Raw genomic sequence first — 57,671 nt, 5'->3', positions numbered from 1 at the left:
AATGGGATGCTAAATCTACATATATTCAAAAACCACCATACTGGGAAGATGCTTTTATGAGTATGCCAGCTCTTAAAAATTTAAGACCACTTGGAGTATTCCCAAATGATATTACAACAGACCACTTATCGCCTTCAAATGCTATTCAAGCAAAAAGTGCATCAGGAGAGTATTGTTTAAAAATGGGATTACCACTTGAAGATTTAAACTCTTATGCAACACATAGAGGTGATCATAATACTGCACTTAGAGCAACTTTAGCAAATCCAAAACTATTTAATGAGATGGTTAAAGATGAAAATGGTAAAGTTAAACAAGGTAGCTTAACAAAAATTATGCCAGAAGGTACTGAGTCAAGAATGTGGGAAGCAATAGAGACTTATATGGATAGAAAACAACCATTAATTATCGTTGCTGGGACAAACTATGGACAAGGAAGTTCAAGAGACTGGGCAGCTAAAGGTGTAAGACTTGCTGGTGTTGAAGTTGTTATTGCTGAAAGTATTGAAAGAATTCATAGAACAAACCTTGTTGGAATGGGTGTTTTACCTTTACAATTTAAAAAAGGTGATACAAGACACACTTATAAAATTGAAGGAACTGAAACATTTGATATTTTAGGAAATATTGAACCAAGAGGTGATTTAACAGTTTGCATGACTAGAGCAAATGGTGAAAAAGTAGAGTTCAAAGTAACTTGTAGATTAGATACAAGTGCAGAAGTTGAAGTTTATAAAGCAGGTGGAATTTTACAAAAATTCGCAAAAGATGTTATTGCTTCAAATAAATAGTTAGGTTTAGGGTTTTCCCCTATTCCTACAACTTTAAAATATAATAAAATTTTCTAAAGTGATTAAAAATTATTTTAAAAAGTTTTAAAAGCTTAAATATTTAGGAGAACAAATGAGTTATAAACCACAAATAAGAGTAAAAGCAACATATATGAGAGGTGGTACTTCAAAAGGAACATTTTTTAATATAGCAGATCTTCCAAAAGAGGCACAAGAAGACAAAGTAAAAAGAGATAAACTTCTTCAAAGAATAGTAGGAAGTCCTGATATTTATAAGCAACAAATGGATGGAATGGGAGGAGCAACTTCAAGTACATCTAAAGCTATATTAGTTGGAAAAAGTACAGTTCCAAATCACGATGTTGACTACTACTTTGGACAAGTTGCAATTGACAAAGATTTTATGGATTGGAGTGGAAATTGTGGAAATTTAAGTTCAGCAGTTGGACCTTTTGCAATTCATGAAGGATTAGTTGATAATGTTCCACAAAATGGTGTTTGTTGTGTAAGAATTTGGCAAGCAAATATTAAAAAAACAATTCTTTGTTATGTAACTATGGTTGATGGACAAGTAAAAGAGATGGGAGATTATTATATAGATGGTGTTGCGTTTCCTGCCCAAGAGATTTTACTAGAGTTCGCTGAACCTGTTGATCCTAGCGAAGAGTTATTCCCAACTGGGAATTTAGTAGATGATTTAGAAGTTCCAGGAATTGGAACATTTAAGGCAACAATGATTACTGCAGGAATTCCTACAATATTTCTAAATGCTTCTGATATTGGATATAAAGGAACTGAACTTCAAGCTGATATCAATAGTGATGCAGAGGCACTTGCTAGATTTGAAAAAATTAGAAGTTATGGGGCTTTAAAAATGGGTTTAATCTCTGATTTAAGTGAAGCGGAAACTAGACAACACACTCCAAAAATTGCTTTTGTAGCTCCAAAATCTGATTTTATAACTTCTAGTGGAAAAGAGGTAAAAGCAGACGAAATTGACCTTCATGTAAGAGCTCTTTCTATGCAAAAACTACACCATGCAATGATGGGAACAGCTTCAGTTGCTATTGGAGTAGCTGCTTGTATAGAAGGTACTTTAGTAAATCAAGCTGCTGGTGGAGGTGAAAAATCTGCTGTTGAGTTTGGACACCCATCTGGAACACTAAAAGTTGGAGCAGTAATCACTCAAGAGAATGGAAAATATATTGTAGATAAAGCTACAATGAGTAGAAGTGCAAGAATTATAATGAAAGGTGAAGTTTACGCACCTGCAGAAATTATGAAATAGTTTAAATTGATGGGTTAAAACCCATTAATTTAAATTAACAATTAAATCTACACAGATTAACTTCTATCAATTTTCAACTTCACATCTTCTTATAATCACCAAATTAAACTTAAATGAGCTAAATTAGTAAATTAAAAGGCACATCACTAATAAATTTTGACTATTTTTGAACTATTTAGCTATATTAAGATTTTATTTAGGAGTTAAAATGCAAAAATTAGAGTTATGGCACAATATCTATTGCTCAAAATCAAATTGTGCAAAAGATTTTTTAGATCAAAATAGTTTCAAAATATCTATAAGAGATTATCTTTCAAATCCACCATCTATAGCTGAACTTGAAGAGTTATTAAAAAAGCTAAACATCTCCATATTTGAACTAGTACGAACAGGTGAAGAGATTTATAAAGAGTTAAATCTAGAAAATATAAAAGATGAAACTTCACTAATAAAAGCTGTTTTAGGAAATCCTATTCTAATACAAAGACCCATTTTAGTTGGAGAAAATAGAGCCTTTATAGTACGACCACCTGTTAAGATAGAAGATATTTTAAATAATTTTGTATAGATAACTAAAAACAATATCTTAAAAAAGTTTTAGCTATAATCTAAACTAAATTTTTAAAAATATGAATAACTAGGATAAAAAATGGGTCAAACAATTACAGAAAAGATATTTAGTGAGCATGTAGGAAAAAAAGTTTATGCTGGTGAGATTGTAAGAAGCAAAATTGATATGGTTATTGGAAATGATATTACGACTCCAATTTCTATAAGAGCATTTGAAGAGGGTGGCTTTGAAAAACTTGCAAATCCAGATGGTTTTGCTATTGTTTTAGATCACTTTATCCCTGCAAAAGATATTGCAAGTGCAAATCAAGCAAAAATAAGTAGAGATTTTGCTGCAAAACACAATCTTAAAAACTTTTTTGATGAAAAAGATATGGGAATTGAGCATGCACTTTTACCTGAGAAAGGATTAGTAATACCAGGTGATGTAATTATAGGTGCAGATTCACATACTTGTACACATGGTGCTTTAGGAGCATTTAGTACAGGAATGGGAAGTACAGATATATCTTTTGGAATGATTACTGGTGGAAACTGGTTTAAAGTTCCTGAATCAATAAAAGTTGTATTTAAAGGAAAGCCATCTAAATATGTAACTGGAAAAGATTTAATCTTAGAAATTATTAGAATTCTTGGAGTTGATGGAGCTTTATACAAAGCTTTAGAATTTACAGGAGATACAATTAAATATCTATCTATGGATGATAGATTCTCTTTATGTAATATGGCTATTGAAGCTGGTGCTAAAAACGGAATTGTAGCTTATGATGAAATTACAAAAGAGTTCTTAGATAAAGTTGCTAAAGATAATAATGGGTTAAGAGCTGAGCCAAAAATTCACTATAGTGATGAAGATGCAAAATATTGTCAAGTTATTGAAATTGATGTTGAAAAACTTGAACCTGTAATTGCATATCCATTTTTACCATCAAATGGACACAGTGTTTCAAAAGCAGTTGAAGATAATATAAGAGTTGATCAAGTATTTATTGGTTCTTGTACAAATGGAAGATTGAGTGACTTTAAAGTTGCAGCTGAAATCTTAAAAGATAAAAAAGTTGCAAGACATGTAAGAGTTATTTTAACTCCAGGAACACAAAAAATCCTAAGAGAAGCTACAAAATTAGGATATATAGATACTTTAGTTGATGCAGGTGCAGTTGTATCAAATCCAACATGTGGAGCCTGTTTAGGTGGATATATGGGAATTTTAGGAGATGGAGAGGTTTGTATCTCTACAACAAATAGAAACTTTGTTGGAAGAATGGGAAGTAGAAGTTCAAAAATATATTTAGCAAATAGTGCAGTTGCAGCAGCTAGTGCTATTTCTGGATATATTACAGATCCAAGAAGTTTATAAAATGAGTCAAATTCCATTTAAAATACCTTGTGTTATTTTAAGTGGTGGGAAAAGTCAAAGAATGGGAGAAGATAAGTCTCTTCTTCCTTTTTCATCTTCAAACTCCTTAATAGAGTATCAATATAATAGATTAAAACCTTATTTTTCTGATACTTTTATCTCTTCAAAAACTAATAAGTTTTTATTTCTAAATGATACTTCAAAAATTATTTTAGATGAAAATAAAGAGATTTATTCACCAATATTAGCCTTAGAAACAGTATTAAAAAGGTTTAATAAAGTTTTTATAATAACTGTTGATACACCTTTTGTAAAAATTGAAACTATAAATGAGTTAATAAAAAATAGTACAAACTATGATGTAGTTGTAGCAAGAGATAGAGATAAAATACATAATCTTTGTGGAGTTTTTTCTAAAGAATGCCTAGCTATTATAAATAATATGATTAAAAATGATATTCATAAGATAAATTATCTAATAAAAAACTCAAAATATAAAATTATAGATTTTGAAAAAGAGGATGAATTCCTAAATATAAATGAAAAAAAAGAGTATGAAAAAGCTCTTAATATTATAAAATAAACTAATAATTTTTATAAAACAATAACTTATCTCTGATAAGTATCCTTTTATTATCTTTTTGATATTATCATTCATATTTTTTTAAGGGATTAGAAATGAAACAAGATGAATTAAAAAAGGCATTTGAAGTTATTGAGAGTGAATTAAAGAATTCAGGAATTTCAAGAAGAGATGCCTTTAAAATAGCAGGTCTTGGTGGAGCTGCATTTTTAACAGGAGGGACACAAGCTAATGCAGCAACAATTGCGAAAGCTAGTGAAGCAAAAGGAAAAATATTAATAATTGGTGGAGGGTTAGCAGGTATCTCAACTGCAGCAAGATTAGCAAATACTCTTAGTGAACCAAATATCACGATAGTTGAACCAAATCCAAAATCTGTATCATATCAAGCAGGAACAACTTTAGTAGCAAGTGGAGTTTATTCTTCAAAAGATGAGTTAATATATGAAACAAAAGATTTCTTACCAAAGGGTGTAACATTAATCAAAGACAAAGCAGTAGATTTCAATCCTGAAGCAAATAAAGTTACTTTAGCTTCAGGCGAAGTTCTTGACTACGATTTTATGGTAGTTGCTGCTGGTATTACTCTTGATTTTGGAGCTATTAAAGGCTTTGAAGAGATAGGAGATGCTTATACAAATGGTGATGCTTCAAAAATCTTAAAAGTTTTTGGAAATAGCGGGATAACTTCTGTATATAACATTGATTCAGCAGAAGATATGTGGAAACAGACTCAAGCCTTTATACAAAGAGCAAAATCTGGTGAAAAGCTAAAAGCTGTTTTTACAGCACCAAGTACAGCAGTAAAATGTGGTGGAGCTCCAAAAAAAGTTATGTATTTAGTTAATTCAAGATTAAACGAAGCAAATGCTAGAGGAAATGTTGATTTAACATATTATGATAATAGCGATAAGCTTTTTAGTGTAAAAGAGTATGCAGATGCTATTGAAAAACAGTTTATTGCAAGAGATATGAAGTGGAATTTTAACCACAATTTAGTAGAAGTTGATATTACAAAAAAGATTGCTATTTTCAATAAATTTTGGGAAGAAAAAGGTGCCTATGACAAAGATTTAGAAGAGTACGAAACTGTTAAAAAGAGCCAAAAAGTTGAAGTTCCTTTTGATTTTCTTCATGTTACACCACCGCAAAAAGCTCCAGAAGAGATTGGAAAATCTGAAATTGGTTCAGACAAGGGTTGGATTCCTGTAAATAAAGAGACTATGCAACATGTAAAATATAGTAATATATTTGCATTAGGTGATATTGCAGCTATTCCAATGGGAAAAACTGGTGGAACAATAAGAAAACAGTATAAAATTTTGGTAGATAACTTAATTTCAGTTATGGAAGGGAAAGAACCTAAAGAGAAATTTGGTGGTTATACAGTTTGTCCTCTAATAACAGATATTGGAAAAGTAATGTTAGCAGAGTTTGATTGGACATCGAAACCAACACCATCATTTCCACTTGATCCAGTACAAGAAAGATGGATCTGGTGGTTAATGAAAGTTTATTTATTGAAGCCAATGACAATGCACGGAATGTTAAGCGGTAAAGCTTAAGGAAATAAGTTTAAAATTAAAAAAAGAGGTTATTAAAATGAAAAAAATATTCGCAGTTTTATCTATTTGTTTTCTGTTTCTATCTGTAAATGCACAAGAGACAGATGTTCTAAAAGAACCTACATCAGAAGTAAAAGAGCTTATAAAAAAGTATAAGTTACAAGAAGTTGACTTTGATTATGTTAAAAAAGTTATTGGAGTTGGGAATAGAGGTTCTGTTGAATCTATCTTAATAGATGCAAGACCTCAAGCAAAATATCAAAGAGGTACTATTCCATCAAGTTTAAACATAAATGATACAAATTTTGACGAGGATTATAAACAATTAAAGGGTATTGATAAAAATAAAGAGTTAATTGTTTTTTGTGGGGGATTTGCTTGTGCGAAAAGCCCTATAGTTGCTGATTTATTAATGAAAAAGGGACATAAGAATGTAAAAGTTTATAGTGCAGGTGAACCACAATGGTCAAAAAAATCTTATCTTGAAATAGATACTATTGTTGCAAAAGTATATTTTGAAAATAATAGTGCTTTATTTGTAGATGCGAGACCTTATGCAAAATTTTTACAAGAGACTATAGTAGGAAGTATATCTGTTCCTGATACAAATTTTGAAAAATTAGTAGGAAGATTCCCTATTGATAAAAATGAAAAAATAGTAACTTTTTGTGCTGGATATGAGTGTGAAAAATCTCATATTATTGCATCAAAACTTTATGCTCTAGGTTATAAAAATGTAGTTGTTTATGCAGGCGGTGTTCCTGAGTGGAAAAAAGCAGGACTATCTACTACTTTTGCTAGTAAAAAAGTAGAAGATAAAGAAAAAGAGAAGAAAGCAGAATTTAGTAAAAATGGACTAAAATTAGGAAGTGATGAAGGAACTATTGATGGAGAATGGCTAAAAGAATTAGTGCTTAAAGATAAAGTTCCATCAAATATTCAAATAGTAAATGTATTACCATCAAAAGATTTTGCAAAAGGGCATATTAAAGGTGCTATCAATATTGAAGCTGAGAAGCTAAATTCAAAAGAGTTATTTGATAAATTACCGAAAAACAAAAGTATAGTTTTTTATTGTAGTGCAGGTTCAAGATCTCTTGAAGCTTGGATGAAACTCAAAAAAGATGGTATTGATGTAAGTGAGATTTTTTACTTTGATGCAGTTATAGTATGTAAAAATCAAGAGTGTAAAATTGATGTAAATGAGCCTTTGGAATAAAAGGGCTTATTTATTATTGATATAAAAAAAGGGAAGGTTTAAAACCCTTCCCTTTTTTATTTGTATGCAAATTTATTATTTAAGTGCTGCTTTAGCAGAAACTACTAAAGATGCAAATGCAGCAGAATCATTCATAGCTAAATCAGCAAGTATTTTTCTATCTAGTTCAATACCTGTTAATCTAAGACCATTTATAAATCTTGAGTAGTTAATATCATTTAATCTACAAGCTGCATTGATTCTGATAATCCATAGCTTTCTAATATCTCTTTTTTTCTGTCTTCTATCTCTATATGAGTAAACAAGACTTCTTTCTAACTGTTCTTTAGCTTTTCTAAAGTGTTTTCTTCTTCCACCAAAGAATCCTCTAGCTAATTTTAATACTTTCTTGTGTCTTCTTCTTCTTACAACACCAGTTTTTACTCTTGGCATATTTTTCCTTTCTTTACCGTTATTTTTAATAAGGTGTCGGATTTATCCGAACTTATCCATATATAATTATGGAGGGACAAAAATTACTATCTTTTAGTAATTACGCTAAACATAAAGTTGAAAGAATTCCAGAAACATTTGTACTATGTACAGTTTGTGGTCCTCTCAAATTTCTTTTTCTTTTTTGAGTTTTTTTAGTTAAAATGTGGCTTCTAAAAGCAGAACCTCTTTTGATAGTTCCATTTTTCTTTACTTTAAATCTTTTAACAGCACCTTTAACGCTTTTCATCTTTGGCATAAAGAAATCCTTTCATAAAAATTTGCATTTTTCATAGTGAAAAAGTTTTGGATTATACTTAAAAAAACATTAATTTATGTTTAAAATTTTGAAAGGATATAAAAGAGGAATACTCTCTTTTATATATTTATTGTAGAATTAATCTTTTTTAGGAGTTACAAGAAGATTTACATATCTTCCTTCAAGTTTTGGTTCTTTATCCATAACTGCAAGATTTTCAATCATAGCCCAAACTCTTCTTAGAACCTCAACACCAGCTTCAGGATTAGCCATCTCTCTACCTTTTAGAAAAACTCTAAATTTAACATGGTTACCTTCTTCTAAAAACTCTATCGCATGTTTTACTTTATAGTTAATATCATTTTCAGCAATTTTTACAGATAATTTAATCTCTTTAACAACTACTATTTTTTGATTTTTCTTTGCTTCTTTTTTCTTTTTTTCTTGTTGATATTTAAATTTACTATAATCCATAATCTTCGCAACAGGAGGATTCGCATCTGCAGCTATCAAAACTAAATCTAATCCAGCTTCATCAGCAAGAGCCAAAGCTTGTGCTAGTGGAATAATCCCATAATTTTCTCCACTATCACTAGTACACCTAACCTCTTTTGCTCTGATATCTTCATTCATTATAACATCATCTTTTCTTCTATCTTTACTCAAATTTTACTTCCTTTTAGTATATTTTTTAAACTCTCTATAAACTCATCTTTGCTTAAATTTGATTGCTCTCTTTTTCTTCTATCTCTTAAAGCTACCATTTTATTTGCTACCTCTTCATCTCCAAGAACCACAATCATAGGTACTCTTTGTTTTTCAGCCATTCTTATTCTTTTATTTAAGCTCTCATTCATATCATAAATTTTTGAATCTATATCATTTTCAAGCAACTCTTTTGCTAACTCTTTTGCATAAGCAACATGAGGTTCTGCAATTGGTACAAAAATAACTTGTGTTGGAGCAATTGCAAATGGAAACTCTCCAGCACAGTGTTCTGTTAGAATACCTATAAATCTTTCAAATGAACCTAAAATTGCTCTATGAATCATTACTGGTTGCTCTTTTTCACCTTTATCATTTATAAACTCTGCTTTAAATCGTGAAGGTAAATTCATATCAATCTGTACAGTTCCACACTGCCATTTTCTTCCAATAGCATCAAGTATTTTTATATCAATCTTTGGACCATAAAATGCTCCACCACCCTCATCTATTCCATAAGAGATACTTTTTTCATCTAAAGCATCCATAATAGCTTTTGTAGTTTTTTCCCAGAATATATCATCTCCAATGGCTTTTTCTGGTTTTGTAGATACTTCAATTTCATATTTAAAGTCAAATAGTTTAAGAAGACTATCAACAAATTCTAAAACTTCAAAGATTACCTCTTTTACTTGATTTTGTGTACAAAAAATATGTGCATCATCTTGAGTAAACTCCCTTACTCTAAAAAGACCATGCATAGCACCACTCATTTCGTGTCTATGTACAACTCCATATTCAAAAAATTTAAGAGGTAAATCCTTATACGAAACTAAATCATTTTTATAAATTGAAATATGTCCAACACAGTTCATAGGTTTAATACCATACTCTTGCTCATCTATAGTTGTAAAATACATATTCTCTTTATAGTTCGCATAATGACCTGATATTTTCCACATCTCTGATTTTAATATTTCAGGACCACGTACTGGTTCATAACCTCTAATTCTATGTGCTTTATATAAAAGGTGTTCTAACTTACTTCTAAGTCTTGCTCCATTTGGAAGCCATAAAGGAAGCCCCGCTCCTACTTCATCACTAAAAGTAAATAGTTCAAGTTCAGTTCCTAGTTTTCTATGGTCTCTTTTTTTTGCTTCTTCAAGCATTGTTATATAATCATTTAAAGCTTTTTTATCAAAAAATGAAATACCATAAATTCTTGTAATCATCTCATTTTTTTCATCACCACCTAAATATGCTCCAGCAACACGAGTTAGTTTAAAACTTCTAATCATTCTCGTATTTGGTAAGTGTGGACCTCTACATAAATCTTCAAAATCACCCTGCTTGTATATCGTTAAAGTATCATCCTTGATATTTTTTAGAACAGCCTGCTTAAGCTCATCATTCTTGAATTTTTCAAAAAATTCCTCTTTTGTAGTTTCATGTCTAGTAATAGATAGTTTTCTATCAGCCAACTCTTTCATCTTTTTTTCAATTTTTGGTAAATCTTCATCACTTATTTTACTATCTACCTTAAAATCATAATAAAATCCCTCTTTTACAACAGGTCCTACAAAAAATTTTGCTTCAGGATAGAGTTCTTTAATAGCTTGAGCCATAAGATGAGCAGTTGAGTGTCTTAAAATCTCTAAAGCCTCGCTAGAGTCATCAGCTTTTATAATATCACCTTGGATATTTAAAGCTTCAGCAGTTTGAAGGTCATATATTTGACCATCTCTTAATAAACCAATTTGTTCCAATATTTTCCTTTTTCTAAAAGTTTTATAAAATACAATTATTTTAGCTTAAAAAAACTTAAACAATATAAATCGTATAGTTATTTTAGTAAGTTTTGGTTACAATTTACCTATGATTTTAAATATTTCTAAAATAAAAACAGAAGCATTATTACTATTTTGTAGAGATTTAATAAATACTTACAAAGATATAAAACCAAAATCAAAAGCAGATTTGGAACTTTATTATGAGTTTGAAACTATAAATAAAGAGATTTTAAAACAGCTATCAAATATTTTATATGAGCCAAAATATTATATGGAAAACCAAAAAAGCTTTAGAGTTAGAGCTATTTTAAAATGTTATAGCTTTATATCAAAAGAGCTTGAAAAAAATCTCAAACAAAATGAAGAGTTTAATCCATCTCTTCTTTATTTTTCTCTTCTTGCTCTTTGGTTTAAAGAGTTAGGCAAAGAGCAAAGTAGTAAAGAGTTTATATTTTTTACTCTCTATCCATACTCTTTAATTTATGATAGATTTTTAGTAAAAATAGATGATACAAAATATAAACTTATGAATATAAAAATGATAGATTTATCTGAAAAAATAGTTTTAAAATACGATAGACTAGTTTTATAAAGATAGTTTTAACTATCTTTATAATTTAGAAATCAAGTTAAAAACTAACAAGCAGGAACATTTCCTGAGTCACTAGCAAACTCTATAGAGAAATCCATAACATGGTCTAAAAGTGTTTCTTTTATATCTCCAGATTTTACATTTGGACAAATTTTCATGATTTCAGCTTCTGCTTTACCATCTGCTTTTATCTGTCTCCACTCAGCTTGAGTATGTTTTAAAGCAAATTTTGCTCCATCCATTCCACAAGGCTCTTTTAGAAATTTAATAAATGCCTTCTGCCCTTTTGTAACATCTGCAAATGATGTAGTTGAAGCAATAGCCAAAGCCAAAGTTGAAGCTGCCAATATTTTTAATAGTTTCATACTATTCTCCTAAATTAAATTTGGATACAATTATAACTATTAGATATAAAAAGTGTCTGAAATTTATAAAAAAACATTAAATAAAAAGAGTAAAAATGCAATACAATATTTTAACAAAAATTGTTGAATACCTAAACCAAAATTCCCAAAATATAAAGTTTATTAAGAGAATTGATAACAATATAATTATAATTGAATTTAATAATAAGAATATCATATATTTTGATTTAAATAAATCAAATTCAAAAATATTTAAATCAAAAGAACAGATAACTTTAAAAAAAGATTTTAATGCTCCTTTTGATGTAGTACTTCAAAAAAAATTTACAAATACAAAAGTAAAAAGTATTGAAATTTATAACAATGATAAAATTATAAATATAAAAGTAAGTTCTAGTTCATCCTATAAAAAAGAGGATTTGATTTTACAACTTGAATTTACTGGTAAATATACAAATATCATTATTTTAGATGAAAATAGAACTATTTTGGAAGCTTTAAGACATATTGATGAACAGTCATCTTTTAGAGTCGTAAAAGTTGGGCTAAAACTAGAAGAGATACCAAAAAAAGAGTTTATACCGAAAAAGTATGAGATAGAAAATATAGAAGATTATCTGTATGAAGTCTATGAAAACCAAATAAAAGAAAATTTAGAAAACATTAAAAAACAGAAAATTTTAACTATTGATAAAAATATAAAAAAACTAGAAAACATATTAAACTCTTTACCAAAAAAGTTGGATTTAGAAAAAGAGAGTATTGATACTTATAGCAAAGCAAATTTGATTTTAGCAAATTTACATACTATAAAAGCTTATCAAAAAGAGCTAAAAGTTGAGGATTACAGTGGAAATTTAGTAATTATTAATCTAGAAAATATGAAAAATCCAACTACTTTTACAAATGATTTATTTAAAAGAGCAAAGAAATTTAAACAAAAAGCCTTAAATATAACTATTGAAGAGGAAAACTTAAGAGATAAATTAGACTTTTTGAAGAGATTAAAAATAAATCTCCAAAATGCAAATTCAATTGATGAGTGTGAGTTTTTGCTACCAAAAAAAGAGAAAAACCAAGTAAAAACAAAAAAAGCACAAAATTATGAGAGCTTCTTTTTTGATAACTTTAAAATTATGCTAGGAACAAATGAGAGAGAAAATATCTATTTACTTGAAAACTCAAAAGCTAGTGATTTTTGGTTTCATCTAAAAGATAGACCTTCTTGTCATGTAATAGTTCAAAATAGCAAAAAAGAGTTACCACAAAATATTATAGAAAAAGCTGCATCTTTGTGTGCAAAATTTAGTATAAATGGTGGAGGAATCTTTGAAGTTGATTATACTCAAAGAAGAAATGTCAAAATTCAACATGGTGCAAATGTATTATATAACCCTTATAATACAGTAAGCATTAAAATTTAATTTGATAAAATAAAATACTATTTAAATTATAAAATTAAAGGATATTTAAATGAATAAATTTAAAAATATAGGATTAAGCATTGTTTCTGCAACTATATTATTTACAGGTTGTGCTACAACAGAGTTACAAACTAATGTAAGAATGTCTCAATCTGTTTTTATAGATCCTGTGAAAAAAGAGTTAAGAACAGTTTTTGTATCTAGCAAAAATACTAGTGGTCAGCCAATTAACCTAGAAAATAGTTTAGTAAGTGACCTTCAAGCAAAGGGATATAGAGTTGTTGATGACCCAGATGAGGCAACTTATATTTTAATGGTAAATGTACTTTATTGTGATAAAAAACAAGAGAATAATGCAATAGGTGCTGGTTTAGCAACTGGAGCTATTGGGGCTGGGGTATCTGGATACAATAACGGTGGTGCTGGACAAGCTATTGGAGTTGGTTTAGGAGCTGCTGTAATTGGTGGGCTTATTGGTAAAGCAACAGAAGATACAATTTATCAAATGCAAGTAGATGTTTTAATTAAAGAGAAAGCAAAAAATTTAGTTCTTACACAAAATTCAACAGTAAGTGGACAAGCAAGTGTAAAAGATGGTCAAAAATCAGGATTTATAAATAGCTTTGGAGGAAGTGTTAGGGATACAAATGCAACAGGTCATATAAACTCAAATATGGCAAATGACAAAACTCAGTACTACGAAGAAGAGAGAAAAGAGTATAAAACAGTGATGTTAGCAGAAGCTACAAAGATGGATTTAACATTAGAAGAGGCAACTCCAATTTTAGAAAAACAAATTTCTAACCAAATATCAGGGCTATTTTAAAATTAAGCGATGCACTAAAACTATTTTAGTGCATCTAAAGATAAAAACTATAAATTATTATTAAATCGATTTAAAAGCAAAATTTTAGTAAAATATTGTATTTTAGTTTAAGGTAATTTTATGTTTAAAATTTTAGGAAATTCATCGACAAGGGTAAAAACAGCTCTTGTACTATTTATACTCTTTTTAATCATTGCCTATATAGATTCATACTTTCTATTTTGGTTGGTATTTGGTGTAATTTTAATGATTGCTGTTAGTGAAGCAAAAACTCTATATAAACTTGAAGATAAAAGTATATATATCTATATCCTACTACTTTGGATAGCAGTATATTTCTATCCAATGCCTGTTGATTTAATCTTTATAGTTGCTATGGGATATGCTTCACAGCTTGCATATAAAAGAAAGCTTGATAAAAAGATGATTTTACCACTTCTTTATCCTACTGCTTCTTTTGTATTTTTAATGGCACTATATAGCGAATTTGGGGTAATGGTTCTATTTTGGCTATTAATGATAGTTGCAGCTACTGATACAGGAGCTTATTTTGTTGGAAAAACATTTGGTAGAACTCCATTTTGTGAAACAAGTCCAAATAAAACTTTAGAGGGTGTTATTGGAGGTATGATTTTTGCAGTTATTATTGGTATTTTCACATCTATAAATGATGTTGGTATTTTAGGAGCTATCATAGTATCAGCAATAGTTTCATTATCTTCAGTATTTGGTGATTTATATGAAAGTTACTTAAAAAGAGAAGCTGGTGTTAAAGATAGTGGAAATATTCTTCCAGGACATGGTGGTATTCTAGATAGAGTAGATGGCTACTTATTTGGTGCAATTGTAATGTTAGTTCTACTTAGAGTGATTATTTGATAATTTTAGGAAGTACAGGCTCTATTGGGGTAAATACTCTAATTGTTGCAAAAAAGTATGGATTAGATATTGAGGTTTTAGTTGCTGGGAAAAATATAGAGCTTCTAAATTCTCAAATAAAAGAGTTTAAGCCAAAAAAAGTAGTTATATCTTCAAAAGAGGATTTACATAAAGTGAATCATACAAATGTAAGATATGGAGAAGATGCAATTTTGGAAGCTATTGAAAATTCTAGCTCAAATATTGTAGTAAATGCACTTGTTGGATTTTTGGGGCTAAAACCAACTTTAAAAGCAATAGAGTGCAAAAAAAAACTCTGCCTTGCAAATAAGGAGTCCCTTGTTGTTGCAGGTAAGTTTATAGACAAAACAAATTTAAGAGCAATAGATAGCGAACACTTTGGGCTTTGGTATCTGCTAAACGATAAAAAAATATCAAGTATGACAATAACTGCTAGTGGAGGAAGTTTTAGAGATTATCCTTTGGAAACTTTGAAAAATGTGAGTATAAAAGAGGCACTAAATCATCCAAACTGGGAAATGGGAGATAAAATTACAATTGATAGTGCAACTATGACAAATAAAATATTTGAACTAATAGAAGCGGCTTGGCTTTTTGATACTAAAAATATAGATGCAATTATTGAGCCAAAATCAATCATTCATGCTCTAATAAATTTTAAAGATGGGAGTTCAACAGCACATATTGCTGGAGTTTCTATGCAACTTCCAATAGCTTATGCTATTATGGATAAAATCGAAGATGAGATTTTAAAACAAGTTGATTTATTAGGAATTGGCTCTTTGGAATTTAAAACAATAGATGAGAATAGATACCCTATTTGGAGCAAAAAAAGTGAAGTTTTAGAAAACCTTGACTTGGGACTTATTTTAAATGCTTCAAATGAAGTTGCAGTTTCAAAGTTTTTAAGTGGAAAAATTGGCTTTTTAGATATTTCAAAGATAAATTTAGACGCAATAGATAGATTTTCTAATCTAAAAGCACAAAATATAGATGATGTTTTTTTAATAAATAAAGAAATTAGAGGCTATTATGGCTATTGATTTATTAATACCTTTTGCTATTTTACTAATTTTAGTTATTTATCTAATTTATAGTAGAAATAAGTTTGAAAAAAATATTATAAATCTATATGAAAACAAATTTGAAGAGTGGAAAAAGTACTCAAAAAATAGTGAAGATACAATAAATAATATAGATAAAAAAGAGATAATTGCCTTAGTCTTTAAAGAAAATTATAAGTTTTCAATAGAATATTTTGATAAAACTTTAGAAAACAGTTTAAAAAGAGCAAAATTTGAAATAAAGCAAATAGGAGGAAAATATGAGTAAAAGAGTTTTAATTCTTCATGGACTTAGTGGAAGTTCATATCCACATTGGCAAAACCACTTAGCACAAGATTTAATAAAAGAGAATTATATAGTATCTTTTCCATGTTTACCAAACAAAAATAATCCAGATTTAAATGAGTGGTTAGATTTTGTAAGAAAAGAGCTAGAACACTTTAAACCACATATTGTAGTTTGTCATTCTCTAGCAAATATTTTATGGTTTCATCTTTGCCAAAACTTTGATATAAGTTTAGAAAAATTAATGTTAGTTGCTCCTATAAGAGATGAAAAACTTAAAGAAGCCCCTAGTTTTTTCCCATATCCAATTCCAAAAGATTTAAAATCTGAAGATATAATAATGGCAGCTTCAACAAATGACCCATATTTAAGTATAGAAGAGGCTATAGCTTTACAAAGCAAACTAAATATTGGTATGAAAATTATGGAAAATGCTGGTCATATAAATACAAGTGCAGGATTTGGAAAGCTTGATTGTGCTTTGGACTGGATAAAAGCAGGAAATGAGGCTTACACCTCATCAAACCAAGTATAAAGGATAAACCCTAATGATTTTAGCTATTGAATCATCTTGTGATGATAGCTCTATCTCTATTACAAAAATAGAAACTTTAGAGTTAGTTTTTCATAAAAAAATATCCCAAGAGCTAGAACACAGCATTTATGGTGGGGTTGTGCCTGAACTTGCTGCTAGATTACATATTGAAGCTTTACCAAAAATACTTGAAGAGTGCAAAAAATATTTAAAAGATTTAAAAGCAGTTGCAGTTACAAATGCTCCTGGTTTAAGTGTAACTTTAACTGAAGGTGTAGCTATGGCAAAAGCTATTAGTATCGCGTTAAATCTGCCACTAATTGCAGTAAATCACCTAAAAGGACATGTTCACTCACTTTTTATTGAAAAAGAGAGTTTATTTCCTATTACTGTTCTATTGGTTTCTGGAGGACATACTCAAATAGTTGAAGCTAAAAGTTTAAATGATATGCAAATATTAGCTAGAACTTTAGATGATAGCTTTGGAGAGAGTTTTGATAAGGTTTCAAAAATGCTAAATTTGGGCTATCCTGGTGGTCCAATTATTGAAAAATATGCAGAACATGGAGATAAGAATAGATTTATTTTTCCTATTCCACTTTCACAAAGCCCTAAAATTGAGTTTAGTTACTCAGGGCTTAAAAATGCAGTAAGATTAAAGATAGATGAGCTTGAACGCACCACTTTAAATGAGCAAGATATTTATGATGTATGTGCTTGTTTTCAAAAAACAGCAGTAGAACATATCTTGCAAAAGTTAAGAAAACTATTCAAACAAAATACTATAAAGGATTTTGCAATAGTTGGAGGTGCAAGTGCAAATCTATTTTTACGAAAAGAGCTTGAAGATCTTTGTAAAAAATATGGTACAACCTTGCATCTATCAGAATTAAAGTATTGTTCAGATAATGCAGCTATGATTGGAAGAGTAGCAATTGAACAGTATAAAAATGGTGAGTTTACCACTTTAGAAGATTTAGATATAAAGACGAGATTAAAGGATTATTAAAAATGGGAATTGCTGAAAAATTAGCTTTGGGCTTAGGAGCTAAATTAGATGGAAATGTTTTTGATACACAAAAAGAGGATAAAAATAAAAAAGAAGAGAAACAGATTATTTTAGCAAAAGATAAACATAGATTAGTTTTTTCATTTGAAAAAAGAAACGGAAAACCTGTTACTGTTATAGGTAAATTTCAAGTAGAAGATGAAAAAAGAAAAGAGATTTTAAAATTACTCAAAACCAAACTTGCATGTGGTGGTTCTATAAAAGATGAGAGTATAGAAATACAAGGTGATTTAAAAGATAAAATTAGAATAATTCTAGTAGATAATGGATGGAAATTTAAAAACTAAAAGAGAGGTTTATTATGAAAAAAGTCTTTGATGAAGTTGCTAGTTTAGAAAAAAGAGTAGTTAAAGATTTTTTTCTATCAGAAGAGATTTTGATGGAACATGCCTCAAATTCAATTTTTAACTATATATTAAAAAAATTCAGAAAAAATAAAACTATTCTAATTGTTTGTGGATGTGGGAATAATGGAGCTGATGGTTTAGCACTTGCAAGACTTTTACACAAAAATTTTAATGTAAAGATATATATAGTAAAAGAGCCAAAAAGTGCAATGGCAAAACTCCAATACAAAAGGGCAAAGAGTTTAAATATAGAGTTTGTTCACAATTTATTTGAAGCAGATATTATAGTTGATTGTATTTTTGGAACTGGATTAAATAAAAAATTAGATGAAAATATTATTAATTTAATAGCTAGTCTAAATAGTTTTAACTCTTTTAAAATAGCTTGTGATATTCCAAGTGGAATAGATATTTATGGACAAATTATAAATATTGCATATAAAAGCGATATCACATTTACAATGGGAGCTTACAAAACATCACTATTTAGTGATACTGCAAAAGATTATGTAGGAGATATAAAACTTGTAAATTTAGGAGTTCATAAAGATATTTTCCAAATAGATGCAGATATATTCTTATTAGAAAAGAAAGATATGGTTTTACCATTTAGAAATAATAAAAATAGCCATAAGGGTACTTTTGGACATCTAAATATCATAGCTGGTGAAAAAATAGGAGCATCTATAATATCTTCAAAAGCAGCATTTTCATTTGGTGCTGGGCTTGTTACAATTGTATGTTCAAAAGAGCAAAATATTACAGAGTATATTATGCAAAGTAGAAATATTGCTCAAAACTGTACAGCAATTGCTATTGGTATGGGGCTTGGAGAAATATATGATAAAAATTTAGAAGAGATTTTAGAACTTAATTTTCCAAAGGTTTTTGATGCTGATATCTTTTACAAACCACTAATAGTGAACTATTTAGATGAAAATATTGTATTAACTCCTCACCCAAAAGAGTTTATCTCATTATTAAAATTAACAAATATTGCAGATATCTCTATTGAAGAGTTACAAAATAATAGATTTTTATACGTTAAAAAATTTTGTAAAAAATATCCAAAAACAACTTTGCTTTTAAAAGGTGCAAATGTTTTAATTGCAAAAGATAACAAGATATATATAAATAGTTATGGAACACAAGTCTTGAGTAAAGGTGGAAGTGGAGATGTTTTAAGTGGTTTAATTGCTTCACTTTTAGCCCAAGGTTATGAACCTCTAAATGCAACTATTTCTGCAAGTTTAGCCCACACCCTTGCATCAAAAAAGTATAAGAAAAACAACTACTCATTAAACCCAAATGATTTAATCAAAAAGGTAAAAAAATTATGAAACCAATAATTATTCAAACAACTTTTAAAAATGAAGAAGAGGCAAAAAAATTATCAAATATTTTAATAGTTGAAAAATTAGCAGCTTGTGTTCAACTAAAAGAGATAAAATCTATATACTCATGGAAAAATAAAATTTGTTGTGATAATGAAACACTTGTTAATATAAAAACAAAAAAAAAGCTTTTTGCTAAAGTAAAAAGTAGAATTTTAGAACTTCATAGTTATGATGTGCCAGAAATTATCGCAATAGATATTTCAAATATTAGCAAAGATTATTTAAAATTTATAAAGGAAAATACAATATGAGTGATATATTAAAAATAGGAAAATATGAGTTTAATAGTAGACTAATTGTTGGGAGCGGAAAATATAAAGATTTCCAAACTACAAAAGAGGCAACACTTGCGAGTGGAAGTGAATTAATAACAGTTGCAATTAGAAGAGTAAATATTACAAATCCAAATGAAGAAAATTTATTAGATTATTTCAAAGACACTAATATAAAGTTTTTGCCAAATAGTGCTGGATGTAAAAATGCACAAGAGGCTGTAACAACTTTTAGATTAATGAGAGAGGCTACTGGAATTGATTTAGTTAAACTTGAAATCATAGGAGATTTTACTAAAACTTTATATCCTGATGTAATTGAGACAATAAAAGCTTGTGAAATACTAAAAAAAGATGGATTTACTGTAATGGCATATACAAGTGATGATTTAATTGTTGCAAAAAGACTTGAAGATATGGGAGCTGATGCTATTATGCCATTAGCTGCTCCAATTGGAAGTGGTTTAGGTGTTCAAAATAAATATAATATTGCATTCATAAAAGATAGCGTAAAAGTTCCAGTAATTGTAGATGCAGGAGTTGGTTGTGCTAGTGATGCTAGTATTTGTATGGAATTAGGAGCTGATGGAGTTTTAACAAATACTGCAATAGCTTGTGCAAAAGACCCCATTTCAATGGCAATAGCTATGAAACATGCAGTTATAGCTGGAAGGTTGGGTTATAAAGCTGGAAGAATAGAGAAAAAACCATATGCAAGTGCTAGTTCACCTCTTGATGGACTAATCCAATTTTAAATAATTTAAAGGAATTTGAACTTTTTTCAAATTTCTTTAAAAAAGCCTTGACAAAAGAGAAAATATATAATATAATTCCGTCCACTTTTTGAGTTAAAAGGTGTTTATCGGGGCGTAGCGCAGTCTGGTTAGCGCACCTGGTTTGGGACCAGGGGGCCGGAGGTTCGAATCCTCTCGCCCCGACCATTAGGACTTAAAATTTATGGTAGGTATAGCTCAGTTGGTTAGAGCATCGGGTTGTGGTTCCGAGGGTCGTGGGTTCGAGCCCCATTATCTACCCCATTTTTATTTTATGCTTCCATAGCTCAGCTGGATAGAGCAACGCCCTTCTAAGGCGTAGGCCGTACGTTCGAATCGTACTGGGAGTACCATTTTTGGTTTAGTAATACCAGCTAAACATTTTTTAGAAAAATTTTATGCGGATGTGGTGAAATTGGTATACACGCCAGACTTAGGATCTGGTGCCTCACGGTGTGGAAGTTCGAGTCTTCTCATCCGCACCACTTATACAAACAAAAAATTAATAATTTTGCGGGAGTAGCTCAGTTGGCTAGAGCTTCTGCCTTCCAAGCAGACTGTCGCGAGTTCGAGTCTCGTCTCCCGCTCCATTTAAACTCTTATATAAAAAGCTATATTTTTATATAAGAGTTTTTTTATTTCTAGTAATTTATACTAAAAAATCGATCCACCAACACTCATTCCAACTGTTCCACTACTATTTATAGTAGCACCAGCAAAACAACCGTTTAATGTTATTATTGTAAGTAAGATTAATATTATATGAATGATTTTCTTCATAGTAACTCTTTTGATTTATTTGTAAAAGTAAGTTTAGTGAAGATTTGTTTTAAAGTGCATTAGATAGAGTAAAATTTCTCTTGCCTCTATCTAATATAAAACTTCTTAAGCTATAACTGCTAGAGTTTGACCCTCTTCAACTGCTTTTGAAGGTTCTGTTAGGATTTTGCTTATTGTTCCAGAAATAGGAGCAACTACATCAATTTCCATTTTCATAGCTTCAAGTATCATAATTTGCTGATCTTTTTCAACTCTATCACCCTCTTTAACAAGGATTTTCCATACATTTCCATTTACAGGTGCTGTTGCTTCTGTTCCATTATAAACAGGTTTTGCAGGTGTTACTGGAGCTGTTTGTACAGGTACTTGTTGAACTACAGGTTGAACAGATTGTGCAACTTGAATATTTTGAACATCTCCTTCAAAAACCGATACATTAAATCTTTGTCCATCCACTACTACTGTATAGTTACCATTTGCCATTTTATTTTCTCCTTTTTTATTATATTCATCTTTTTTTTCATTTTTTCTTACATTTAAAGGTGCTTCACCTTTTAAAAATGCAATACCTTTCTCATCACAAGCAGCTGCTATAAAAATATTCTCTTCAGTTGTAGGAATATTCTCAATCTCCAATCTTTGTCTCCAAACATCAATTTTTTTCTTCGGATCTTTATCTGCAATATCCAAAGGATTTAAAGTTGTTGGTTCTAATTTTAATTTCTCACTTGCTAGTTTTATAATTTCACTATCTGCTTCAACTGGCGTTTTACCAAAATATCCTAAAACCATTCTTCCATACCCAGGAGCTATCTGCTTCCATGGTCCAAACATAACATTTGCATATGCTTGTTGCCAATAAAATTGAGATACAGGAGTTACGCTTGTACCAAATCCACCTTTAACAACAACTTCCTGCATAGCTTTTATAACTTCAGGGAACTTATGTAGTGTCCCATTGTCTCTCATCATTTGAGTATTTGCAGTCAAAGCACCTCCAGGCATTGGAGAAAATGGGATAAGTGGTGAAACTTGTGTAGCTTCAGGTGGAAGGAAATAATCTTTCAAGCAATCAGCTAAAACCTCTTCATATTTTAGAATCTTATTTATTTCTAAACCACCTAAATCATAATTCATACCTTTTGTTGCATGAAGCATAGTCAAAATATCTGGTTGAGATGTTCCTCCACTAACTGGAGAAGCTGCCAAATCTATTCCATCTGCTCCAGCTTCAAGTGCTGCTAAATAACAAGCAACTGAAACTCCAGCAGTTTCGTGAGTATGAAGCCTAATATGAGCTTTCTCTCCCAAAAGTTTTCTAGCCATCTTGATAGTTTCAAAAACTTTATTAGGACTACTTGTACCACTTGCATCTTTAAAACATATAGAGTCATATGGTAAACCACTATCCAAAATATTTCTTAAAGTTTTCTCATAAAAAGCTACATCATGTGCTCCAAAACAGTTTGGTGGCAAATCCATAAGTGTTACAACTGCTTCATGTTTTAAACCATGACTTTTTATACATTGTGCAGAGTATTCAAGATTTTGTACATCATTTAATGCATCAAAATTTCTTATAGTTGTAGTTCCATGTTTAGCAAAAAGTTTAGCATGAAGGTCAATTAGCTCTCTACTTCCTGTATCAAGCATAACTGTATTTATACCTCTTGCTAAAGTTTGTAAGTTTGCATCCGGTCCTACAATTTGTCTAAACCTATCCATCATATCGAATGCATTTTCATTTAGATAGAAAAATAAAGACTGAAACCTAGCTCCTCCACCAAATTCAAAATGAGTTATTCCAGCATCTCTAGCAGCTTCAACTGCTGGGAAAAAATCATTCATTAAAACTCTACCACCAAAAACAGATTGAAATCCATCTCTAAAGGTAGTATCCATAATATCAATATATTTTTTTGCCATATATTATGCCTTTGCCTTTGTATGATGCTCAATCGCGGCCATAATTGCAGCTACTTTTCTAGCATCAATTCCATAAGGATTTGTTGGTGCTTGAGAAATAACATTATTGTAAATCACTTGTTGAGGCTGTAAAGGTTCAGGTTTTTTTGGAAAAAACTCAACAAACGTTACCCCTTTTGCTTTTAGCAAAAATCCAATAACCAAAAGAATAGTTGAAACTATTCCCATAATTATTAAAAAGCTAAATATTGCTTGTATTAAGGCTTCCACATTTCTCCTTTAAGTATTTATTAACACTTGTTTAAAGTACCGCATTTTAGGAAAATTTTATATTTTCTTCTACCTTTTTGGTGCTTTATTAATTGTTGTTTAGTGCTAATTTTATCTAAAGTTTGATAAAATAATCTTATGAAAAAAGAGACTTTAGAAAAAAGAACAAAAATAGCAAATGATATTATGTATTATATCTATACTCATATTGAGACAAACATTGATATAGAAGAGCTAAGTATTGATTTAGGTGTTAGTAAATTTCATATGCACCGTATTTTTAAAGAAATTTTTGGAAGAAATATATATGAGAGTATTAAATCTATAAGGCTTCAAAAAGCTTCAAATTTACTTCTTACAAATAGATACTCAACTATTTCAAGTATTGTAAACTCTTGTGGATACTCTTCTCAATCCTCTTTTATAAAAATTTTTAAAGAGCGATTTGGAATGAGTCCAAAAGAGTGGAAACAAGGTGGATATAAAGAGTACTCAAATGAGATTATAAAACAATCAAAAATTGCTATGAAGTCAAAAGCAAATTTTGAAAATATAATTCCTACAATAGTAAAACAAAAATCTATAGAGAGCTACTATATAAGAAATAGAGGTTATAACAAAAATATTGAAGATACTTGGCAAAAACTTCAAACTTGGGTTTTAACAAACAGTATAAAATCATATAAAAGAGCAGCTCTTTTTCATGATAATCCAACTATCACTCCACTTGATGAGTGTCAATATATAGCCTGTATAATTGTAGATGATGATAAAAACATAAGAAGTGATAGAGTTCCAAAGTTTAAAATTGCTGAGGGGGTTTACGCTAAATTTGATTTAAAAGCTAAAAGTGAAGATCTTCTACCTTTTATTCAGTGGGTTTATCATGAGTGGTTACCAAAAAGTGAATATGAAACAACAACCAAACCATCATTTGCAATTTATGAAAGCCTTGATTTTATTGATTTAAATGATGAGTGTGAATTTAGTTTTTATGTATCTATTAACTACTAATCTTCTTTAACCATTTTCTTAAAAAAGCTTCTCTTTTATACAGTTTTGCACCCAAATCAAACTTATATTGCATATAAGGGTGTCCTAAATTCCAAAAACTAAACCCATTTTCTTCTAAATATTTTGCCAATAAAACAAGTTGAAGTTTTCCCCAGTTATTAAATTTTCTATCTTTACTTGAAAAACCACTAAGTGAGGTATATGTTGTTTTAATTTTGTACCCTATTTCGCCAGCTATAATCTCATCTTGATAATATAATAAAACCGAATAAATTTCAAAATCATCATCTGGATTTTTATATAAATCTAAAATCAAATCTCTATATCTATCACAAAGCCAACTATCTTTATGGTAAGAGTTGATTTTTTCTAAAACTAGATTTATATCACTATTTACAACAAATCTAAAACTATTTTCATTTAAAAGTTTCTCCACTTTTTTACTAATATGAAGATTTTTAAAATCTAATACTGCATACTCAAATTGAATCTCAGGAAGAAGATAGAAACTATCTTTAATATAGATTGAAGTTGATATAAAACCAGCTTTTGCTTGAGTAATATAGAACTCTTTTGTAAAATCTGAGCTAAGATAATAGTTATCTGTTTTGTTGTTATAAATATAGTTTAAAGTTGTACTATCTTGAATGTTTTCTAAATTTATCTCATATAAAATAGTGTTTGACATAATCTTTATCAAATTTAGATGGGAAATTACCATCTAAATTTTAGAAACTCTCCCACTCATCATCATTTGAAGATGATTTTATCTCTTTTTGTTTTACAGTTTTATCTATCTCTTTTTTTATTTCAGATTTTATAATTTTTGTAGTATCCTCTTTTTTTATAGGAGTAGCTGAGCTTTTATGTTTTTGTTTTATCTCATCTTTTCCTATAAACTCATTTAAGTTTGCATCCTCAACAACTTTTAAAGAGATTTCATAAGCTTTTGAAGCTATCTCTTTTGTATTTGCTGCTATTTCAGCATTTTGTTGAGTTTGTTGATCAAGTCCAGTTACTGCGTCATTGATTTGAGTAATTCCTGCTTCTTGCTCTTTACTTGCTAGTGCTATCTCATTTATAGTTTGTGTCTGTTTCTCAATATTTCCTAATAACTCTGTATAACCCTCTATCATCTCAAAACTGATATTCTTTCCTTCATTTGCTTTTGAAGTTGCAATTTCAACAAGAGATTTTATCTCTTTTGCAGCTTCTGCACTTCTACTTGCAAGATTTCTTACCTCTTGTGCAACAACTGCAAAACCTTTTCCTGCCTCTCCTGCTGTTGCTGCTTCTACTGCTGCATTTAAACTTAATATATTTGTTTGAAATGCTATTTGGTCAATTACACTAATAGCTTCATTTATTCTATTTACTTGATTATTTATCTCATCCATAGCTTCTGTTGTGTGATTTGCCATCTCTTGACCTTTTTTGGCAGAGTTACTAACTTCATTTGAGTATTTTGACATTTGTGCAACACTATTTGCATTGCTTACAACAGTGCTAGTAATCTCTTCAAGAGCTGCTGCTGTCTCTTCTAGTGAAGCTGCTGCACTATTTGAACTTTTATTTAGTATTTCAACATTTTCAAGCAACTCATCAGAGCTATTTTGAAGCATTAATCCTACATTTAAAGACTGTTTTAAAAGTTCACATATCTCATCACCTAACTCATTCATAGCAACTGCTACTTTTGCATAAGGAGTTGGGAATCTAGCTGTGAAATCGTGTTTTTTGAAACTCTCAATAACACTTAAAAGCTTATTTATATCTCTTGCTATTGTATGTTCTAAATAGTGTTGAAGCTCATCTAAAAGCTTTTTAAGGGCTATTAGATTTGGAGTATCACTTGATTTTTCAATTTTTGCCAACATATTCCCACTTGAAAGCTCTTTTACAAATCTCTCAACATCACTTAAAAATTGATTATCTTTTTTAATTCCTTCACTTGTATTTTTAATATTCTCATTTACAACTTTAGCAATTGCTCCAAACTCATCATCTGATTTTATATCTATAAGCTCACTTGAATTTGTTTTATGATTTAAAAAATCAAAGAAACTAAGTGTTCCAACTTTAATCTTTCTTAAAGATGAAATAATAAGATTTATTGTAATAAATACAAATATTAAAGCGATAATTGAAACTACAATAAATACTGAAATTATCACATAAATAGAAGTATTTGCACTAGAAACAGATTGTGCTATCATATTTGTAGAGAATTTAAAAGTTCTTCCTCTTTGTTCATTTAAAAGTTGTGAAAATTTATCTGAAACTACAATAAGATTTTTAATCTCCTCTTGATAACTATCTACATATCTCTCTTGTGCATCTTTATTTCCAATATTTTCTATCGTTTTTGCTATAAAACCATCTAGCTTATCATGAGAAGCTCTCCAGTTATTAAATGCCTCTTCAAGACCAGCAAATGCATCTTGTCCTGCTTTTGTCTTTCTAGGAGTGCTTTTAAAAAAATCCCAATGTTTTTGTATACTTGAAAAAATTGCATTTTTTGTATTTTGTACTTTTTCTAAATTCTCTTTTGTATTGTACTCTTGATAAATATAAGTAAATTCATATACAGTAGATCTAATAGCCATTCTCTCTTTATCTAAATCAGCCAGTGCCAAAATTATCGGAACTCTTTGTTCAGCTACCTCTTCAATATCATTTGCCCATGTTTTTGCACTATGAAAACCAATATAACCAATAATCAACATACCAACAAGTAATACTGTTGATAATAACCACAACCTATTTTTTACTGACATCATTTACCTTTATAAAATTTGTTTTGAATTATACTAGCTTATTAATAATATAATTATAAAAGAAACTTATCTTATAGGAATTTTAATTGTAAATTCTGCTCCAATAAAACTAGAATTTTTATAACTAAACTCTTGATTTGTAACGGTTAATTCCCCATTTAAATGCTTTGAAATAATCTCTATAGACATATAAAGTCCTATTCCAGTACCCTGACTTTTATATTTAGTTGTAAAATATGGTTCAAATATTCGTGATATTAAACTATTATCAATCCCTCCACCACTATCTTTTATTTTTAAAACCACATTTTGATCTTTTGTATAAAGATCTAAAAAAATATATCTATCATTTTGATTTTTATCTTTTAAAATATCTATTGAGTTATTTAAAATATTTATTAGTACCTGAATAAACTCATTTTCATAACTAGTTATGTAAACAGTTGATAGGTTTTGAACTATTTTAATATCATGATTTTCAATCCTACTACTTAAAAGATAGATAGCCTTTTCGATAGATTTAGAAATGTCAAACTCTATACTCTCTTTTTCAACTTTAAAAAAGTTTCTAAAATCATCTATGGTATTTGATAGGTGTTGAGATGATTTATTTATCATATCCATATTTCTTACAAACTCATCATCTTGTAGCATTCCTAACTCTTTCTTTAGCTTCATTGAAGTTACAATAGTTGAGATTATAGATAATGGTTGCCTCCACTGATGAGCTATATTTTCAAGCATCTCTCCCATTGCTGCCATTTTTGATTGTTGATTTATAATAGCATCTTTTTCTAATAACTCATTTGTCTTTGCATTTACCATATTTTGTAAGTTTTTATTTAAATTTTGTAACTCTTTTGTCTTATCTTCTACAGTTTTTAAAAGTTTTTTATTTAAAATATTTAATGTCACATTTCTATGTGTAAAAGCTAAAGTTCCTAAAAAAATAATTACAACTAAAAATAGTATTGTTTTATAGTCTATAAAGCTTTGAAATTGTACATTGTTCCATTTTAAAACAATCTCATCTAGCTCTTTTTTATCAATACTATCAATTGCTTGATTTATTAAAGGAATTAACTCTTTATGTTCATTTCTAACCATAATTTTTAATAAGTAGTTAAAACCACTATTACCACTAACTTTTAGTTCATCGAACTCAAATTTAGCAATATTATATGTAAGAACAGGCTTAACATCTATATAAGCAAAAGCCTCATCATTTAAGACTTTTTCCAATCCACTTTTTGGATTATCTACTAGTATAAAATCTATATTAGAGTAGTGTTCTTTTAAAATATTATGTGATGTAAAGTTATTTCCAACTGCTATTTTTTTATCTTTAATTTCATTAAAACTCTCTATAAAATTTTCATCTTTTTTTGTGGCAATAGAGATTGGAAAAATTAAATACTCTTTTGAAAATGTTGCAAAGGATCTATTTAAAGTGCTACTATCTCCTGCACTAAAAATAATATCACTCTTTCCAGCTTTCAAAGCTTCTAGTTGATCATAAAAGCTATCATAAAATATATTATTTGTCTTTAATCCCAATTTTTGTACTACTAAATCCCAATACTCAGAAGAGATACCAGAAGCTTCCCCTTTATCTCCCCTAAAGCTAAAAGGATACCAATTTTTTGTAATTGCTATATTAAAAATATTTTTATCTATATACTCTTTACTGCTGTTTGAAAATGCTATTTCTTGGCTTGAATAAACAAAATTAAAGAAAAGAAGTATAAGAAAAAATAGTCTCATCTTAAATACCTTTTGAATAATTGAATAATTATAACAAAAAAATAAACACTATTTTATACTTTCTTCTTTTATTGGTAAATTTATAAAAGCAGCAAGAAGCGCTAAAACAATATCTAAATACCACATCCAAATAAAATTTCCACTAAATGAAACAGCTAAACCACCCAAATATGCACCTAAAAAAGCTCCAATTTGATGAGATAGTAAAGTAAGCCCAAATAGAGTCCCCAAATATTTTGTACCAAAAAGCTTTCCAACAATTCCAGCAGTTGGTGGTACTGTTGCTAGCCATGTAAGACCTATAAATATTGCAAATATATAAAAAGTAAGCTCTGTTTTTGGGCTTAAGATATAAACAATAATCATTAAAGCTCTTGAAAAATATATTCCAAATAAAATATATTTCATTTTAAATTTTGTTCCCAAATATCCAGCATACAAACTTCCAAAAATATTAAAAAACCCAATTAATGCCAAAGAGAAAGCAGATACATTTGCACTATGTCCACAAAGTACTACTTCTCCTGGAAGATGAGTTGTAAGAAAAGCAACATGAAAACCACAAGTAAAAAATCCTAGATTTAAAAATATATAGCTTTTATCTTTTATTGCTATAAATATCTGCTCTTTTAGTTTTGTACTATTTTCATCTTCTATTTTTTCAACAGTTTTCTCTTTTTTTGTAAGCTTTCTTGCTAAAGGAATTGTAATAAGAGTTGAAAAAGCAAGAGCTATTAATGCCCAAACCCAGCCAAAAATATTTATAAAAGCTTGAGTAATTGGTGCATAAACAAACTGTCCAAATGAGCCCCCTGCATTTATAAATCCAGCAGCAAAAGACCTTTTATGATTTGGAATTGATTTGGAAACTGTCCCAATAAGTATAGAAAATGCACCTGCTCCTGCTCCAGCTGAGATTAAAACTCCAAAAAATATAATTAAAGTAAATTCACCTTTAATAAAAGGAGTTAAGAGTAAACCAATAAACATTAAAATAGAACCAAAAATCAAAACTCCAAGAGAGCCTTTTTTATATGCAATTGCACCAAAAAATGGTTGTACAAATCCCCAAGTTAATTGTCCAATAGCCAAAGCTAAACTAATAGTTACTATATCAAAAGAGCTATTATTGTGAAGGGGTTCTACAAAAAGCCCAAGGCTTTGTCTAGCTCCCATAGTAATTGCCAAAATAAGTGATGATGATATTATTAAAGCCCAAATTACTCTATTTTGCTCTTTTGTCATTTTTTACTCTTACTTTATTTTTAGAAGAGTTTATTAAATTTATCTGAAAAAAAAGATTAAACAGTTTTTAGATATAATCTATTTAATTTTTCAAAAAACTTCAATAATATAGGATAAATAATGTCAAAAGAACTTCTACAAAAACAAGCAGATACTATAAGATTTTTAGCTGCTGATATGGTACAAAGAGCGAACTCTGGACACCCTGGAGCTCCTATGGGTTTAGCAGATATTGCAACAGTTTTAAGCAAACACTTAAATATAAATCCAGCAGATGAAAAGTGGCTAAATAGAGATAGGTTAGTATTCTCAGGTGGACATGCAACTGGTCTGGTTTACTCTTTACTTCATTTATGGGGATTTGATGTATCTGTAAATGATATGAAAAACTTTAGACAATCTGGTTCAAAAACACCAGGGCATCCTGAATTTGGACATACTCACGGAATCGAAATAACAACAGGTCCATTAGGGCAAGGAGTAGCAAATGCAGTTGGTTTTGCAATGGCTTCTAAATATGCACAAAATTTATTAGGAAATGATGTAATAAACCATAAAGTATATTGTCTTTGTGGAGATGGAGATTTACAAGAAGGAATCTCTTATGAAGCAACTGCAAGTGCTGGGCATATGAAACTTGATAATCTTGTAATAGTTTATGATAGCAACTCAATAACTATTGAAGGTGATACAAGTATTGCTTGGAGTGAAAATGTTAAAAAAAGATTTCAAGCAATAGATTTTGAAGTAATTGAAATAGATGGACATAATTTTGACCAAATTGATAAAGCTTTTATTCAAGCTAAAAAATCAACTCAACCTGTACTTATTATTGCAAAAACAGTAATTGCAAAAGGAGCGGTTACTCTTGAGGGAAGTCACCATTCACACGGAGCACCACTAGGAGTTGATGAGATAAAACAAGCAAAAATAAAAGCTGGGTTTAACCCAGATGAGGAGTTTTTTGTACCAGCTGATGTAAAAGGTGCCTTTGATAAATTAATTATAGGAAGTACAGCACAGAATATTTGGAGAGATAGTTTAAGCAATGAAGCTACTAAAAAAATAGAGGAGCTACAAAATCCAGATTATAGTAAGATTATATATCCTACTTTTGAAGAGGGAAGCAGTGTTGCTACAAGAGATTCAAATCATAAAATTTTAAATGCAATTGCAAGTGCAATTCCTAGCTTCTTAGGTGGAAGTGCTGATTTAGCACCATCAAATAAAACAGAATTGAAAAATATGGGAGATTTTCCAAATGGTAGAAATATCCATTTTGGTATAAAAGAACATGCAATGGCTGCCATGGTAAATGCTATGAATTTATATGGACTATTTAAAGTTTATAGTGCTACATTTTTTGTTTTTAGTGATTATCTAAAACCTAGTGCTAGAATTGCGGCTTTAGCAAATATTCCACAACATTTTATTTGGACACATGATAGTATAGGAGTTGGAGAAGATGGACCAACTCACCAACCAATAGAACATTTAAGTCAATTTAGAGCTTTACCAAATTTTTATACATTTAGACCAGCAGATGCAAGTGAAAATATAAAAGCATGGAAAAAAGCACTTACTATGCAAAGTCCAACAGCATTTGTATGTTCAAGACAAGGTTTAAAAGTTTTAAAGGATGATAGAGTTTACGGAGATGTTGAAAATGGTGGATATTTACTAAAACAAAGAGCTAATGCAGATATTACAATAATGGCAAGTGGTAGTGAGGTAACTTTAGCTCTTCAAACTGCTTGTGCCTTAGAAAAAGAGGGAATAATTGCAAATATAGTTTCTGTTCCTTGCTTTGATCTACTTTTAGAACAGACAAAAGAGTATATAGAAAAAATAATAGACCCAAACACAAGAGTTTATGCGGTTGAAGCAGCACGTGGACTTGAGTACTATAAATTTGCAGATGTAGTATTTGGAATGGATAGTTTTGGAGCAAGTGCACCAGCTGGTGAGCTTTTTGAAGAGTTTGGATTCACTATTGATAAGCTAAAAGAGAAAATAAAAGAGGATTTTAAAACAACTAACAAATAGATTAGATGAGAAAACCTCATCTAATTTCTCTTTAAATCTTAAGGAATAATTTGAAAGATTCACTTTTTGTATATGGTACACTTATGCCAAACTGCCCAAATGCTTATGTTTTAGAAGATATTGTAGGAAAATTTGTCCCTGCAACTGTAAAAGGTAAACTAGTAGATGCTGGTTGGAGTGCAGGAATGGGCTATCCTGGAATTAGGCTTGAATTGGGAAATGATACTATTCATGGGTTTTTATTCTACTCTGATAATTTAATAAACCATTGGGAAAACCTTGATATTTTTGAAGGTGAAGAGTTTGTACGAACACCTATAATTGTTGAAAGATACGATGAAGTTGAGGTAGAAACTTATATTTATACTCTAAAAGATGGGATTTTGGAAGATGACCAAAATTATTAAACTCTAAAAAAGATTATAAAAATGGCAAAAAATAGAAACCTATTCTCCTTTTTAAGTGGTGGTGCAGTTGCTTCTTTAGGTGGACTTATTGGCCTTGGTGGAGCAGAATTTAGATTACCAATTTTAGTTGGATTTTTTTCTTTTGGAACAATTACTGCTGTTATTATAAACAAAGTTATATCTTTATGTGTTGTACTCTTTTCTTTAATTTTTAGAAGTAATACTATTGGATTTGATTTAATATTACCTGAACTTGGTGTGATCATAAATATTTTGATTGGAAGTCTTTTTGGCGCTTATCTTGGTGCAAATTATGCTTTAAAAATAAAACAAGAGTTTCTAAATAAGATTATCTTGATTTTACTTATTCTTTTATCGTTTTCTATGATTTTTGGTCATAGTTCTTTAGAAGCTTCAAAACCTCTATTTGAGAATAATATAATTTTATTTATAAGTGGAGTTATCGCTGGAGTATTAATTGGAGTTATTGCAGCAGTTTTAGGTGTTGCTGGTGGAGAGTTTATAATTCCTACTTTAATTTTACTCTTTGGAATAGAACCAAAATTAGCAGGCAGTATCTCTTTATGTATTAGTCTTCCTACTATGATTATGGCATTTACAAGAGATTTTAAAAGAGAAAAGTTTTGTTTTATTTATGATCTTTGGTTCAGTTATTGGTGCATTTATTGGTTCTTTACTGTTAGAATATGTAAATTCACAATATATAACTTTACTTTTAGGTTTTATACTTCTAATTTCGGCTTGGAAAGTATTTAAAGCAAAATAGTCTAAATTAATATATCAAGATATATTGATATATTAATCTCTATTTGGATATTATTCTCTACTTTTAAAATTGGAGATAAAATGGATAAAAAAGTTTTGATATTATGTACAGGTAACTCTTGTAGAAGTATTATCGCGGAAGCGTTAATAAATGCTAAATTAAATGGAGTTACTGCAAATAGTAGTGGAGTAAAAGCTAGTGGTAAAGTAAACCCAAATGCAAAAAAGCTACTTATAGAAAAAGGTATCTGGAAAGAGGAGTATTATTCAAAAACTCTTGAAACTGTAATAAATAATGAATATGATTTAATAGTAACAGTTTGTAGCCATGCAAACGAGAACTGTCCAATATTTCCAAAAGTAGTAAAAACAATACATATTGGATTTTCTGATCCAGATGGAAAAGATTTTGATGCATTTATAGATACATATAATAAGATAGAAGAGATATTACTTCCAAAAGTTAAGGAGCTATTAGATGTTTGATTGGCTTGTAAATCTAAGTGCAATTCTAGTTTTTGATAAGTTTGGATTTGAAAAAGGTAGCCATTTTGGCGAGGCCCTACACTTTTTTATATATGATACTATTAAAATATTTATTTTAATTATAGCTATTATTTATATTGTTACATTTTTAAGAAGCTATCTTCCTGTTGAAAAAGTAAGAGACTATTTAAGTGGAAAACATAAAATTGTAGGGCATATATTTGCAGCACTTTTTGGCATGACAACACCTTTTTGTTCTTGTAGTGCAATTCCACTATTTATAGGTTTTCTTCAAGCAAGAATTCCTTTAGGAGTTACTTTTAGCTACTTAATCTCTGCACCACTTGGAGATGCAGTTGTAATAGCTATGTTGTTCTCAATTTTTGGTTTAAAAATAACTCTATTTTATATTGGTTTTGCACTACTTATAGCAATTTGTGCTGGACTTTTAATTGGAGCTTTAAATTTAGAAAAAGAGGTTTTAATTGAGGTTAAACCACTAAATAGCTGTTGCAATAGTATTGAAAATAGCCAAACTACTCTAAAAGCTAAAGTAAAAGAGTCTTTTGAATATACAAAAGATATATTTAAAAAACTATATATATATGTAATTATTGGTATAGCAATTGGTGCATTTATTCATGGATATGTTCCAGCTGGATTTATAGAAAAATATGCTGGTGGAGATGTTTGGTATGCACCAATAGTTGCAGTTGTTATGGCAGTTCCTATGTACTCAAATGCAGCTGGTATTTTACCTCTAATTGAAGTTTTAACTCAAAAAGGAGTTTTAATGGGAACAGCACTATCATTTATGATGGCAGTTGTTGCGGTTAGTCTTCCTGAAGCTATGATTTTAAGAAGAGTAATAAGTTTAAAATTAATAGCGATATTTTTTGGAGTAGTTACTTGTGCTATTATTATGGCTGGATATATATTTAACTACTTAATAGGATAAGAATGTTAGGAAATTTAGGAGTTTTTTTTATTGCTGCTTTTTTTGAGATCTTAGGATGCTTCGCCTTTTGGTCATATTTTAGACTAGAAAGAAGCTCTTTGTGGCTTTTTTTAGGAGTTGTTTCTTTGATTTTCTTTGCATATATTTTAACAAAAATTGATGTGGAACATGCAGGAAGAGTATATGCAATTTATGGTGGAATTTATATTATAAGCTCTCTAGTATGGTTAGTTTTAGTTGAAAAAGAGAGTTTTAACAAATGGGATATAATAGGCTCTTTAATAGCAGTTTTAGGAGCTTCTATAATACTTTTTGGAAATCAAAAATAAGGATAGATATGAAAATAGAGATATTAGGTACAGGGTGTGCAAAGTGCAAAAATCTTGAAGAGAACACAAAAAAAGCGGTTGCAAAACTAGATGGGTTTTATGAGATTGAAAAAGTTGAAGATATAGTTGAAATTATGAATTACAATGTAATTAGCACTCCAGCACTTGTAATTGATAAAGTTGTAAAATCTACTGGAAAGGTTTTAACTATTGATGAAATTATTGAGTTGATTAAAGGATAAAAATGCAAGATTTTTTACAATTAAGTGGAGCAATAAATGATGAAACAAGAGTTAGATTACTAAACTTTATAGATAAAAATGGAGAAGTTTGTGTTTGTGATATAGAAAGCTCATTTCTTATGATTCAATCAAGAGTTTCAAGACACTTAAAAATTTTAAGAGATAGTGGATTTTTAACTGTAGAAAGAAGGGGTAAATGGGCATATTATAGTATTAATAGCAAAATAGATGAATTTAAAAAATTAATATTAAAAGAGATTAATAGTTTAAATATGGATACTCCAATACTTATTAAAGCTTGTTAAATGATCCTCTCAAGTACAATTTTTCTAATAACTCTTATATTTGTAATTTGGCAACCAAAAGGTTTGCAAATAGGAACTAGTGCAATTATAGGTGCATTTATAGCTTTAATTTTTGGAGTTGTAAGTTTTAGTGATGTTTTAGATGTTACTTCTATTGTTTGGGATGCAACTTTAGCATTTATTGGAATTATTATTTTGTCTCTTGTTTTAGATGAGATAGGGTTTTTTGAATGGGCAGCCTTACAAATGGCAAAATTCTCAAATGGAAGTGGCATAAAAATGTTTATCTACTCAATTTTATTAGGTGCTTTTGTCTCAGCACTTTTTGCAAATGATGGAGCAGCACTTATTTTAACTCCAATACTTTTAGCAAAAATGAGAGTATTAAACTTAAACCTTAAAACAATAGTTGCTTTTTTACTTGCTGGTGGATTTATAAGTGATAGCGCTTCACTACCATTTGTATTTTCAAATCTTACAAATATAGTAACAGCAAACTATTTTAATATTGGATTTGCAAAATATCTCTTTGATATGATTACTCCTTTTATTGTAAGTATTGCTATATCTACACTCTTTTTATGGATTATTTTGCGAAAAGATATACCAAAAAGTGTAGATATAACTTTGTTAAAAGAGCCAAAATCTGTTATTAAGAATCTAAAACTATTTTATTTCTCTTGGTTTTTCTTAACTCTTCTACTAGTTTCCTATTTTATAGGAGATATCTTTAATCTACCAATCTCTATATTTGCCTTAGGTGGAGCAATAGTTTTTTTACTAATTGCAACAGTAGTAAAAACCGTTGAGCCAAAAAAGATAATAAAAGATGCTCCATGGCAAGTTGTTTGGTTTAGTATTGGACTTTATATTGTTGTGTATGGATTGAAAAACGCAGGACTCACAGAGTATTTAAACACTATTTTAAAACTTTTATCTCAACAAAATGATACAGTTGCAGTTTTAGGAACAGGTTTTATAGCGGCATTTCTAAGTGCTATAATGAATAATATGCCAACAATTATGATAATGGATATAGCTTTAAAAGATATAGGAAATGAGGCTATGATATATGCAAATATTATTGGTTGTAATTTAGGACCAAAAATGACACCATTTGGAAGTTTAGCAACTTTATTATGGCTTTATGTTTTAGCACAAAAAGGGGTAAAAATATCTTTTGCTCAATATAGTAAATTTGGATTAATTATTACTCCACCAGTTTTATTTATTGTATTATTAACTCTATAATGAACCATTTTTATCTATAAAATCTTATCAAAACAGTAAAAATTTAAATTAACTTTAAAGTTTTGTATATTATGATACTCATTATCATTTATATATCTTGGTTTTTTTTAAGAACCAAAAAATAAAAGGAGAAACTTTGTGCAATAACACTCTTTTGGGGAAAAGACTTGATTTGAGTAAAACTATCGATATTTTTAACAATTTAATAAAGAATGATGAATGGGAAACTTTGATTAGATTGTTTAGTTTAAATATTTTAGATATAAATTATAGAGATTGCAAGGGAAGAAATATTTTGTATTTTGCAATATTAAATAAAAAGTATGAGTACATTAAAACTCTTTTTGATTTAAGAGTTAGTCATAATGTAAATTATCATTTAAATGCACTTAATTTTGCTGTTTGTTTAGATGATACTAAAGCTTTAGATATACTTTTAAAATGCGGTTTAGATATTGATATTCAAGATGAAATAGGCACTTCTGCCCTAATCTACTCTATTTTATATAATAAGAAAAAGTGTAAAGATTTTTTACTATTAAATGGTGCAAATATTGAACTAGAAGATTTTATGGGAAATTGTGCAAGAGATTTATTAAAATCAAAAGAGTAGTTTATATTAAACTACTCTTTTGATATACCTATTTCAAACTCTAAAATCATATTTTCTGCCAATTTATTTAAATTTGACCTACTATTTAAATCATCAACTCCTAGAGTTAAATTCAAAATATTTTTATGATATCTTTTTAAAAACTCTATAATATTTGGTGACTTTTTGTTTGAGTTGTTTATAGATGCACCCAAATCAATAAGTTCTAAAACAACACTCTTTTTGCCCATAAAAGCAGCATAGTTTATTGGTTTTGTACCAAAACTATCTGCTTGATCTAAAATTATACTATTATATTGAGATACAGTTTTTATATACTTTTCTTTATCTTTGAAAATTGTCATATGAATAATATTTCTACCTTTTTCATCTACTAAATTAGTATTAGCTCTTAAATCCAAAAGAAGTTTTAAAATATCATCTTTTTCATTTAAAATAGCAAACTCCAAAGCTGTAATACCCTTATCATTTTTGGCATCTATATCAACTCCAGCAACAACTAAATTTTTTATAGTATTTAGTAAAACTCTTCGATTTTCAACTCTATTTCTTAAATCTTTTTCTAAAAGATGAAAAATAATATTATTTCCATCTATATCAGTTGCATTAATTTGTAGATTTTTAGTTCGCATAATCTTAAATAATGAGAAGTTGAAATTTAATAAACTAGCAAAAAATAGTGGTTCATTCTTTGAATTTAATCTGTTAAAATCAAGATTATAATTCTTTGTTAAGGCTTCTAATATATCTTTGTATTGGGCATTTTGATTTAAATTTTCTTTGTAAATCAACTCTAAGTTCTGCTCATTTTCTAAATGTAATATAATATTTATAAGAGCTTCAATCACACAAACATTATCTCTATTTTTAAACTCTAAATTTGCACCTTTTTCAATATATAGCTTGATTAAATCCATATTTGCAATTCCATTTAAAATTAGAATAGTTAAAACTGTCAAACCATCTATATTTTGCCTATTTAAATTTAGCTTTTCTAAATTATTTAACAAATAATGTATTAAATCTCTATCAAAACTTCTTGTAATATTAAAAAATATTGTTTCATTATTGTTATCAATAGACTGTACATTTATATTTTGATGTACTAACTCTTTTATTAGTTCAGATTGGCTCTCTTTTTGATTTGTTTTTATAACTTGTAAAAAGTGTTCAACTGCTTTCATTAAAATATTTTTATTTTCGCTATTTTTTTGATTTAAATTAAACCCTAATTCACTAGCTCTTTTTATAAAATTAAAAGCACTCAAACCTTTTGTAACAGCAAAAAACAAATAGCTAATAGATTTACTATTAGGAATTGTTGGGTCAGCTCCTTGATTTAATAAATAAAGAGCCAAATCTATATTCTTATAGCAGTTTTCAAGATGCAATATAGTATTTCCAGCTATATTTTTGTGGTTTAAATCAATTTTTTGCAAAGATACCAATTTTTTTATAATATTAATATTTCCACTAATTATTGCATCAAAAAGTACATTGTTTCCATTAATATCACAGTTTGTAAAAGAGTTTATCTTTTGTATTAAGAATCTTACTATTTTTTTATTTGCATTATGAATTGACTCTTGAAGAACTGTTCTATTTTTAATATTTAAGTGGTTTAAGTTGGCTCCAAAATCTATTAAAGTTTCAAGAAGTTTAATATCTTTTGAATATATTGCATAAAAAATTGCACTCTCTTTTAAGCTATTTTCTAATTCAATATCTATTTTATTTTCTAGTAACCATAGGCACGAGCTATATAAATCTTTTTTACAACAACTAAGTAATATAGGTTCATCTTTTATTAATAAAGAATTAAGATCTATTTTTGAGTTATTATAAATTTTATTCAAATTTTCTATATTTAAAAGAGGATTTAAAAGCTCTTTTATTAAGTTATCTTTTGAGTATTTTTTGCTTTTTAAAAGTCCTATCATTTAATAAACTTCCTAAATTTTCTTTATTATATAACAACTATAATAATTAAAATATTAATTAGAAGCCATGTTACTATTATACTCATAATTTATTAATATTTTGCAAATTTTTAATACTTAAGCATAAATAAAGATTTTTTTATATTCATTTAATATTTTATGTGGTAAAATACTTCCCGTCCAGCGCTGGAGATTTTACTCTCTAAGGGACTACTTTATGGAAACAATGTCTGAAATGTCATATATTATTGACACACTCTACGTACTGTTTGCAATGACTTTAGTTGTTTTTATGTATCCAGGCTTTGCTATGCTAGAAGCTGGAATTGTTAGAACAAAAAATGTTAGTGCTGTCTTAGTTATAAATATTCTCATTTTTGCAATTGCATCATTATGTTTTCTACTTATTGGCTATTCTTTAGCATTTGGTGAAGGATTAAACGATAAAAACATAAACTATGCAACTGTTTTATTTCAAATGGCTTTTGTTGGAAAAGCTATGAACATTATGAGTGGTGGTATTAGTGAAAGAGCAAAGGTTGTACCAATAGCTATTTTCACACTTATTATGGCTACAATCCTATATCCATTAGTAGTTAATTTTACTTGGGGATCAAATTTCCTAAAAGATACTATCTTAGATATCTCATCTATGCATGATTTGGCTGGTTCTACAATTATCCACAGCACAGGTGGTTGGGCTTTATTGGCTGCCTTAATATTAATCGGAGCTAGAAATGGAAGATATACTAAAGATGGTGGAATTAGAATTATACCTGCTTCTAATATACCTTTAGTAACTCTTGGTGCTTTACTTTTATGGATTGGTTGGTTTGGTTTTAATGGTGGAAGTGTAGGTACAATAGTAACAAAAGATAAAGCAAATTTAGTATCTTTAGTAATACTAAATACAAATGCTGCTGGTTTTGCAGGCGCAATTGCAGTAGCTATTATGATGTACATAATGTATAAAAAATTTGATATTACAATGATTTTAAATGGCGGTTTAGGTGGTTTAGTTTCTATCACAGCTGGAGCTGATTTGATGAGTATATATCATGCTGTAATTATTGGTGCAATTGGTGGAGTGCTTGTTGTTATTGGTGTCTTTACATTTGATAGATTTAGAATAGATGACCCAGTTGGAGCTTTATCTGTACATTTAATAAATGGAATTTGGGGAACATTAGCAGTTGGTGTTTTTGTTAGTAATATCTCTTTTTTTGACCAAGTAAAAGGAGTTATATTCGTTGGGCTTTTTGTATTTCCTATCTCTTTTATACTATTATTTATATTAAATAAATTAGTACCTATTAGAGCAAAAAAAGATGATGAGTTACAAGGACTAGATGTTAAAGAGTGCGGATTAGAAGCTTATCCAGAGTTTAGACGGGCATTCTAATATAATATTAGTTTAATAAACTTTTGTTAAAATAATTGAACTAAAGAAAGGATTAATATTGAAAAAAATAGAGGCTATAATTAAACCATTTAAATTTGAAGATGTAAAAGCTGCTCTAGTGCAAATTGGAGTTGCTGGTATGACTGTATCTGATGTAAAAGGATATGGAAGACAACAAGGACATAGTGAACTTTATAGAGGTGCTGAGTATATTGTTGACTTCTTACCAAAAATAAAAATCGAGTTAATAATTGCAGATGAAGACCTAGATAAAGTAATTGCTGTTATTATTGATTCTGCTAAAACTGGAAATATTGGAGATGGTAAAATATTTGTATCTTCAATTGAAAAGATTATTAGAATAAGAACTTGTGAGCAAGATGAGGAGGCTATTTAATGGTAAATACATTTATCATAAATCAAGCTTTAGATATGCACTTGCATTTAAGAGATGGGGATATGTTAAAACTTGTAGCTCCACTTACATCAAATAGCTTTAGTGGAGCTTTAGTTATGCCTAACTTAGTTCCTCCAATTACTACAAAAGAGGATTTATTAGCTTACAAACAAAGAATTATACAAGCTAGTAAAGACGATAATTTTATCCCTTTTATGACACTATTTTTTCAAAACAATTACACTTTTGAATTTTTACAAAGTATAAAAGATGAAATTATTGGAATAAAACTATATCCAGCAGGAATTACTACAAACTCTCAAACAGGAGTTTCATCTATGGATATAGAAGTGTTAAGAACTACCTTAGAAAATATGAGCAAACTAAATATTCCACTTTGTATTCACGGAGAGACAAATGGTTTTGTAATGGATAGAGAAAAAGAGTTTATGCCAATTTATGAAAGTTTAGCTATAAATTTTCCAAACTTAAAGATAATTATGGAGCATATAACAACAAAGGATGCAATAAATCTTCTTGATAAATATCCAAATCTTTATGCAACTGTGACTTTACATCACCTTTTAATAACTCTTGATGATGTAGCAGGTGGAATGCTAGATCCTCATCTATTTTGTAAACCTATAGCAAAAAGACCAGAAGATAGAGAGGCTCTTTTAAATGCCGCATTAAAGGCTCATCCAAAACTTATGTTTGGAAGCGACTCAGCTCCGCATCCAAAACATAAAAAAGAGTGTTGCGGATGTGCAGCTGGAGTTTTTACATCACCTATTGCTCTTCAAGTTTTAGTAGAGCTTTTTGAAAAACATAATGCTTTAGAAAACTTAAATGATTTTATATCAAATAATGCACAAAAAATTTATGGTTTAAATCTAAATAAAAAATCTATAAAATTAATAAAAAAAGATTTTATAGTTCCAAATATTTATGAATATAAAGAGGAAAAAGTTATTCCAATGTATGCAGGAAAGACTCTACTTTGGAGTATAGATAGTATTGAAAAATAGGCTAAATTTAGCCTATTGAGAAATTCGAACTTTTTCTTTCGCTTATTAACTTCTTTATATTTTCAGCATTCTCTTTTGCTTTTTGTTCTCTCTCTTCTCGCATAAGTCTAAGAGTCTCTAGTGTTTCTTGTTTCTCTTTATCAAGATTTGATCTAATTTCAATAGCTTTTCTATTATTTAAAATCCCACAAACAGCCGAAAACTTCTCTTTTTTATTTATATATACTATACTATCAGAAGATTCTGCATTTTTATTAAATACAATAACATCTCCCTCTTTTAAATTTAATATCTCTAAAGCGGTCATTTCTGTCTCTGCCATTATTGGTTCTATTTTCATTCTTGCACCAGAAATTAAAGTTTTTATATCTTGTTTACGACTTAATTTTTTATTTTTACCTTCACTAAAAATCTTATCAACAATTTTATTTAAAAGAGGCTCTATATAAGATATAGGATAACAAATAGATAAAAATCCTGAATCCTCATCTATTGTTATCTCAAAAACAACCAAAAGAACAATATCATGATCTGAAACTATCTGAATAGCATTTGCATTTGTATCACTTGATTCTATTTTAAAGTTTAAGCTAGAAACATCACTCCATGTCTTATATAAAATTTTAATAAACATTTTATAAAAGTGTTCAAGAACTTTTATCTCTATTTCTGTTAATTCTCTATCAAGGTTATCCATAGTATTAACTGCACCACTTCCTAGTAAATCTGCAATTACTTTGTGTGAGATTGTAGGATTACACTCAATTACTATTCTTCCATCAAGTGGTTTCATAGATAGTGTACTAAGTGAAGTTACCTGAGGAATAGATAATATAAACTCCCCATAAGTCATCTGCTCAATAGATGTTAACTTGACATCTACAACTTTTCTAAGCATTGAACTTAAATCATTTGTAAACTCTCTTAGCATTTTATCATGCATCGTTGTAAGGGCCTTCAGCTGATCTAACGTTACTCTATTTGGCTTTTTAAAGTCATATATTGAGTAGTTTTTCTCTTTTGCTGTAAATTTATCAAGGGGATTTGTACCATCAATATCATCGCCTTGTTCAGCAATATCCAAAAGAGCATCTATCTCATCTTGACTTAAAAACTCTGCCATATTTTTATCCCCTTAACTCAATATCAACATCAATAGCACCCATCTCTTTTATCATCTTAAGAGTATCAATAATCTCACTCATAGGTACTTTCATAACCTTCATAGAACGAACCAAATCAGCTACAGTTGGCTCTTTTTTTGTATTTATCATAGCATTATTTATATCTACAACTGGTTTATCTGCAATTCTTACATTATCACCAATATCAACACCTTTATTTATAGATGGGTTATTCCAATCCACCTCTCCTAGTCCTGATTTATCAATTCTAATAGTAAAGCTATCCCTTGCTATAACAACTGGTGAAATAACAATATCCCCACCTGCAACAATAGACTCTCTATTTACATCTATTATTAATTTTTTTCTAAATGTAGAATCTAACTCTATATTTTCAACTTTTGAGATAAAACTTACAATTGACATATTATTTGGTTTTTGAACCTCTATAGTTCTAGTGTCAAGTGCAATTGCCAATTTCTGCCCAAATGTTTCATTTATTTTTTTCTCTATCAAATCAGCATTTCTTGCAGAGTTTTTATATAAACTTAATTGAATTGATTTTTCATGTTGTAGTTCATACTCTATCTCATTTTCAACAGTAGCCCCATCATAGATAAATCCTGTTGTTTTATTATTTGTATTCGCTACAACTGTACCTTGTGCAACCGCATATACATTCCCATCAACTCCCTTTAATTGTGTCATTAAAAGCTCTCCAAAATCTATAGATTTTGCATCTCCTATTGTAGAGATTGTAACTTTTATCTTATCTCCTTGTCTTGAAAAAGGTGGTAAATCAGCTGTTACCATAACAGCAGCGATATTTTTTGAGTTTATTGAACCAGCAGGAATTTTTATATATGAGTTTGTAAGCAAATTTTGTAAACTTTGCATTGTAAACTTTGATTTATCACCAGTTCCAGCAAGTCCAACAATTAGTCCATAACCAATAAGCTGGTTATCTCGTATTCCAATAACATTTGAAATATCTTTAATAGTTTGAGAATATAAAGAACAAATAAGTAAAGAGATAGTAATAAAAATTTTCAAAAAAATCCTTCATAAATTTTTAGTTTTTATTTTATCGAAAATTTAATAAAAAAAGGTATAATCAAAGCAAAATTTTAAATTATATAGGGCAAAGATATTGAATATTTTTATCTACGGAAATCAAAACTTTAAAAAAGAGATTCAAAAGATTTTAACAAATTCAAAAATAGAGACTATTTTAGAAGATATTAAAATTGAAGATTTGCCAAATATTGATAGCCTAAAAGAAAAGATAACTATTAATCCAAATGATATTTTTCTAATTGATGAAGATAAAATTATCAAAAAAAGTAAATTTAAATTCCTAAAGCAAAAAGATGGCATTGAAGAAGATTTTCTTCTTCAATATGGAGTGAATGATTTATCAATTGATAAGCTAGATGAGATACCAAATTATATAATTAAGAAATATGAGAAAAAAGCTATCGAGATTAAAGATAAAAGCTTAGAAATAAAAAATGAAGATTTACTATTAGATAATGAATTAGCATCATTTTTAGAGAGTAAAGAACAAGAAAACAGTAAGAATATTAATAACTCTATTTTAGAAGAACCTGTTGGAATAAATATAAATGAGCTTGACAATTTAATAGAAGTAGATACAACAAAAGAGTTTGAAATGCCAAAAGATGATAGTAAAATTATCTCTAATTTAGAAGATTTTGATGATAATTTTGGTTTAAATAATGTATCTTTTGATTATGATGATGACTCCATTTTAAATGATGACTCAAAAAGTGATGAAGATTTATTACAAGATATATTAAATGCTGCTATTAATGATGAAGATGATTATGAATTTGTTGGTGAAACTTTTGAAGATACAAACTTTTTGGATGAGATTTTCCCTAATATCTCAATTATTAGTGAAAATGAAAATAGTGTAGCCCCTAGAAATATAGTTTTACAAGATGATGATAAAAATATAGATTTCAAAGAAGATAGTTGTAATTTGGATTTAGTAGAAACATTCGAAGGTTTTGATTTTGATAAAAATTTCGAAGATATTCAATATAATAAAGATGAAAATATAGCTATAATTGACAATCTAAAAGAAGAGACTATAGAGGAAGATTTAAAAGAAAAAGATGTTGAAATAGTAAACTCAAACGATTTAGAAAGTAAAGAAGAAGTTACTAGTAAAAAAGGAGAAGATATGAATGATGAGTTTTTGGAGTTAGACAGTTTAAACGAACAAGATTTAATTGAAGCATTAGGTGGTTCAGACATATCAAACAGTCAAATTACTACTCAAAATAAAATAGAACCACAGCAAATACAAAGTTCTAATAGTAATATTGATATTAGCAGTTCAAATGTAGATGATATAGCTAATTTGATATCAAAATTATTAAATAATAAAACCTTAGAAATCACAATAAAAATAAAAGATTAATATGGATTTACTGGCAATTGCTCAAAACACAGTTAAAATAATTTTATTAATTGGTTTACCATCTCTTTTAGTTAGCATGATTATTGGACTTATCATTTCAATATTTTCTGCTGTTACTCAAGTAAATGATGCTGCACTATCTTTTGTACCAAAGATGATATTTGTTTCAGCATTTATTTTATTTACACTTCCTTGGGTTGGAGAGCATATTGAGACTTTTGCAATTGAGCTATGGAATATGATTTTAATATTTGGTAACTAGATGATAAAGAAATTATACAATCTTAAAAAGACACAAACAGAACAAAAACTAATAGAAAAATCTAGCTTAGAACAAGAAGTTTATACAATAGATGAAAAAATGGGAGAGTTAAATCATAGAATAAATACTGCAACTGTTGAGAAATTAGGCTCTATTTCAGATTTTATGGTTTTAGCTATGCATAAAGATAGCCTAAGATTTGAGATAAAAAATCTCTTAAATAAAAAAAATCAACTATTAAAAAAAATAGATGAGATTTTTATAGATATTATAGAGCTACAAAAAGAGAGCGAACAGTATAAATTTATTTTAGATGAAGAGAAAGAGCAGAAGAGAAAAGATGCTTTACACTTTGAACTTTTGGAAAGCGAAGAATTTATTCAAAGTAAATATATTAAAGGAAAAAATTGATAAATAAAATTTTACTATTAATAGCTTTTTCATTAACTTTAAATGCAGCGATTGAGACAAGCAGTTCATTGACAAAACAGAAAATGGAAGTTTTAGAGTTAAAAAATGAGTTAAATAACTTTTATAACGAAAAAGAGCAAGAGTACCAAAGACAGAAGAAAGAGATTGAAGATATTCTTACAAAAATTGAGCAAGAAAAAGCAGAGATAAAAAGATTATATGAGAAAAATGATGAAACTTTAAAAGATATTAGAGCTGAAATTGTAAAAAAGTCTATCAGAGTTTTTGAGCTTATGAAGGCAAAAGTTGCTGCTGATATTTTAGACCAAATGATACTAGAAGGGAAAATTGAAGATGTTTTTGATATAATCATCCGTTTAAAGGAAGCAAACATATCAAATATTATGAAAACTATGAGTGTAGAAAACTCATCAAGATTAATTCAAAAATTAGAAAGATACAATAAAGACAAACAAAAAAGGGACTAAGAAATGGCAGAAGATACTGAAGTTGTAAAAAAATCATCAGATGGAAAAGGCTTACTAATAGTTTTATTAGTGCTTATTATTATTCTTATTATGGCAGTTGCGGGAGGAACATACTTTTTATTAAATAAAATTTCAAGTAGCAACCAAAATTCAAGTGGAAATACAGAAGAAGTTGTAAAATCTACTCCTTCACTTTCTAATGCTGAAGCAAAATTCAAAGCAGATGTAAATGAGCTAGTATTAAATCTTACAGACTCAAAAGGTAGAGAAAAGATTATGAAACTATCTTTCTCTATTAGAAGTAGTGATCCAACAATTGATAAAATTGTACAAGACTACTTAGCAGAAATAACTGATGTTGTGATTACACAAATTAGTTCAAGAAGTTCTGAAGAGTTACTAACTGTTGGTGGGAAAAACCTTTTAAAGGATGAGCTAATAGGGGAAATTAACAATGTAATAAATTTTGTTACAAAAACAAATTCAAATGTTGTTAGCAATATCCTTTTTACAACATTTGTAATAAAATAAAAGACAATGATAGTAAAAGTTAAAAAAAGAAATAGTAACTCAAAGATTATAAAAATAGTTTTTATTGCTACACTTTTTTTAGGTATCATATATATATCTCTTTTAATAAAAGAGGAAAACCTTCTCTCTTTAGAGATTGAAAAAGCAAAAGAGAGTGAAAAAATAGCTCTTCAATTAGAGAAAGAGAAAATAGAAAAAGAGAGATTAGATGCTCAAAGGCTTATTCTAATAGAGGTTGAAAAAGTAGTAGATTTAATAGGACAAAACAATATAAACGATATAAAAATTGTAAAAAATAAAGTTGTTTATGTTTTAAATCCAAATACAAATATAGATGCAATAAATATTCGATATGGAGCTATGGCACTTACAAAAAAAAGTTTCAAAGAGATTGTAGTAGTTGTTGATTTAGAAAATATTTTAAAAGGTAAATTATGATGAAAAATATTTTATTTTTGTTTATACTCTCTTTATTATTCACATCTTGTGGCACTCTAACAGACCCAAAAATTGACTTTACAAAACCACCACAACAAGTAACAAAAGAACCACCAGTTGTAAGAAAAAACAAAGGCTCTTTATATTCAGTTCAAGGAACATCTCTTTTTGCAGATAAAAAAGATTTACAAGTTGGGGATATAATACAAATAGTAATTAGTGAAGGTCTTACTCAAAAAAGTGATAATAAAAGAGAACTAACAAGCGATAGAAAAAATGATTTTGGCGGTGGAGCTTTTGCATCTATAGGTGGTAATCCTCTAAATAGCACAGTTAGTAATGTAACTGATAAAGCAAACTCTGTACTTGGTGTAAACTTTAATACTCAAAGCCATGATAGTGATAAAGGAAAAGTAAAAACTGAAGTAAAAGAGAACTTTGATACAAAAATTTCAGCAATTATAGATGAAACTTACCAAAATGGGAACTATTTTATAAAAGGGAATAAAGAGGTTATTATTGATGGACAAAAGCAAGAGATTATAATAACAGGAGTTATAAGACCTTATGATATTAGCTCTGATAATTCAGTCAACTCTTCGCAAATTGCAAACCTTAAAATGCTTTACAAAAAAGATGGTGCTGAAGCTGATTTAATGCAAGTTCCATGGGGTACAAAAATTTTAAGAGCAATATGGCCATTTTAAACTAGTATTAAGAAATGTAATGTAATAATTTTAGAGATTAGATAAAGGAGCAAAGTATGTTTTCAACATTATATGTTTCACAAACAGGATTAAATGCTTCTAAATATGCAATTGAGAATGTAAGTAACAACCAAGCAAATAAAAATACTGTTGGTTATAAAAAGAGAGTTGCAGATTTAAGTGAGATTAGACTAAATGGTGTTCATGTAACAGGTCAAGGCGTTAGCTTTGATGGAATTGGTAGAGTAACATCTCAATATATGTATGACAAGTTTATGCAAGAAAGCACTAAAGCAAACTATTATGATAAATTATCAAATATGCTAGGTGGAGTTGAAAGAGTATTCACAGAGACTGATAGTAGTGGTTTCTCTGTAGATTTAAATAGATATTTTCAATCTATAGAAAACTTAAGAACAAACCCCAATTCTGAAGTTTACAGAAGTTATATGAAAACTCAAGGCTCAGTTATTGTTGAAAGTTTACAAAACTTATATACAAGTGTTCAAAAACAAGCACAAATTGAGAAAACTGAACTTAAAACAGATATAAAAGAGGTAAATGCTATTTTAAAAGAGATAGCAGATATTAATGTCAAAATTGAAAAATATGACCCATCTGTAAACGATTTACTTGATAAAAGAGATTTATTAGAACTTCAACTATCAAAATATGTAGATGTTGATATAAATAGAGACAAAGGTTTTTATGAGATAAAAATTGGTGGAGTTACTGCCGTTTCAAATAATATATTTCACAAAGAGATAGAAATAGAAGATATATTGACAAATCAAGTAGATAAATTCAATCATATTAGACAAAATCCAGATGGTTCAAGCACTGTTTTTGACTCTTTAAAATATAACGCAGATTTTACACCAAAAGCACCTTATGATGCTGATGATGTTATTACATATAAGTTAAATCAAGAGTTCTCTGTAAGTGTTACAATTGGAGAGACTTTAACAGGAGATTGGGATAATGACCCAAATACTCCAGATAGTACCATGATAGTTGATAATGATAATATAACTAGAGCATTTATGGTAAAGATAAATCAAGACCCAAATATGAGTAAACTTGTAACTGCTCATAATGGTGAATATACAGTTGATGCAAATGGTAAAAAAGTTCCAATGTATCCAAATAGTGACAACTATTTGAGAATTGAATCAAATCTAGCTGGTGTTGATAATGATTTTTCTGGAAACTTTAGTGTTACTAGAAAAACAGGTGCAAACACTGACAGTAGAGAAGTAATTTACAAAAATGAAAAAGAGAGCAAAATAGCCCAAACTGATACAGTTTTAAAAATATTAGACCAAGAGCTAAAACTAACTAGTGGAAGCATAAAAGCTCAAGTTGAAAATTTATCAACATCTAACCCAAATAATAAGTTTCAAAACTATCTAAATACACTAGATGAGTTTGCTCAAACACTTTCAGATGTTTACTCTTCTTATATAAGAGTTGGAGAGAATGAATATATTTATGGTCAAAATGCGAGTGATGCACACAATACTGCACCATTTCCCCCAAATGGTGGAGATATTGTAAATACAAACCTTTTTACAGGTTCTGGAGTAATGAGTTTAAAATTTAATAAAAATGCAGTAAATGATTTAAGCCAACAAAATCTTGACTATTTAGCAAATATTCAATGGAAAACTGATTTATCTTTTAAAGGTGGCCCTCAAAACCCAAATGATAAAAATGCAACTTCTTTCGTAGAATTCTATAGAAATCTAAAAGTTGGGATATCATCACAAAAAGAAGAGGCAAGTTACTCATATGAGATACAAGACTCTATAGCTCAGAATCTAGGAACTTCATATAATGATGTAGTAAAAGTAAATCCAGATGATGAGATGTTAGATTTAATGAAATTTCAAGCAGCATTTACAGCAAATGCTCAAGTGATTACATCAGTAAATGAAATGATACAAACTCTTCTGGGAATGAAGAGATAATCTTAATATAAGGAGTTAAAAATGGCGAATGGAATATTAGGACTAGGACAAGGACAAGCAGGAGCTTTAAATAATGATTTAATTGAAAAATTAAGAGCTGCTGATAGAAAAGGCTCTGTAGAACCTTTGGAAAAGAAACTTGAAAAATTTGAAAGCGAAAGAGAAGTTATTTCAGATGTAACAACAAAAGTTAATGAACTTTTAGATGCTCTTAAAATTTTCTCTTTAAATCAAACTTCTGGTTTCAATGCTTTTAATCAAAAAAGTGCAAATGTTTTTGGTGAAGGAGTTATCTTTGATTCAGATGATTTAAGCTCTTTAGAAGCTGGGAGTCTAAGTGTGAAAGTTGAACAACTTGCACAAAAAGATGCTTGGCAAACAGATATAGTAAGTGGTTCTAAAGACCAAATTGTAGGTAAAGGAACTTTAACAATAAATGGTAAGAGTATAAATACAGATGGTATGTCATATACAAAGCTTACAGAAGAAATAAATAAAATAGGTGGAGTTCAAGCTTCTTTGGTAGATAGTTCAAATGGTGGATTTAGATTATCTATAAAAAGTACAGAAACTGGCTTAGGTAATAAAATAGATTTTAATAATAAAGATGTAAATGGAAATAATCTTGGTGTTAGTGATGGAGCTAAAGGCTTATTTAAAGCAGATTCTACTGATGAAGCAACTTTGAAACAATATAATGTTTTACAAGCACAAGATATGAAAATGAAAGTTGATGGAGTTAATTATTCAAATGGTTCTAATACTGTTATTGTAGATGGACTTAAGATAACAGCTACAAAAACAGGTGCTGAATCAACAATAAATGTTGAAAATGATACAACAACTCTTTCTGCTCAAATGAAAAACTTTGCCGATAAGTTTAATGCCTTAAGAGCAACTATCGAAAATGAGATTTATAGTAGTGAATCTAGTGTTGATGATAAAAGTGTTTTAAGAAATATGCTAGGAACTATCAAAAATGAATTTTTTGGAACAGGCTCAGGAGATAAATCAATATTTAATTTTGGATTTTCATTAGATGAAAGAAGTGGAGATATAATTTTTAATCAAAAAGATTTTGAAGCTTCAATAAAAGATGGGACAAAAGAGCTAGAAGCTTTATTTTCAGGAACACCAGATAAAAAAGGAATTGCAACTTCTATGGATGAGGCAATTAGTATTAGTGGAGTTACAAAAACTCTTTTAGATTATGAGATAAATATGCTAGAGAGAGAAGAGAGATTAAAAAAAGATAAAGAAGAGGCAGAAACAACTTTAGATAATAGATATGCTGCAATGGCTCAACAATTTGCCACGTATGGAGTAATGATAAACCAAATGGAAGCCTCTTTTTCTGGTCTTAAAATGTTAATAGCTCAATCTCAAGTATCTAAATAAACAAGATGGTTTTTAAACCATCTTGCATTTAAGTAAATATATAATATACTAAAAATAAATTGTTTTGGAGTTGAATTTTATGGGGATTGAATTATATAATCAACAAAATGCAGTATCTGATGACCCTTATGTACTTGTTTTAAAACTTTATGAAGGTGTTATAAAGTATCTATCATTTGCAAAGAGTGCAATAAATAGCGGTGATGTTGAAAAAAAATTTACTTATATAAATAGATCAATTGCAATCTTTGATGAGCTTAGAAATGTTTTAGATTTTGATGGAGGAGAAGTTGCCTACTATTTAGATGGTCTTTATCTATATCAAATAGAGACACTATTTAGTGCAGGTGTTGATGATAATCTAAATTCAATCAATCAAGTTATAAAAGTTGTACAAGGATTAATAGACGCATGGAAAGAAGAGACTGGTCTTTAAAACTTTTAAGTGAATTAATCTATATTGATTCACTAGACTCTTATGAAAAAGCTGATGCTTTAGTAGTTTGGCACAATGATTATTTCAAAAATCACAACACTATAGAGAGTTTAGATTTAAATTCTAAAGAGCTTGAGAATTTGGAAGAGCTTTTTTTTAGAAATCTAAATTTCTTAAAAGAACAACAAAATATAGCTTCAGAAGATATGAAAAAAATAAAAAAAATGAAGAGCTTTTTAAAAAATTAGAGAGCTCTATTTTATGTAATAACCCTCTTCAAGGTTATTAAAAATTATCTCTTTAGGAAGTTTTTTCCTAAGCCTTTTTATCAAACTCCTAATAGCATCTAAAGTTTTAAAATCTCCATCATATACAACATTCTCAATTAAACTATAGTTTACACATTTGCCTTGATTACATATTAGAAGATGAAGAAAATTTCTCTCATTTTTTGTAAGTTCAATCTCTTTATTATTATGTATAATTTTTTTTGATTTCATATCAAATAAGATATCATCATCAAATCTAAAAATATCACTATTCTTATTAAATTTCTTAAGCTTGAAAAGCAACTCTTGAATATTAAAAGGCTTTTTAAGATAATCATCACAACCTTTATTATATGCCTCTTTTATAGTTGAGATATCAATATTTGCACTCATAATAAAGACTACTGAGTCTTTATTAGCAAGTTTAATCTTCTCTAAAAGTAAAATTCCATTTAAATTTGGAACAAAAATATCAAGAATATAAAGCTCATAATCTTTACTTATATTTTCAAGTGCAACTTGACCATCATAAAAAGAATCAACTTCAAAACCCTCAAATTCAAGCATATCCTTTATTGAATCGTTTAAAGCAAAATCATCTTCAAGTAAAAATATTTTCATAAAATTTCCCCTAAAATTATTAAATATTTAAAATATATCTAAAAGTATTTATAGAGTTCTTACTCTCTACTTCTATATCAAAGTTATATTTTTTACAAATATCACTAACTATTGCCAATCCTAAACCATGTCCACCTGTATTTTTATCTTCTCTTTTATATCTTTTAAATATCTCTTTTGGATTTTCTATTTTAGCACCTTTTGAATGAAATTCAAGAGTATTATTTTTCAAAATTATAGATATTGTTGAACCAATTTGTGAATATTTTATAGCATTTGATATATTATTATCTACAAGTCTATTTAGCTCTATCTTACTCATTGTTGGATAGAGATTATTATAAGCTATAAGCTCTATCTTTCTATTTTGACAATTTGCAATTGTATCAAAATATTTTACACGATTTTCTAAAGCTCTTTTAAGATCAATCTCTATAATCTCGTACTCTATTTTATCTTTTGTATGTAAAAAAGTCATATCTTCATAAGAGTTTTCTAAAGTTTTTAATGCACCATCTATCTTTATTGTATATCTATCACTTCCATATAACTTCTCTCTTAGCTGAGTATTTATAGTGATAATAGAAAGTGGAGTTTTAATCTCATGAATAGAGTGAGCTATAAATTTATCTTTATAGTTTAGAAGTAACTCTTTTGTTCTTAATTTATAAGTTAAATAGATTGCAGTTGCTCCAGAAATAAAAACAAAAAAGGAGAACAATCTTAGGTAAAAGATATCTTTATTATAATCATTTTCATCAAAAACTATACAATATAGAATCTCTGCATCATCATATATTGGGCTATCTTGAAGTAAATATGCTATATGTATCTTCTCCTCTTTACTCTCTTTATAATAAGAGATATAGCTATTACCCTTTAAAGCTTCAAGAAGTTCATTCCCTTTTTTTAATCTATTTTCCAACTCTTCAATTGTTTGTTTATATGTAGGAACCATTTTAAAAGCAAAATTACCAACATAACCATTAAAAATAATATAAGATATCGATTTTTTAATAATCGTAGAACTATTTATAAACTCCTGTATATCTCTTAATTCATCAAGAAATTTACCATATGAATATGATATTTGTAAATATCTACCATCTTTTAATTTAGAAGTCGAATAACTTACAAAATTTAAATACTCCAAAGAGTACTCAGGTATTGAAACATCTATATTATCACTATTTTCAAATTTTTCAAACTGCTTTTTAAGTAGAGATAAATTTGTACCAATATCTGTAAAAATAGAGCTATCTTCTATTATTAAATCTCTATTTAATAAAATAACTTCAAACTTCTCTTGCTCAAAATCTTGATTTAAAATCTTTTTTATCTCATCAATATCTAAACCTTGTTCAAAAAGAGTTAAGGCAAACATATGCTTATTTCCTATAAGCTCTTTTTGTTTATGATACTTTTGTAAAACCTTTGTCAAAAGTGCAGAACTCTTCTCTTTTATTTGAAAAAAAAGTATCTCTTGATTCTTTACATTATTTATCTTTATATTTTCAAGTAGTATAGAATATGCAAAAAGTGTTATACTTAAAAAAATCAGTATGTTTATAAATAGTAAAGTTGATGATTTTGGTAGTTTTATATTCAAATTCTCTCCTAAAATTTAATTCTACTCAATTTTAGTTTAAATTAGTAGTAATTTATCATAAATTATTACTTTTGCCACACCATTGACATTTTGCTCATATATAATTATTTTGCCGAAAAGGTTAATGAAAACAAACAAGGAAATTACTTTGAACGGTTCTATTAATATGAAAGATTTCTATATAGTAGATTTTTTATCATCATTTATTTTTTGGGGCAAAACTTTTTATGATTATATTGATGAAGAGTTTGAGGAAGATGATGATAGGGACTGGATAAAGTTATAATATAAGTTTTTATTGGCATAAGGCATACCTTATTCTATATTCATCTAATTTAAAAAGAGAGCAAAAGCTCTCTTTTATTTATATTTTTTCTCTTTTTTTTCAATCTTACTTTTTTCTCTATTCTCTTTAAAATTCATATAATATCCTATTTCACTAGGAGTTAAAATTTTAATTGTATTTGTACTTCCTGGAATTCCAACAGGATAACCAACCGTACAAATATATAAACCTTTTTTATTTAATATTCCTCGTTTTTCCAAACTTCTTAACATCTTTTGAATCATCTTAGAAGCTTGGGCTTCTTTTATAGTTGTTATTGGAATAACTCCCCAAAGTGCTGAAAGTCTTGTAAGAGTTTCACTGTTATGAGCAAAAGTATATAATGGAGTTTTTGGTTTATATCTTGACATCTTTCTAGCAGAGTTTCCACTACTTGTAAGAGACAAAATACCATCTGCTTTTAAATCATCAGCCAATTTTGTAACTGTTGCTTGAATTACATCAAACTCATCCAAATAAGGCATATGATCTCTTTTTTTATGATTAAAAATCTCTTCTGTTTTAAGAATAATATTATGCATTGTCTCAACAACATTTGTAGGATTTTCTCCAACTGCACTCTCTTCACTTAACATTACAATATCTGTTCCATCTAAAACAGCATTTGCAACATCTGAGATTTCAGCTCTAGTTGCTCTTTCATTTTGTGTCATTGATAAAAGCATTTGAGTTGCTGTAATTACAGGAATTCCTGCAGCATTTGATTTACGAATAAGCATTTTTTGAATAGTAGGAACATCATAATAAGGAACTTCTATTCCTAAATCTCCCCTTGCTACCATTATTCCATCACTTGCATCTATTATCTCTTTTATATTTGAAACTGCATCAAATTTCTCTATTTTTGCTATTAGTTTTCCATCATAACCATTTAAAAGCTCTCTCGCTCTTTTCATATCTTTTGCACTTTGAACAAATGATATAGCAAAATAGTCTACTCTATTTTTAACTCCCCAAGCAATATCTTGCTCATCTTTTTTTGTAATAACTTCTATATTTATAACTGTATTTGGGAAGTTAACTCCTTTTCGTGAGCTTAATGTTCCACTGTTTTCAATTCGTGCTTTTACTTTTGGTGTAGTTTCAATTACCTTTGCTCTTATAATTCCATCATACAAATAGATATATTCATCCACTTTGATTTTTTTCAAAATATCTGGATAGTTAATTGATACAATATAATCTTTTGGAGCTTTTTTTTCTCCTATAATCTCTTTATCATAAAATGTAATAACATCGCCACTTTCCAAATTAAATGGCTCTTTTAATTCACCAACTCTTATTTTTGGTCCTGAGATATCTTGAAGTATTCCAACTATTTTACTCTTATTCTTCATAGCTTGTCGTATATTATCCAAAGTCTCTTGATGATACTCATGACTTCCATGAGAAAAATTTAGCCTAAACATATTTGCACCAGCATCTATTAACTTCTCTATCATCTCTAAACTATTACTAGCAGGTCCTAGTGTTGCTAAAATCTTTGTTTTTTTATCCATAATATATCTCCTATTTTGATTTGTTATTATATTGAAATATTGATTACTTTTTAATTACAAATCACTATAAAATAGATATAAGATGAATATTAGTATAATTCGTAACAATAATATTAGGAAGAAGATGAAAGTTATTATAAATGGACAAATTAAAGTTTTTGAAGAGAATTTAAATCTTCAAGAGATTATAGAAAATTTGAAAATAGAAGATAAAGTTATGGCATGTGCTGTAAATATGGATATAGTAAAAAAAGAGAATTGGAACAGTTATAAACCAAATGAAAACGATATTATAGAACTTTTAAACTTTGTAGGTGGTGGTTAATTTATGAGTCGTGAAAAAGGAGATTTTGCTGAGAAAAAGGCAATATCTTTTTTAACTAACCTAAATTTCACTATAATTGAGACAAATTTTTATGCAAAAAAGCTAGGAGAGATAGACATTATTGCACAAAAAGATGATGTTTACCATTTTTTTGAAGTAAAATCTGCTCAAACATTTGATTTAGCAATACAAAATTTAACAAAATCAAAACTATCTAAGATTAAAAAAAGCATATATTACTATTTACAAATAAAAAAATTAGATGTAGCCTTTTGCATAAATGCTGTTGTTGTAACTGATAATTGCATTGAGATTTTGGAAAATATTACAATATGAAGAAAACCAAAGGTGAAGGTCGCAAAAACACCTTT

General features: G+C 28.6%; 65 protein-coding genes, 5 tRNA genes and 1 pseudogene (1 of these 71 cut by a window edge). 53 read left to right on the top strand and 18 right to left on the bottom strand.

Annotation, left to right across the window (positions count from 1 at the left end; genetic code table 11):
- The 7 genes from acnD to ATR_RS01215 form a co-directional block, all read left to right on the top strand.
- Nucleotides 1-791, top strand: the 3' portion of a protein-coding gene (gene acnD, locus ATR_RS01245) for a Fe/S-dependent 2-methylisocitrate dehydratase AcnD (protein WP_115427684.1). 1,801 nt of this gene lie to the left of the window's left edge; only the last 791 of its 2,592 coding nucleotides appear in the window; its start codon lies beyond the left edge, outside the window; it ends in the stop codon at nt 789-791.
- Between the two features lie 112 nt (nt 792-903).
- Nucleotides 904-2,079, top strand: a complete 1,176-nt coding sequence (prpF, locus tag ATR_RS01240) for a 2-methylaconitate cis-trans isomerase PrpF (RefSeq protein WP_115427683.1) — start codon at nt 904-906, stop codon at nt 2,077-2,079.
- Nucleotides 2,080-2,287: 208 nt separating this feature from the next.
- A complete protein-coding gene (locus tag ATR_RS01235) occupies nt 2,288-2,647 on the top strand; it encodes an ArsC/Spx/MgsR family protein (protein WP_115427682.1) in 360 nt (119 codons plus the stop codon).
- Between the two features lie 81 nt (nt 2,648-2,728).
- Nucleotides 2,729-4,009 (top strand): 3-isopropylmalate dehydratase large subunit, encoded by a 1,281-nt coding sequence (gene leuC / locus ATR_RS01230; RefSeq protein WP_115427681.1) that lies wholly within the window; start codon nt 2,729-2,731, stop codon nt 4,007-4,009.
- Nucleotide 4,010: 1 nt separating this feature from the next.
- Nucleotides 4,011-4,592 carry a molybdenum cofactor guanylyltransferase MobA gene (gene mobA, locus ATR_RS01225; RefSeq protein WP_115427680.1) on the top strand — a complete coding sequence of 194 codons (582 nt, stop codon included), beginning with the start codon at nt 4,011-4,013 and terminating at the stop codon, nt 4,590-4,592.
- Between the two features lie 95 nt (nt 4,593-4,687).
- Entirely contained in the window at nt 4,688-6,157 is a 1,470-nt protein-coding gene (locus tag ATR_RS01220) for an NAD(P)/FAD-dependent oxidoreductase (protein ID WP_115427679.1), read from the top strand.
- A 37-nt stretch (nt 6,158-6,194) separates the two neighbouring features.
- Entirely contained in the window at nt 6,195-7,376 is a 1,182-nt protein-coding gene (locus ATR_RS01215) for a rhodanese-like domain-containing protein (protein WP_115427678.1), read from the top strand.
- A gap of 75 nt (nt 7,377-7,451) precedes the next feature.
- On the opposite strand, the gene rplT is transcribed toward ATR_RS01215, so the two are convergent.
- From rplT to thrS, 4 genes are all read right to left on the bottom strand, one after another.
- Nucleotides 7,452-7,808, bottom strand: a complete 357-nt coding sequence (gene rplT / locus ATR_RS01210) for a 50S ribosomal protein L20 (protein ID WP_115427677.1) — start codon at nt 7,806-7,808, stop codon at nt 7,452-7,454.
- A gap of 100 nt (nt 7,809-7,908) precedes the next feature.
- Nucleotides 7,909-8,106 carry a 50S ribosomal protein L35 gene (rpmI, locus tag ATR_RS01205; protein ID WP_105916888.1) on the bottom strand — a complete coding sequence of 66 codons (198 nt, stop codon included), beginning with the start codon at nt 8,104-8,106 and terminating at the stop codon, nt 7,909-7,911.
- A 138-nt stretch (nt 8,107-8,244) separates the two neighbouring features.
- Nucleotides 8,245-8,772: a translation initiation factor IF-3 gene (gene infC / locus ATR_RS01200; protein WP_115427676.1), complete on the bottom strand. Its 528-nt coding sequence runs from the start codon at nt 8,770-8,772 to the stop codon at nt 8,245-8,247.
- Complete coding sequence (thrS, locus tag ATR_RS01195) at nt 8,769-10,577, bottom strand: threonine--tRNA ligase (RefSeq protein ID WP_115427675.1); 1,809 nt, start codon at nt 10,575-10,577, stop codon at nt 8,769-8,771. Before thrS ends, infC begins: the two co-directional genes overlap by 4 nt.
- A gap of 109 nt (nt 10,578-10,686) precedes the next feature.
- On the opposite strand from thrS, the gene ATR_RS01190 reads away from it, so the two are divergent.
- Nucleotides 10,687-11,193, top strand: a complete 507-nt coding sequence (locus ATR_RS01190) for a hypothetical protein (protein ID WP_115427674.1) — start codon at nt 10,687-10,689, stop codon at nt 11,191-11,193.
- A gap of 44 nt (nt 11,194-11,237) precedes the next feature.
- On the opposite strand, the gene ATR_RS01185 is transcribed toward ATR_RS01190, so the two are convergent.
- Entirely contained in the window at nt 11,238-11,558 is a 321-nt protein-coding gene (locus ATR_RS01185) for a cytochrome C (protein WP_115427673.1), read from the bottom strand.
- A 95-nt stretch (nt 11,559-11,653) separates the two neighbouring features.
- Here ATR_RS01185 and ATR_RS01180 point away from each other — a divergent pair, with 95 nt between their 5' ends.
- The 16 genes from ATR_RS01180 (at nt 11,654) to ATR_RS01105 (ending at nt 21,041) form a co-directional block, all read left to right on the top strand.
- Complete coding sequence (locus ATR_RS01180) at nt 11,654-12,982, top strand: NFACT RNA binding domain-containing protein (RefSeq protein ID WP_115427672.1); 1,329 nt, start codon at nt 11,654-11,656, stop codon at nt 12,980-12,982.
- 49 nt (nt 12,983-13,031) lie between these two features.
- Nucleotides 13,032-13,808 (top strand): complement resistance protein TraT, encoded by a 777-nt coding sequence (locus tag ATR_RS01175; RefSeq protein WP_115427671.1) that lies wholly within the window; start codon nt 13,032-13,034, stop codon nt 13,806-13,808.
- A 120-nt stretch (nt 13,809-13,928) separates the two neighbouring features.
- Nucleotides 13,929-14,687, top strand: coding sequence for a phosphatidate cytidylyltransferase (locus ATR_RS01170; RefSeq protein WP_115427670.1), 759 nt, complete (start codon nt 13,929-13,931; stop codon nt 14,685-14,687).
- Nucleotides 14,684-15,751 carry a 1-deoxy-D-xylulose-5-phosphate reductoisomerase gene (gene dxr, locus ATR_RS01165; protein ID WP_115427669.1) on the top strand — a complete coding sequence of 356 codons (1,068 nt, stop codon included), beginning with the start codon at nt 14,684-14,686 and terminating at the stop codon, nt 15,749-15,751. Before ATR_RS01170 ends, dxr begins: the two co-directional genes overlap by 4 nt.
- Complete coding sequence (locus ATR_RS01160; RefSeq protein WP_115427668.1) at nt 15,741-16,040, top strand: hypothetical protein; 300 nt, start codon at nt 15,741-15,743, stop codon at nt 16,038-16,040. The genes dxr and ATR_RS01160 overlap by 11 nt, the downstream gene beginning before the upstream one ends.
- A complete protein-coding gene (locus ATR_RS01155; RefSeq protein ID WP_115427667.1) occupies nt 16,033-16,593 on the top strand; it encodes an RBBP9/YdeN family alpha/beta hydrolase in 561 nt (186 codons plus the stop codon). Before ATR_RS01160 ends, ATR_RS01155 begins: the two co-directional genes overlap by 8 nt.
- A 13-nt stretch (nt 16,594-16,606) precedes the next feature.
- Nucleotides 16,607-17,602 carry a tRNA (adenosine(37)-N6)-threonylcarbamoyltransferase complex transferase subunit TsaD gene (gene tsaD / locus ATR_RS01150; RefSeq protein ID WP_115427666.1) on the top strand — a complete coding sequence of 332 codons (996 nt, stop codon included), beginning with the start codon at nt 16,607-16,609 and terminating at the stop codon, nt 17,600-17,602.
- A 2-nt stretch (nt 17,603-17,604) separates the two neighbouring features.
- A complete protein-coding gene (locus tag ATR_RS01145; protein WP_115427665.1) occupies nt 17,605-17,949 on the top strand; it encodes a translation initiation factor in 345 nt (114 codons plus the stop codon).
- Between the two features lie 14 nt (nt 17,950-17,963).
- Entirely contained in the window at nt 17,964-19,349 is a 1,386-nt protein-coding gene (locus ATR_RS01140; RefSeq protein ID WP_115427664.1) for an NAD(P)H-hydrate dehydratase, read from the top strand.
- Entirely contained in the window at nt 19,346-19,657 is a 312-nt protein-coding gene (gene cutA, locus ATR_RS01135) for a divalent-cation tolerance protein CutA (RefSeq protein ID WP_115427663.1), read from the top strand. The genes ATR_RS01140 and cutA overlap by 4 nt, the downstream gene beginning before the upstream one ends.
- Nucleotides 19,654-20,433 carry a thiazole synthase gene (locus ATR_RS01130; protein WP_115427662.1) on the top strand — a complete coding sequence of 260 codons (780 nt, stop codon included), beginning with the start codon at nt 19,654-19,656 and terminating at the stop codon, nt 20,431-20,433. The genes cutA and ATR_RS01130 overlap by 4 nt, the downstream gene beginning before the upstream one ends.
- A 108-nt stretch (nt 20,434-20,541) precedes the next feature.
- A tRNA-Pro gene (locus tag ATR_RS01125) sits at nt 20,542-20,619 on the top strand.
- A 19-nt stretch (nt 20,620-20,638) separates the two neighbouring features.
- Nucleotides 20,639-20,715: transfer RNA gene (locus ATR_RS01120), tRNA-His, on the top strand.
- Between the two features lie 12 nt (nt 20,716-20,727).
- Nucleotides 20,728-20,804, top strand: a tRNA-Arg gene (locus tag ATR_RS01115).
- A 47-nt stretch (nt 20,805-20,851) separates the two neighbouring features.
- A tRNA-Leu gene (locus ATR_RS01110) sits at nt 20,852-20,936 on the top strand.
- Nucleotides 20,937-20,964: 28 nt separating this feature from the next.
- Nucleotides 20,965-21,041: transfer RNA gene (locus tag ATR_RS01105), tRNA-Gly, on the top strand.
- Nucleotides 21,042-21,105: 64 nt separating this feature from the next.
- Here ATR_RS01105 and ATR_RS09940 read toward each other — a convergent pair.
- The 3 genes from ATR_RS09940 to ATR_RS01095 all read right to left on the bottom strand — a co-directional run bounded on the left by ATR_RS09940 (nt 21,106) and on the right by ATR_RS01095 (nt 23,427).
- Entirely contained in the window at nt 21,106-21,231 is a 126-nt protein-coding gene (locus ATR_RS09940) for a hypothetical protein (RefSeq protein ID WP_257110001.1), read from the bottom strand.
- Nucleotides 21,232-21,336: 105 nt separating this feature from the next.
- Nucleotides 21,337-23,157, bottom strand: a complete 1,821-nt coding sequence (locus tag ATR_RS01100; RefSeq protein WP_115427661.1) for a biotin/lipoyl-containing protein — start codon at nt 23,155-23,157, stop codon at nt 21,337-21,339.
- A 3-nt stretch (nt 23,158-23,160) separates the two neighbouring features.
- Nucleotides 23,161-23,427, bottom strand: a complete 267-nt coding sequence (locus ATR_RS01095; protein WP_170126873.1) for an OadG family protein — start codon at nt 23,425-23,427, stop codon at nt 23,161-23,163.
- A gap of 138 nt (nt 23,428-23,565) precedes the next feature.
- On the opposite strand from ATR_RS01095, the gene ATR_RS01090 reads away from it, so the two are divergent.
- A complete protein-coding gene (locus tag ATR_RS01090) occupies nt 23,566-24,441 on the top strand; it encodes an AraC family transcriptional regulator (RefSeq protein WP_115427660.1) in 876 nt (291 codons plus the stop codon).
- Here ATR_RS01090 and ATR_RS01085 read toward each other — a convergent pair.
- The 4 genes from ATR_RS01085 to ATR_RS01070 form a co-directional block, all read right to left on the bottom strand.
- Entirely contained in the window at nt 24,431-25,129 is a 699-nt protein-coding gene (locus ATR_RS01085) for a GNAT family N-acetyltransferase (protein ID WP_115427659.1), read from the bottom strand. The two genes, ATR_RS01090 and ATR_RS01085, sit on opposite strands and share 11 nt — an antisense overlap.
- A gap of 40 nt (nt 25,130-25,169) precedes the next feature.
- Nucleotides 25,170-27,218: a HAMP domain-containing methyl-accepting chemotaxis protein gene (locus tag ATR_RS01080; RefSeq protein ID WP_115427658.1), complete on the bottom strand. Its 2,049-nt coding sequence runs from the start codon at nt 27,216-27,218 to the stop codon at nt 25,170-25,172.
- A 66-nt stretch (nt 27,219-27,284) separates the two neighbouring features.
- The gene (locus tag ATR_RS01075; protein ID WP_115427657.1) at nt 27,285-28,982 is read right to left on the bottom strand and encodes a transporter substrate-binding domain-containing protein; all 1,698 of its coding nucleotides are present in this window, start codon (nt 28,980-28,982) and stop codon (nt 27,285-27,287) included.
- A gap of 48 nt (nt 28,983-29,030) precedes the next feature.
- Nucleotides 29,031-30,227, bottom strand: a complete 1,197-nt coding sequence (locus tag ATR_RS01070) for an MFS transporter (RefSeq protein ID WP_115427656.1) — start codon at nt 30,225-30,227, stop codon at nt 29,031-29,033.
- Nucleotides 30,228-30,347: 120 nt separating this feature from the next.
- Between ATR_RS01070 and tkt the strand changes: the two genes are divergently transcribed.
- The 11 genes and pseudogenes from tkt (at nt 30,348) to ATR_RS01020 (ending at nt 37,650) form a co-directional block, all read left to right on the top strand.
- Entirely contained in the window at nt 30,348-32,273 is a 1,926-nt protein-coding gene (gene tkt, locus ATR_RS01065) for a transketolase (RefSeq protein WP_115427655.1), read from the top strand.
- 50 nt (nt 32,274-32,323) lie between these two features.
- The gene (locus tag ATR_RS01060; RefSeq protein WP_115427654.1) at nt 32,324-32,680 is read left to right on the top strand and encodes a gamma-glutamylcyclotransferase family protein; all 357 of its coding nucleotides are present in this window, start codon (nt 32,324-32,326) and stop codon (nt 32,678-32,680) included.
- A 21-nt stretch (nt 32,681-32,701) separates the two neighbouring features.
- Nucleotides 32,702-33,238, top strand: a pseudogene (locus ATR_RS01055) (TSUP family transporter); the annotation flags it as partial.
- A 97-nt stretch (nt 33,239-33,335) separates the two neighbouring features.
- Nucleotides 33,336-33,467 carry a hypothetical protein gene (locus tag ATR_RS09965; RefSeq protein ID WP_371273086.1) on the top strand — a complete coding sequence of 44 codons (132 nt, stop codon included), beginning with the start codon at nt 33,336-33,338 and terminating at the stop codon, nt 33,465-33,467.
- A gap of 80 nt (nt 33,468-33,547) precedes the next feature.
- Nucleotides 33,548-33,952, top strand: coding sequence for an arsenate reductase ArsC (locus ATR_RS01050; protein ID WP_115427653.1), 405 nt, complete (start codon nt 33,548-33,550; stop codon nt 33,950-33,952).
- Entirely contained in the window at nt 33,945-34,910 is a 966-nt protein-coding gene (locus tag ATR_RS01045; protein ID WP_115427652.1) for a permease, read from the top strand. Before ATR_RS01050 ends, ATR_RS01045 begins: the two co-directional genes overlap by 8 nt.
- A 2-nt stretch (nt 34,911-34,912) precedes the next feature.
- Nucleotides 34,913-35,239, top strand: coding sequence for a YnfA family protein (locus tag ATR_RS01040; protein WP_115427651.1), 327 nt, complete (start codon nt 34,913-34,915; stop codon nt 35,237-35,239).
- Nucleotides 35,240-35,247: 8 nt separating this feature from the next.
- Complete coding sequence (locus ATR_RS01035) at nt 35,248-35,481, top strand: thioredoxin family protein (RefSeq protein WP_115427650.1); 234 nt, start codon at nt 35,248-35,250, stop codon at nt 35,479-35,481.
- A 2-nt stretch (nt 35,482-35,483) separates the two neighbouring features.
- On the top strand, nt 35,484-35,786 hold the full coding sequence (locus ATR_RS01030; protein WP_115427649.1) for an ArsR/SmtB family transcription factor: 303 nt from the start codon (nt 35,484-35,486) through the stop codon (nt 35,784-35,786).
- Entirely contained in the window at nt 35,787-37,037 is a 1,251-nt protein-coding gene (locus ATR_RS01025) for an arsenic transporter (RefSeq protein ID WP_115427648.1), read from the top strand. It abuts the gene before it with no gap.
- Between the two features lie 136 nt (nt 37,038-37,173).
- Nucleotides 37,174-37,650: an ankyrin repeat domain-containing protein gene (locus tag ATR_RS01020; RefSeq protein ID WP_164966706.1), complete on the top strand. Its 477-nt coding sequence runs from the start codon at nt 37,174-37,176 to the stop codon at nt 37,648-37,650.
- An 11-nt stretch (nt 37,651-37,661) separates the two neighbouring features.
- Here ATR_RS01020 and ATR_RS01015 read toward each other — a convergent pair whose 3' ends face one another.
- A complete protein-coding gene (locus ATR_RS01015) occupies nt 37,662-39,590 on the bottom strand; it encodes an ankyrin repeat domain-containing protein (RefSeq protein ID WP_115427646.1) in 1,929 nt (642 codons plus the stop codon).
- 217 nt (nt 39,591-39,807) lie between these two features.
- Here ATR_RS01015 and ATR_RS01010 point away from each other — a divergent pair, with 217 nt between their 5' ends.
- From ATR_RS01010 to pyrC, 3 genes are read left to right on the top strand one after another with little or no spacing between them, the layout of a single operon-like run.
- A complete protein-coding gene (locus ATR_RS01010) occupies nt 39,808-40,992 on the top strand; it encodes an ammonium transporter (RefSeq protein WP_228254239.1) in 1,185 nt (394 codons plus the stop codon).
- 58 nt (nt 40,993-41,050) lie between these two features.
- Nucleotides 41,051-41,389 carry a P-II family nitrogen regulator gene (locus ATR_RS01005; protein ID WP_115427645.1) on the top strand — a complete coding sequence of 113 codons (339 nt, stop codon included), beginning with the start codon at nt 41,051-41,053 and terminating at the stop codon, nt 41,387-41,389.
- Nucleotides 41,389-42,417, top strand: coding sequence for a dihydroorotase (pyrC, locus tag ATR_RS01000; protein ID WP_115427644.1), 1,029 nt, complete (start codon nt 41,389-41,391; stop codon nt 42,415-42,417). The genes ATR_RS01005 and pyrC overlap by 1 nt, the downstream gene beginning before the upstream one ends.
- 7 nt (nt 42,418-42,424) lie before the next feature.
- On the opposite strand, the gene fliM is transcribed toward pyrC, so the two are convergent.
- A complete protein-coding gene (gene fliM, locus ATR_RS00995; RefSeq protein WP_115427643.1) occupies nt 42,425-43,540 on the bottom strand; it encodes a flagellar motor switch protein FliM in 1,116 nt (371 codons plus the stop codon).
- A 4-nt stretch (nt 43,541-43,544) separates the two neighbouring features.
- On the bottom strand, nt 43,545-44,594 hold the full coding sequence (locus tag ATR_RS00990; protein WP_115427642.1) for a flagellar basal body P-ring protein FlgI: 1,050 nt from the start codon (nt 44,592-44,594) through the stop codon (nt 43,545-43,547).
- A 97-nt stretch (nt 44,595-44,691) separates the two neighbouring features.
- Here ATR_RS00990 and ATR_RS00985 point away from each other — a divergent pair, with 97 nt between their 5' ends.
- The 11 genes from ATR_RS00985 to ATR_RS00935 all read left to right on the top strand — a co-directional run bounded on the left by ATR_RS00985 (nt 44,692) and on the right by ATR_RS00935 (nt 52,879).
- Complete coding sequence (locus tag ATR_RS00985) at nt 44,692-45,990, top strand: hypothetical protein (RefSeq protein ID WP_115427641.1); 1,299 nt, start codon at nt 44,692-44,694, stop codon at nt 45,988-45,990.
- 1 nt (nt 45,991) lies between these two features.
- Nucleotides 45,992-46,252 (top strand): flagellar biosynthetic protein FliQ, encoded by a 261-nt coding sequence (locus ATR_RS00980; RefSeq protein WP_115427640.1) that lies wholly within the window; start codon nt 45,992-45,994, stop codon nt 46,250-46,252.
- Complete coding sequence (locus tag ATR_RS00975; protein ID WP_115427639.1) at nt 46,253-46,663, top strand: hypothetical protein; 411 nt, start codon at nt 46,253-46,255, stop codon at nt 46,661-46,663.
- The gene (locus tag ATR_RS00970; protein WP_115427638.1) at nt 46,660-47,151 is read left to right on the top strand and encodes a hypothetical protein; all 492 of its coding nucleotides are present in this window, start codon (nt 46,660-46,662) and stop codon (nt 47,149-47,151) included. Before ATR_RS00975 ends, ATR_RS00970 begins: the two co-directional genes overlap by 4 nt.
- A 3-nt stretch (nt 47,152-47,154) precedes the next feature.
- On the top strand, nt 47,155-47,682 hold the full coding sequence (locus ATR_RS00965) for a flagellar basal body-associated FliL family protein (protein ID WP_115427637.1): 528 nt from the start codon (nt 47,155-47,157) through the stop codon (nt 47,680-47,682).
- Between the two features lie 6 nt (nt 47,683-47,688).
- Nucleotides 47,689-48,120, top strand: coding sequence for a hypothetical protein (locus tag ATR_RS00960; RefSeq protein ID WP_115427636.1), 432 nt, complete (start codon nt 47,689-47,691; stop codon nt 48,118-48,120).
- The gene (locus tag ATR_RS00955; protein WP_115429380.1) at nt 48,120-48,827 is read left to right on the top strand and encodes a flagellar basal body L-ring protein FlgH; all 708 of its coding nucleotides are present in this window, start codon (nt 48,120-48,122) and stop codon (nt 48,825-48,827) included. Before ATR_RS00960 ends, ATR_RS00955 begins: the two co-directional genes overlap by 1 nt.
- Nucleotides 48,828-48,883: 56 nt before the next feature.
- Nucleotides 48,884-50,797 carry a flagellar hook-associated protein FlgK gene (locus tag ATR_RS00950; RefSeq protein WP_115427635.1) on the top strand — a complete coding sequence of 638 codons (1,914 nt, stop codon included), beginning with the start codon at nt 48,884-48,886 and terminating at the stop codon, nt 50,795-50,797.
- Nucleotides 50,798-50,818: 21 nt separating this feature from the next.
- The gene (gene fliD / locus ATR_RS00945; protein ID WP_115427634.1) at nt 50,819-52,195 is read left to right on the top strand and encodes a flagellar filament capping protein FliD; all 1,377 of its coding nucleotides are present in this window, start codon (nt 50,819-50,821) and stop codon (nt 52,193-52,195) included.
- Nucleotides 52,196-52,274: 79 nt separating this feature from the next.
- On the top strand, nt 52,275-52,631 hold the full coding sequence (gene fliS / locus ATR_RS00940; protein WP_115427633.1) for a flagellar export chaperone FliS: 357 nt from the start codon (nt 52,275-52,277) through the stop codon (nt 52,629-52,631).
- Nucleotides 52,607-52,879 (top strand): hypothetical protein, encoded by a 273-nt coding sequence (locus ATR_RS00935; RefSeq protein ID WP_115427632.1) that lies wholly within the window; start codon nt 52,607-52,609, stop codon nt 52,877-52,879. The genes fliS and ATR_RS00935 overlap by 25 nt, the downstream gene beginning before the upstream one ends.
- A 6-nt stretch (nt 52,880-52,885) precedes the next feature.
- Here ATR_RS00935 and ATR_RS00930 read toward each other — a convergent pair whose 3' ends face one another.
- The gene (locus ATR_RS00930; protein WP_115427631.1) at nt 52,886-53,521 is read right to left on the bottom strand and encodes a response regulator transcription factor; all 636 of its coding nucleotides are present in this window, start codon (nt 53,519-53,521) and stop codon (nt 52,886-52,888) included.
- 19 nt (nt 53,522-53,540) lie between these two features.
- Complete coding sequence (locus ATR_RS00925) at nt 53,541-55,130, bottom strand: sensor histidine kinase (RefSeq protein WP_115427630.1); 1,590 nt, start codon at nt 55,128-55,130, stop codon at nt 53,541-53,543.
- A gap of 148 nt (nt 55,131-55,278) precedes the next feature.
- Between ATR_RS00925 and ATR_RS09825 the strand changes: the two genes are divergently transcribed.
- Nucleotides 55,279-55,416, top strand: coding sequence for a hypothetical protein (locus tag ATR_RS09825; protein ID WP_164966707.1), 138 nt, complete (start codon nt 55,279-55,281; stop codon nt 55,414-55,416).
- Nucleotides 55,417-55,490: 74 nt separating this feature from the next.
- Here the strand turns inward: ATR_RS09825 and pyk are convergent, their stop codons facing one another.
- Nucleotides 55,491-56,975: a pyruvate kinase gene (gene pyk, locus ATR_RS00920; protein WP_115427629.1), complete on the bottom strand. Its 1,485-nt coding sequence runs from the start codon at nt 56,973-56,975 to the stop codon at nt 55,491-55,493.
- Between the two features lie 124 nt (nt 56,976-57,099).
- Between pyk and thiS the strand changes: the two genes are divergently transcribed.
- Nucleotides 57,100-57,300 carry a sulfur carrier protein ThiS gene (gene thiS, locus ATR_RS00915; protein WP_115427628.1) on the top strand — a complete coding sequence of 67 codons (201 nt, stop codon included), beginning with the start codon at nt 57,100-57,102 and terminating at the stop codon, nt 57,298-57,300.
- Between the two features lie 3 nt (nt 57,301-57,303).
- The gene (locus ATR_RS00910) at nt 57,304-57,636 is read left to right on the top strand and encodes a YraN family protein (protein WP_115427627.1); all 333 of its coding nucleotides are present in this window, start codon (nt 57,304-57,306) and stop codon (nt 57,634-57,636) included.
- The last annotated feature ends 35 nt before the right edge of the window (nt 57,637-57,671 follow it).

Origin of the sequence: Aliarcobacter trophiarum LMG 25534 (assembly GCF_003355515.1) — a bacterium.
Taxonomy (GTDB): domain Bacteria; phylum Campylobacterota; class Campylobacteria; order Campylobacterales; family Arcobacteraceae; genus Aliarcobacter; species Aliarcobacter trophiarum.
The sequence above is the reverse complement of the archived record's forward strand: the minus strand, read 5'-3'. Positions and strand labels throughout refer to the sequence as shown.

Bases quoted from the DNA above. Each gene is read 5' to 3' on its own strand.
- cutA (WP_115427663.1), top strand. From the start codon at position 19,346: ATGAAACCAATAATTATTCAAACAACTTTTAAAAATGAAGAAGAGGCA.
- ATR_RS01085 (WP_115427659.1), bottom strand. From the start codon at position 25,129: ATGTCAAACACTATTTTATATGAGATAAATTTAGAAAACATTCAAGAT.
- ATR_RS01080 (WP_115427658.1), bottom strand. From the start codon at position 27,218: ATGTCAGTAAAAAATAGGTTGTGGTTATTATCAACAGTATTACTTGTT.
- ATR_RS01090 (WP_115427660.1), top strand. From the start codon at position 23,566: ATGAAAAAAGAGACTTTAGAAAAAAGAACAAAAATAGCAAATGATATT.
- ATR_RS01035 (WP_115427650.1), top strand. From the start codon at position 35,248: ATGAAAATAGAGATATTAGGTACAGGGTGTGCAAAGTGCAAAAATCTT.
- ATR_RS00960 (WP_115427636.1), top strand. From the start codon at position 47,689: ATGATAGTAAAAGTTAAAAAAAGAAATAGTAACTCAAAGATTATAAAA.
- ATR_RS01140 (WP_115427664.1), top strand. From the start codon at position 17,964: ATGAAAAAAGTCTTTGATGAAGTTGCTAGTTTAGAAAAAAGAGTAGTT.
- fliS (WP_115427633.1), top strand. From the start codon at position 52,275: ATGGGGATTGAATTATATAATCAACAAAATGCAGTATCTGATGACCCT.
- rplT (WP_115427677.1), bottom strand. From the start codon at position 7,808: ATGCCAAGAGTAAAAACTGGTGTTGTAAGAAGAAGAAGACACAAGAAA.
- ATR_RS01015 (WP_115427646.1), bottom strand. From the start codon at position 39,590: ATGATAGGACTTTTAAAAAGCAAAAAATACTCAAAAGATAACTTAATA.
- ATR_RS01045 (WP_115427652.1), top strand. From the start codon at position 33,945: ATGTTTGATTGGCTTGTAAATCTAAGTGCAATTCTAGTTTTTGATAAG.
- ATR_RS01235 (WP_115427682.1), top strand. From the start codon at position 2,288: ATGCAAAAATTAGAGTTATGGCACAATATCTATTGCTCAAAATCAAAT.
- leuC (WP_115427681.1), top strand. From the start codon at position 2,729: ATGGGTCAAACAATTACAGAAAAGATATTTAGTGAGCATGTAGGAAAA.
- ATR_RS01180 (WP_115427672.1), top strand. From the start codon at position 11,654: ATGCAATACAATATTTTAACAAAAATTGTTGAATACCTAAACCAAAAT.
- ATR_RS01160 (WP_115427668.1), top strand. From the start codon at position 15,741: ATGGCTATTGATTTATTAATACCTTTTGCTATTTTACTAATTTTAGTT.
- ATR_RS01040 (WP_115427651.1), top strand. From the start codon at position 34,913: ATGTTAGGAAATTTAGGAGTTTTTTTTATTGCTGCTTTTTTTGAGATC.
- ATR_RS01030 (WP_115427649.1), top strand. From the start codon at position 35,484: ATGCAAGATTTTTTACAATTAAGTGGAGCAATAAATGATGAAACAAGA.
- prpF (WP_115427683.1), top strand. From the start codon at position 904: ATGAGTTATAAACCACAAATAAGAGTAAAAGCAACATATATGAGAGGT.
- ATR_RS01100 (WP_115427661.1), bottom strand. From the start codon at position 23,157: ATGGCAAAAAAATATATTGATATTATGGATACTACCTTTAGAGATGGA.
- ATR_RS00930 (WP_115427631.1), bottom strand. From the start codon at position 53,521: ATGAAAATATTTTTACTTGAAGATGATTTTGCTTTAAACGATTCAATA.
- fliD (WP_115427634.1), top strand. From the start codon at position 50,819: ATGGCGAATGGAATATTAGGACTAGGACAAGGACAAGCAGGAGCTTTA.
- ATR_RS00910 (WP_115427627.1), top strand. From the start codon at position 57,304: ATGAGTCGTGAAAAAGGAGATTTTGCTGAGAAAAAGGCAATATCTTTT.
- ATR_RS01070 (WP_115427656.1), bottom strand. From the start codon at position 30,227: ATGACAAAAGAGCAAAATAGAGTAATTTGGGCTTTAATAATATCATCA.
- ATR_RS00955 (WP_115429380.1), top strand. From the start codon at position 48,120: ATGAAAAATATTTTATTTTTGTTTATACTCTCTTTATTATTCACATCT.
- ATR_RS01155 (WP_115427667.1), top strand. From the start codon at position 16,033: ATGAGTAAAAGAGTTTTAATTCTTCATGGACTTAGTGGAAGTTCATAT.
- pyrC (WP_115427644.1), top strand. From the start codon at position 41,389: ATGGTAAATACATTTATCATAAATCAAGCTTTAGATATGCACTTGCAT.
- thiS (WP_115427628.1), top strand. From the start codon at position 57,100: ATGAAAGTTATTATAAATGGACAAATTAAAGTTTTTGAAGAGAATTTA.
- tkt (WP_115427655.1), top strand. From the start codon at position 30,348: ATGTCAAAAGAACTTCTACAAAAACAAGCAGATACTATAAGATTTTTA.
- ATR_RS01025 (WP_115427648.1), top strand. From the start codon at position 35,787: ATGATCCTCTCAAGTACAATTTTTCTAATAACTCTTATATTTGTAATT.
- tsaD (WP_115427666.1), top strand. From the start codon at position 16,607: ATGATTTTAGCTATTGAATCATCTTGTGATGATAGCTCTATCTCTATT.
- ATR_RS01190 (WP_115427674.1), top strand. From the start codon at position 10,687: ATGATTTTAAATATTTCTAAAATAAAAACAGAAGCATTATTACTATTT.
- ATR_RS01175 (WP_115427671.1), top strand. From the start codon at position 13,032: ATGAATAAATTTAAAAATATAGGATTAAGCATTGTTTCTGCAACTATA.
- ATR_RS01220 (WP_115427679.1), top strand. From the start codon at position 4,688: ATGAAACAAGATGAATTAAAAAAGGCATTTGAAGTTATTGAGAGTGAA.
- ATR_RS09965 (WP_371273086.1), top strand. From the start codon at position 33,336: ATGATCTTTGGTTCAGTTATTGGTGCATTTATTGGTTCTTTACTGTTA.
- ATR_RS09940 (WP_257110001.1), bottom strand. From the start codon at position 21,231: ATGAAGAAAATCATTCATATAATATTAATCTTACTTACAATAATAACA.
- ATR_RS00980 (WP_115427640.1), top strand. From the start codon at position 45,992: ATGGATTTACTGGCAATTGCTCAAAACACAGTTAAAATAATTTTATTA.
- ATR_RS00965 (WP_115427637.1), top strand. From the start codon at position 47,155: ATGGCAGAAGATACTGAAGTTGTAAAAAAATCATCAGATGGAAAAGGC.
- fliM (WP_115427643.1), bottom strand. From the start codon at position 43,540: ATGGCAGAGTTTTTAAGTCAAGATGAGATAGATGCTCTTTTGGATATT.
- ATR_RS01145 (WP_115427665.1), top strand. From the start codon at position 17,605: ATGGGAATTGCTGAAAAATTAGCTTTGGGCTTAGGAGCTAAATTAGAT.
- ATR_RS01050 (WP_115427653.1), top strand. From the start codon at position 33,548: ATGGATAAAAAAGTTTTGATATTATGTACAGGTAACTCTTGTAGAAGT.
- pyk (WP_115427629.1), bottom strand. From the start codon at position 56,975: ATGGATAAAAAAACAAAGATTTTAGCAACACTAGGACCTGCTAGTAAT.
- ATR_RS01170 (WP_115427670.1), top strand. From the start codon at position 13,929: ATGTTTAAAATTTTAGGAAATTCATCGACAAGGGTAAAAACAGCTCTT.
- ATR_RS00950 (WP_115427635.1), top strand. From the start codon at position 48,884: ATGTTTTCAACATTATATGTTTCACAAACAGGATTAAATGCTTCTAAA.
- rpmI (WP_105916888.1), bottom strand. From the start codon at position 8,106: ATGCCAAAGATGAAAAGCGTTAAAGGTGCTGTTAAAAGATTTAAAGTA.
- mobA (WP_115427680.1), top strand. From the start codon at position 4,011: ATGAGTCAAATTCCATTTAAAATACCTTGTGTTATTTTAAGTGGTGGG.
- ATR_RS00935 (WP_115427632.1), top strand. From the start codon at position 52,607: ATGGAAAGAAGAGACTGGTCTTTAAAACTTTTAAGTGAATTAATCTAT.
- ATR_RS01075 (WP_115427657.1), bottom strand. From the start codon at position 28,982: ATGAGACTATTTTTTCTTATACTTCTTTTCTTTAATTTTGTTTATTCA.
- ATR_RS01215 (WP_115427678.1), top strand. From the start codon at position 6,195: ATGAAAAAAATATTCGCAGTTTTATCTATTTGTTTTCTGTTTCTATCT.
- ATR_RS00975 (WP_115427639.1), top strand. From the start codon at position 46,253: ATGATAAAGAAATTATACAATCTTAAAAAGACACAAACAGAACAAAAA.
- ATR_RS01130 (WP_115427662.1), top strand. From the start codon at position 19,654: ATGAGTGATATATTAAAAATAGGAAAATATGAGTTTAATAGTAGACTA.
- ATR_RS01010 (WP_228254239.1), top strand. From the start codon at position 39,808: ATGGAAACAATGTCTGAAATGTCATATATTATTGACACACTCTACGTA.
- ATR_RS01185 (WP_115427673.1), bottom strand. From the start codon at position 11,558: ATGAAACTATTAAAAATATTGGCAGCTTCAACTTTGGCTTTGGCTATT.